Genomic DNA, 57,671 nt, shown 5'->3' on the forward strand with positions numbered 1-57,671 from the left:
ACCCCACCATTCCCATCATACCCACCCACTCCCATACCTCCTGGAGGTGGACAGGGAGGTAGACGCAGACATCGTAGATAGTTGGTGAACTAGAACTCGCTCTGAAGAATTGACCCAAAACCAGATAAATCGCGACAAACCAAACATTAAATAGTTTTGGTGTTGTCTTCAGTACTTTTTACTGTCGGGAATCAGATACCATCCATAAGCGATTCACCACAGCAGTTGCTACAACAGACAAATCCCAGTAACATACTGCATATCCAAGCTAAGAGGCTAATCAATGAGAGTTCTAAAACTCTTAAATCCTCATTTTTAATGTAACTGTGGCATTTTCATTTCGTATATTGAAAATGACCGCAGTTTTTACATTTATATACTCTCTTAGAAAGGAGTTAAATCTTTTTTAAAACTGGTATTATGGTTTGTCAATCTGCAAGAATGCGATGTACAGTTTGTCTGTTTTTTCTATGATGTATGGGTAATTTACGTCATGGATAAAATCCCACACCCCCCTGATGTTCACAGTGAAAACCACGCTGTTGCCAAGCTTGTATATCTACATCTACCAGTTTTGTTACTTGTGAGCATTGGGGCTGAATAATTTGACTTAATACCGCCCAAAACAAACTACGAATCATATCTAAGACTGTTTTTATCCCAGATTCCCGATTACCAGGAATGCCAATTTCCCTAACTACTTCTGGTTCTACCCAAATTCCATGAGCGCCTAAGATAATCTGTGCCATCAATTTGGCTCGGAAAATATGCGTACCAGAAGTAATTAATTTTACTTTCCTTACCTTCCAATTTCGCAAAATTGGTATCCCATAATAAAAATTCTCAAAGGTGGAATTAGCGCAATTCTCTAACCAGACTTGTTCTAAGTCTGCTGCTTCCCGCTGAAAAATTAGCAAAATACAGGGATCTAGTGAACCATGAGAAATTAAGATCGGGATTCGGGGATACTGTTTTGCTAGTTGGGCTACATAAATTTCCCTGCGAATGCTGCCCCCAAGCACGAAAAAAGCATCTATCGGCTGTGAGGAGGCAGAAACTAAGGTTATAGTAGTGAAAGTCAACCAAATACCCAAGATCAAACACAAAGCAACAGCAATATTTTGTAACAACCGCCTGAATTTTCTCAATCTGTTCTTCAAGTAAATTGATGAATTGATGATAAATTTGTGCTTCATAACATAGAAAATAAAAGCTTTGTTGTCTAATATTGATAAATACTGCCATCAAGTCAACAAAGTGCTATCTTAGAAAAAGAATTTAGGGTGTAAAGATGCTGCTGTGACTAGTGTCACATTAATCCTGTGGTTGTTTTTACGGAAAAATAGAAAAATCCAAGAGATTATTCTTAATAAAAAGACAGTAATTTCCACATCATTTACAAGGAAAAAAATGATGAATTAAGCATAGCTGAAGATGAGGATATAAAAACTTAAAAATATCAGGAAAGCCTGATTGCTAAACTGTCAGTAACCCAACTATTCCATCTGAATATACATGAACCAATCTGCGAAACGTCACTCACCGCTCCAAGTAGCCTTGATTGGTGGAGCGATCGCTACTACTGCTACTCTATCTGTATTTGCTCAAGCTTGGACGAGGTGCGTTCACGCGGCTCTACAAGATAGTCCCAAGGCGTTAGTTGACCAGGTATGGCAACTGGTGAATCGTGAATATGTTGATGGCAAATTTAATCAACAAGATTGGCTAGCAACTAGGCAGAGCCTGTTAAATAAAGACTATACTTCCAATGAACAAGCTTATGTAGCCATCCGCGAAGCCCTGCAAAAACTGGGAGATCCCTACACGCGGTTTATGGACCCCAAACAATTTGAAACCCTGACTAGTCAAACATCAGGGGAAGTTTCGGGAATTGGTATTCGCATGGAAGTTAACGAAAAAACCAAGCGATTGACCGTTGTTGAAGCTATAGAAAATTCTCCTGCACTCAAAGCAGGGATAAAATCAGGCGATGAGATTTTGGCAATTGACGGTAAACCAACTCTCAAGATGAAGGTAGATGATGCATCTAACCTGATTCGAGGGAAAGCTGGTACTGCTATCACCTTACGGCTGGGAAGAACGGGAAAAAATGAATTTGATTTGAAGCTGACAAGGGCAACTATAGAAGTCCCCACAGTGCGTTATACCCTCAAACAAGAAGGTGGTCGTCGGGTTGGCTATATTCGTTTAAGAGAGTTTAGCGCCCATGCAGCTGATCAAATGCGTCGGGCTATTCGTGACTTGAACGGTCAAAAAGTCGATTCCTATGTTTTGGATTTGCGAGGAAATCCTGGTGGTTTGTTGCAAGCAAGCATAGAAATTGCGCGGATGTGGTATGACAATGGTGCAATTGTCAAGACTGTAGACCGTGTGGGAGGTAGCGAAGAAACTAAAGCCAATCGTACAGCCTTGACAAATCGACCTTTAGCCGTGTTAGTAGACGGTAATTCTGCTAGTGCCAGTGAGATTCTCACCGGCGCACTCAAGGATAATAAACGGGCGGTTGTTGTTGGTAGTCAAACCTTCGGTAAAGCTTTGGTGCAATCAGTCCATGAACTGACAAATGGTTCTGGGTTAGCAGTTACCATTGCTCACTACTACACTCCTAAAGGTACAGATATTAACCATAAGGGGATTACTCCTGATATTCAACTAGATTTGACAGAAGCACAAGAGCGTCAGTTGGCTTCTAATCCAGATTTAATCGGGACTTTGAGCGATCCACAATATGCCCGTGCGATCGCAGTTCTGTCTAATAGCAAATTTGCTCAACCCCTTGTAATTCCTAACTCACAGCCACTGAGCGTTCGTGCCGAAGACTTGAAATTTTAAGCTTCGTTGTTAGATGTTCATGTATTTCTGTGATTAATTTCCTCCCACTCTGGCAATGCAGGGTGGGATTTATTTTGCAGGAGGCAGAAGAAAGAAGGTGGTATATATTTATTGATATCAGCCAGAAAAATTCAGATTTATGAGTCATCAGCCAGTTGAGGCAAATACCAGCCAAAGCTTACTCCCAAAGGTTTCGGTGGTAATACCTATTTATAATGGTGAGGCAGATTTACCAGACTTGCTTAATTGTCTGTTGTCGCAAAATTATCCCCAAGGCCAAGTAGAGTATTTGCTAGTGGATAATAATAGTAGCGATCGCACTCTCTCCATTATCAAAGCAACTGCTGAAAATTCCCCCATCACTATCCTGCCCTTAAGTGAAAACAAAATTCAAAGTTCTTACGCCGCACGCAACACAGGTATCAGAACCGCCGTAGGTGAAATCATCGCTTTTACCGATGCAGATTGTCGTCCCCAACCCCAATGGCTAAATTCATTAATTCAGCCTTTCATTAACCCAGAAATCGTAATTGTCGCTGGTGAAATTTTGGCACTACCAGGTAAAAGCCTGCTTGAACAACACGCAGACAAGCAAGAAACCTTATCTCAAAAACATACCCTAGCCCATAAATTTTGTCCTTATGGTCAAACTGCAAATTTAGCAATTCGTCGCCATCTCTTCACCACAGCAGGTTTATTTCGTCCCTATCTCACCACTGGTGGAGATGCAGATATTTGTTGGCGTATTCTCAAAGCTAATCTTGGCCGTTTAGAATTTGCTCCAGAAGCCATTGTCCAACACCGTCACCGATTGACAATAAAAGAATTAGCTAGTCAATGGCAACGTTACGGACGTTCTAATCGCTATTTACATGAACTACATGGCGTAGACTTGATGCGTGAAATGGCACCCCAAGACTACGGTTATCGTCTACTACGTTGGTTACTCAAAGAAGTACCAAAGGAAAGTTTCAACAACATCATTGGTAAAGCCAGTCTTGTAGATTTGTTAGAAACTCCCATTGGTTTATTTACCGCTAGAGCGCGTTCTCAGGGGCAAAGAAAGGCAAAGTTGCCAGAAAATGCCAAAATGATTGAATGGTTGTGATACTCTCCGACTCAAAGGTTTGGAGATGCTGAAAAAATCCGATCAACCACCACAAAAATCATCTAATCTCACATCCTTCCAAATCTCAGAAACCTGCCACCCTGTGTTGCCAATAGAGTAAACTACCGGATTATCTCGCAAAGGTATATATTGAGGTCCTTGATTTTCTTCACTTGTGAATGCTGTTTCATCAATTAATGCTTCTGGAGAATACAGAGATTCCTTTTGCAGATTTTGCTCTTCTTCCTCCATATTCTTGATTTTATCGAGAAGGAGTTTTTCGGATTTTTTAATCAGTTTCATAGTTTCTGTATTTAAAATTTTGACAAGTGGACATTAAAGGAAAAAAATTTCCAGACTGATTTTAAGCCAGACCAATATAGTCTTTCAATAACAGTCAGAAAGATCAGCAAAAAGCTCGTATGAAATAGAGTTGTAAAAAACTACCTGCGGAAAACTAGGATACAACAAATTTACAGAAAATACGAGTGGTCTAGTCAAAAATTTATTGATGGTGAGGCTTAAACCCTTTCCTATCCTGCTTCCTGCCTTAAATTACATCCCCAACATTGAAAGTTTTCCCAGCTACTGTTACTTGGTCGTTAGGCTCTAATTTTCGCCCGCGTCGGGTTTCAATTGTGCCATTGACTTTGATCTCGCCATCAATAATCATCAATTTGGCTTGTCCTCCCGTTGCGGTGATACCCACTAACTTTAAAAACTGGTCTAGCTTAATCATGTTAAAACTGGTTGAGAATAAATAATTGTCATTGCTTTTTTACTTTTAAAAAAGGCAATGGGCTACGCCGCATCAGAGGCGATCGCAGATTATTCTATCTTAAATACCTTATTTTTCGTTCTTACTTACGGAATATTGCCTGAGAAAGGTTAGTAAGGTGCGTTAAATGCGGAAAATTGCTTGATTGTTACCGAATTATAGAGTTTGATATACCTTAAAAGACGCTTACTATCAAGCTAAAAATACCAACTTAAATTATCTCTTTTTCTTAACTCCGCGATAAAATTCTCTAGCACAATAACGCACTTAATACCCATGCAAATAGACTGGAAAACTGTCAAAACCTACGAAGATATCCTGTATCAAAAAACCGACGGCATCGCTAAAATCACCATCAACCGTCCCCATAAACGTAATGCTTTTCGCCCTAAGACAGTTTTTGAACTATACGAAGCTTTTTGTGATGCCCGTGAAGATACCAACATTGGTGTAGTTCTATTTATGGGTGCAGGCCCCCACACTGATGGTAAATATGCTTTCTGTTCTGGTGGTGATCAAAGTGTACGCGGACAAGCTGGTTATGTTGATGATGCAGGTATTCCCCGTTTAAACGTTTTGGACTTGCAACGTCTCATTCGTTCCATGCCAAAAGTAGTAATCGCGTTAGTTGCTGGATATGCCATTGGTGGTGGTCACGTTTTACATTTAATTTGTGACCTCACAATTGCAGCCGATAATGCCATTTTTGGACAAACAGGCCCCAAAGTTGGCAGTTTTGATGGTGGTTTTGGTGCGAGTTACCTAGCACGGATAGTAGGACAAAAAAAAGCACGAGAAATTTGGTATCTTTGTCGTCAATATAATGCCGAACAAGCTTTAGAAATGGGTTTAGTTAATACTGTCGTCCCCATAGAACAACTAGAAGCTGAAGGTATACAATGGGCGCAAGAAATATTAGAAAAAAGCCCTATTGCCATTCGTTGTCTCAAAGCTGCATTTAATGCCGATTGTGATGGACAAGCTGGTTTACAAGAACTAGCTGGTAATGCCACCCTACTCTATTACATGACAGAGGAAGGATCTGAAGGAAAACAAGCCTTTCTCGAAAAACGTCCCCCGAATTTTCGGGAATTTCCTTGGTTACCTTAATTAAAATAAGGGCAAAATCGCATCTTGCTGACAGGTGCGATTTTTGAAAAGTAAAAATTGGCAAAACTTAAAATTTTAAAGTCAAATTTTATTTTGAACAAAGAAAAAATTGATTACAGTAATTACAGTAAATAAGGGCAACTAAATTAGGATTGCTGTCGTCTTGACCTCTTGTGGCGAGGAAACTGGTGTTTCTTCCACAGGAGCAAGTGCTAGAATTTCTAAATCTGAATTTAAGTTTTGAGCAACAGGTAAAACTGGTTTTGCTACTGGTAAACTCCAAGAATCTTCTAAAGTTTCCCAAGGAGGTGCAAAGGCTGGTAGTGCTAAATTACACGCTTTCCAAGTACTTTGCACTGGTGCGCCCAATTTCTGACACATTCCACCACGACGACCCTCTGGTTGGTAATGACGGCAATATCGACAGGCAGATGTTAAATGGTTATTAGGTTTCATTTGGGTTCATCTTTAGTGCCGTTTAGGGCTGGTTATCACACTTAAATATTTTCCTTCTATGACAAAATAGGTATAAGAGCCAAAAAGGTATTATTTTATCTGGGTTCTAGCTATTTTTATTAAAAAATAAACTTTAGGATGTCTTTAGAATCTTGTTATATATGTAAATAATTACTAGAGTGGTTACATACTTGTTTTTGGCTAAAACGCATTGGGGATCAAAGTTAAAAGTTTAGCTTTAGATTTAGCCAGGGTTTGAAACTATTCCTTCACACACTCTTAAATCACACTTTAGGAGGATAATTCATCAGTTTCATCGCTCAAGGTTGGATATGATAGCAGATAATTTTCTAATATCTAAAAAAAACTCCTGACTCCTGCCCCCCTTCGACTTCGCGGTAGTTGAGCGTTCACGTAGTGTGTCGAAGACAAGTCGAAACTCAGGGCAAGCCTGCCCCCTGCCTCCTCTCTTAGCACTGTTTAGCAGCACAGGGAGAACAAACAAGCCAACGCTGAAGTTCACCGGGTGGGGTAGGACATTGACACTGGGGACAAAGGGGTAAATTGTGCGATCGCTCTTGCATCGCCCTAGCCCAACCAGCAAAAGCAGTCTGAGCATCATCAACAGATTTTCTAACTTCAGGTTCAGAACCACTCTTAGCACCGAGGTAACTAGGATGTTCTGGTGGTGAAACCGTTGGAGGTTGATTTCCTTTTAATGGCGTAAGCTTCCACTCAGCAGTGGAGAACCGAACATCCATCAAAGGCGCAGGTAACTTTTTATTTAACTTTACAAGTATGGCATTGCGTCCAAAAGTCAAATTTTGCGCCCAAGCAGCACTAGAAGTTGCTACCCACAAAACATCTCGCTGAATTGACACAGGACGAGTTTGAGCCGCAACCTTAGCACCAACAACTTCTACCCAAAACTTAAGCACGTATTGAAATGGTTGTTCTTGCCATTTGGCTTTCTGTTCCAGAATGCCTAAAATATCATTAACAGATTTGAATGACATCTTTTATCCAAACAAAGCAAAAATTGAGCTTGGTATAGAATCTAATAGAATTTAATAAAATTCTAATAAAATTCATCCAGCAGTATTAGGTTTGAGGCATCATGGCAATGAGTCAAAATCCCATAATCGATTCTGGCACTCAACCGCCTAACCAGTCTGGCTTAAAGCCAGTACTAGCCACAGCACTGGCGAGTTTAGAAGTGCAACTAGATCAAGAGTTAACTCGATACCGACGCACACGCAGTGGATTTCGTCCGCCAAAACAAGTTGGTGTAGAGACTTACATGAGTAATCAACCCCAACAAAATGGCATGACTGCAACACTGGGAAAAACTCAGTCAGCAGCAGAAGTTAACACTAACCCAATTCCTCAGCAAAGCCCATCCCCAGAGATAGACAAACAGGAAGAAATTGATCATTTCCATCTGTCTTCTAGCCAAGAGTCTAGCAAAACAGAAACTCCAGCAGATCCAAAATCCATCAGCAGCATAGTACCGACAAAGGTTAAGGCTTCTGAAAATCAAGCACTCCTCCCAGCGGAGGATACTTCTAAACAGCCAGATGACTATTTAGAATCTAGTGAAGCACTGCTACGGAGTTTGACTGAAGAACAACCACAAACCAAGAAATCAAGTAATTCTAGTGACAGCTTGCTATCACCTTTGGGTATTGGTTCTATGCTGCTACTCCTATTGGCTAGTCTGACTTTAGGTTATGTGGTATTCAATCCCAAAACTTTACCGCAATTGAATTTAAGTAAATTATTTAACGTTACTTCTTCATCAAATACTGTAAATACTGAAATAACTGAGAGTAATGCCCCACCAACAGCAGTACCAGAAATTACGCCGATACCCAAATATCCTAATTTGGCTACTCGTGAATTTCCAGAAGTGAAAGATCCTAATGATGTAGTGGGTTTGAAACCTAAAGTCCAACCAACTCCGACACTAATACCTCAACCTATCGCCGTCCAAACCCCAAAAAATCCAGTAGTTCCCCTAACTTCAGTCCCCCCCATCACCCCAATACCTCAGCCTCAGTCAACGGCAATCTCACCAACGCTAAATGAAGAAATCAAACCGTCATCAGATGGGTTCTATTATGTAGTGATTGATAATCAAGGCGCTGGTGCTTTAACTGCTGCGCGGCAAGTAGTTCCTGATGCCTATTTATCCCCTAACCAAAAGTATATTTATCTGGGTGCGTTGAAGACTAAAGAGGAAGTAAAACTCAGGTTGCAACAACTAAAAGCAAAGGGAATTAAAGCTAGTGTACAGAAGTAGGCAGGGAGCAGAGAGCAGGGAGCAGGGAGAGGGGGCAAAAAAAAGATCAATACTCTTTCTCTTCTTCCTCATCCTCATCCGCCCTATCTCCCCAGTCCCCAATCCCCCCTAATGGAGCATAGCCAAGATGGAAGTGATGAAGCGTATTCTGCGGGTAATTCGTTCTAATCTCAATGATTTGGTGAACGGTGCTGAAGATCCAGAAAAAGTGATGGAGAGAGCTTTTCTGGAGATGCAGGAAAATTTGGTGCAATTGCGGCAAGGGGTTGCTTGTGCGATCGCAACTCAAAAACGCACTGAGCGTCAAGCGATCGCAGCTCAATCCAAAGTAGAAGAATGGTATCGTCTCGCCCAACTAGCTCTGCAACAAGGTAATGAACCTCTAGCACGGGAAGCTCTCACCAAACGCCAAGCTTACCAAGAAACTAGTACTTCTCTTTCTATGCAAATGGATCAGCAACAAGTAGTTGTGGGGAAGCTGAAACAGGATATGCGGACACTGGAATCGAAAATTGTGGAGGTAAAAACCAAAAAAGATATGTACATTGCTCGCGCTCGTTCTGCCCAGGCATCTTATAAACTTCAGGAAATGCTAAGTGGAGTTTCTGCCACAACTAGTTTGAGCGCTTGGGAACGAATGGAAGAAAAAGTTTTACAGATGGAAGCGCAAACAGAAGTAATTGCTCAACTTAGTAGTGATGATCTGGAAACAAGATTTGCTAAGTTGAAATCTAGTAATAACATTGATGCTGAACTGACAGCGATGAAAACTCAGATGTTAGGCGAGGTAGATCAAAAAACGCAGGCAGATGGGGAGATGGGGAGATGAGGAGATGGGGAGATGTGGAAGATATTCTCTTCACTACTGATACTGTAAAGTGGTGTAAGCCCTACTCCTGTAGGGACATATTGCTATACGCCCCTACAAAACAACTTACCTGACATTAAAGTAGCTGAATTATAGTGTCATGATTCAGAATGGAGAGAGGATACCAATCCCAACTGAAAAGATTAAATTTAAATAGGTAGCTATTAAACAATACAAAAGCTAACTTTCCAACAAAGCGCGTAAACCTCAACAGGAACAACAAACTTATGGGATTATTTGATCGTCTTAAAAGAGTAATTGGTTCTAATGTTAACGATCTGATCAGTAAAGCCGAAGATCCAGAAAAAATGCTAGAACAAGCCATCCTGGAAATGCAGGAAGACTTGGTACAGCTACGTCAAGGGGTGGCTCAAGCGATCGCAGCCCAAAAACGAACCGAGAAACAGTACAATGATGGGCAAAATGAAATCAACAAATGGCAACGCAACGCCCAACTAGCTCTGCAAAAAGGTGACGAAAACCTGGCACGTCAAGCTTTGGAGCGCAAAAAGACTTACACGGAAACTGGTACTGCACTCAAAGCCAGCCTTGATCAGCAAGTTACTCAGGTAGATAGCCTAAAGCGCAACTTAATCCAGTTAGAGAGCAAGATTTCGGAAGCTAAAACCAAGAAAGAAATGCTCAAAGCCCGGATTACTACCGCTAAAGCCCAAGAGCAACTGCAAGGTATGGTCAGTGGGATGAATACCAGTAGCGCCATGTCTGCTTTTGAGCGCATGGAAGAAAAGGTAATGATCCAGGAAGCCCGCGCTCAGTCTATGGGAGAGTTGGCAGGTGCAGATTTAGAAAGCCAATTTGCGCGTTTAGAATCTGGTAGTGATGTAGATGATGAATTAGCAGCCCTAAAAGCATCATTAGCACCTGCACCTGCACCTATAGCAGAATTACCTCCCTCTCAACCAACCAGTACTCCTAAACCTGTTGAAACTGCTGAACCAGTAGATTCTGAGTTGGAAGCTCTACGCAAGCAATTGGATCAAATGTAAAACGTTTGCAGACAAGAAACTTGAGAAAATCCCGCACCTCTTGGTTGTGGGATTTTGCTTCCTTGGTAATTGGTAAGTAGGTGGGCAGAATAAAACCAAACTGTGTAAAGAAAAGTCAACAAGGCTAAAACCCTTTTTCCCCCTGCTCCCTGCTCCCTGCCCCCTGCCTTATCCCAACGACAATTTTTAACGCCAACCTACTTAATTGGGTGATTAATCTCCCAATACCCCCGTTCCCTGTTCCCTCAGATTGGGATAAAGTGTTTTGTGTGTCAACTTTGATCAATGCCACCTAATGGAGACTTTTAATGAGTAAGGGTGTAATAACTATCACTGATGCTGACTTTGAAACAGAAGTGTTAAAAGCCGAGCAGCCTGTATTAGTTTACTTTTGGGCTTCCTGGTGTGGGCCTTGTCAATTGATGTCGCCAATGATTAACTTAGCTGCTAATACTTACAGCGATCGCTTGAAAATTGTGAAAATGGAAATAGACCCCAATCCTTTAACTGTCAAACAGTATCAGGTGGAAGGTGTCCCAGCGTTAAGGCTAATTAAAGATAGCAAACTCATAGAATCCACAGAAGGAGTAATTACCAAAGATAAATTACTCAGTCTTTTAGAACAGCATTTAAATAATAATTAGCAAATGATTCGTAATTCGTAATTCGTAATTCGTAATTCGTAATTGAAGAGGGTATGAGCCATCACCATAATCTTCGATTTGTTGGTCTGTAATCAGGGCTAATAATGATTATAATTACGGATTATAAATTATCAATTACGAATTATTTTGACTCATCAGCAACGACTAATGACTAAAATGCAATTTGCAAACCGGTTACAACCTCTACAATCTAATGTATTTGCTGATATGGACAGAGCCAAGGCTAGTGCTGTGGCTGCTGGACGAGAATTAATTGATTTATCTCTTGGTTCTTCCGATTTACCGGCGGAAAATCATGTCATTGAAGCGATCGCCAAATCTCTCTATGATCCCAGTACTCACGGTTATTTGCTGTTTCGGGGTACAAAAGGGTTTCGTCAAGCTGCGGCACAATGGTATGAACAAAAGTTTGGTATTAAAGTTGACCCAGAAACAGAAGTTTTACCTCTGATTGGTTCTCAGGAAGGAACTGCTCATTTACCTTTAGCAATTCTCAATCCCGGCGATTTTGCCCTATTATTAGACCCTGGTTATCCTTCCCATGTCGGAGGAGTTTATTTAGCTAGTGGGCAAATTTACACAATGCCATTAAAGGCAGAAAATAATTTTTTACCCGTGTTGACTGATATTCCCGCTTCAGTTTTGGCTCAGTCACGGATGATGGTATTAAGCTATCCCCATAATCCCACGAGTGCGATCGCACCTTTATCTTTCTTCAAAGAAGCCGTAGCTTTTTGTCAGCAAAATAATATCGTCCTAGTTCACGATTTCCCCTACGTAGATTTGGTCTTTACCGAGGAAGAAACTTTTAATCCAAAATCCTTGGTTCCCTCAATTTTGCAAGCTGATCCAGAAAAAAGCGTCTCTATTGAGTTCTTTACCCTGTCGAAGTCTTACAATATGGGTGGTTTCCGCATAGGTTATGCGATCGGTAATGCCGAACTAATTCAAGCTTTAAGGCAAGTAAAAGCCGCAGTTGACTTTAATCAGTATTTAGGAATTTTAAACGGTGCGATCGCCGCACTCACAGGAAATCAAGCTGGTGTCAAAGCTGCCGTTGATACCTTCCGTCAACGTCGTGACGCTTTCATTGATGCCTTACACCGCATTGGTTGGAACGTTCCCACACCCGAAGCAACAATGTACATTTGGGCAAAATTACCTGAACCTTGGAGTAACAATTCTATTGAATTCTGCACCGAGCTAGTTAAACAAACTGGTGTAGCTGCTTCCCCTGGTGCAGGTTTTGGCAAAGCTGGAGAAGGCTATGTTCGTTTTGCTTTGGTACAAGAGCCAGATGTTTTAGAAACTGCTGTAGAGAGAATTGCAGAGTTTCTGAAATAATTGTCAATTCAGACTTCTCTAGCTTCTCTAAGTAAATAAACGTAGAGAAATACGGTAATAATCCTCATATTTTTATTGAAAAAATACAGTAGCTTTATCAAATAAACTGCTAAATTCCTTTAGAGTATATTTGTGTGTTCCACTATTAAGTCGGCAATAGCTACTGCTTATTAGCAAACCTATTAGACATCTAGTGAAAATTAAATGTACGTTTCCTAGAACCCTTGTAGAGACGTTTCATTGAACGTCTCTACTTTTCCGGATATGTCTATTATTAACTCGGCTCAAAGATAGAAATAACCTTAAACTCGACTCTAAAAAAATGAAAAACTCTTTTGGGAAATTGTTAGTTGGTGCATCAATGGCGATTGGTTTGGGTGCTGTAGCAGTTACCCCAGCACAAGCTGGTACTCTCACTGGTGCTACTATTGGTGGAACAGCGGCAAGTGACTATTTTGTCTATGGTGTTTCAGGTAACAATACAGTTAAGATCAACAACCCCACAGCACAAGATTTACAAAATGCTCTCACTGGTAACGCTACCAGCCCTACTGGTAATATTGAATTACGTAAAAGCACTGAACAAGGAACTTTTACTGCAACTGATTTCACTAAAAATACCACTTTGTCAGGGCAAATTGGTGGTAAAGATATTACCCTCAGCAGCTTAACTTATGCAGACTGGTTTAGCACTGGCTCAGGAAATAGTACAGCCTATGGAGCAAATAATCTTGCTACTACTTGGTTTAATACGTTCTTAACTCAAGCGAATAAAGCTAACTATGTTGGGACAGTTCTAGGTAACCTAGCCTATAAAGCATTTTTTGATATCAAAGGTTTTCAACGCTCTAGCGACCCGAATATCTCCTACGTTAACCAAGATGATACAACTGGCTTGATTAAAATTGGGTTAGCAGGTCACTACAATTTAAAAGCTGCTTATTCTGCAACAGGTTCACCATTTGCTACATTTGCAAGTTTACTACCCGCTGGATTTCAAGCCAGTGAAGTTGTCAAGTACACCTATAATGGAGTCACTGACTATCTCTACAGCTTTACAGCTACCAATTCTGGGTTAGTTTCTAATGACGGGACTAACTCCCACAATGGTAATTATGAAGTCACTATTAATGGTGTACCTCCAGCGAAAACACCCGAACCGTCTGTAATGCTTGGTGTGCTTGGTGTTGCTGGTATTGTAGCTGCACAACGCCATCTGAAAAAAGTATCTGCTTAAAACGGAAATTTCAACATTATTAATCTAGAAAATAGAGGTGTAGGGGTTTAGCATTGCTAAACCCTTTGTATTGCAAACAATTATTGTGTATTCCCTAATTGCAGCAGCCAATTTCTTAGAAAAATTTCTTAAAATAAAGAAGGGTATATCTGTCAAATTACCTAACTTTAACCGTGACTTTATCTGCTCAAACACTACCACTAGTTAAAAATCCCGAAAGACTGGAAAACCGTCTTGGGGAAATTCCTGCTGAACCAGGGGTTTACTTGATGCGAGATGGAAGCGATCGCATAATATATATAGGTAAATCTCGCAAATTGCGATCGCGTGTCCGTTCCTATTTCCGGGACTCCACCAACAAGACGGAACGCATCAACACAATGGTCAAGCTGGTGACAGAAATTGAATTTATCGTCACCGACACCGAAGTTGAAGCTTTAGCACTAGAAGCCAATTTAATCAAACAGCACCAGCCATATTTTAACGTCTTACTCAAAGATGATAAAAAATATCCTTATCTCTGCATCACTTGGTCAGAAGACTATCCGCGTATTTTTATTACCCGCAAACGCCAATTAGGAAAAGCAAAAGATAAATACTACGGCCCTTATACAGATTCTGGTCTATTGCGCGAAATAGTCCACCTGTGTAAACGCATATTTCCCCTCAGACAAAGACCACAACCTTTATTTAAAGACCGTACTTGTTTAAATTATGATATTGGTCGCTGTCCTGGTGTTTGTCAAAAATTAGTTTCTACCGAAGAATATCGCAAAATTGTCCAAAAGGTAGCAATGGTATTCCAAGGGAGAAGTCAGGAACTAATTGATATTTTAACAGCACAAATGCAAACTGCGGCTGAAGAATTGAATTTTGAAACAGCAGCGCGAGTTCGTGATCAAATTACTGGCTTAAAGTCTCTGAACGCACAACAAAAAGTATCCTTACCTGATGATACTGTGTCACGAGATGCGATCGCATTGGCAGCAGATGATCAACACGCTTGTATTCAATTATTCCAAATTCGTGCAGGTCAATTGGTAGGAAGATTGGGGTTTGTAGCAGATGCACACGCTGAACCTGGGGCTATTTTACAACGAGTTTTAGAGGAACATTACCAAACTGCGGAAAGTGTAGAAATTCCAACAGAGATTTTAGTACAACATGAGTTAACCGACGGAGAAATTTTGACGGATATTTTAACTCAACGCAAAGGTAAAAAAGTGACAATTTTAGCTCCTTTGCGACAAACTAAGGCAGAATTAATCGAGATGGTAGAACGTAACGCCCAATATGAACTGCAAAGAATGCAAAAATTGGGAAATAGTAATCTCCAAGCTACCCAAGATTTAGCTGCTATTCTCGATTTACCCGATTTACCCCAACGCATTGAAGGTTATGATATTTCTCATATTCAAGGTTCTAATGCGGTAGCTTCTCAAGTCGTATTTATTGATGGTTTACCAGCCAAACAATATTACCGTCATTACAAAATCAAAAATCCTAATATTACTATTGGACACTCTGACGATTTTGCCAGTTTAGCAGAAGTTATTCAAAGACGATTTAGAAAATATATTGAAAATCCGAAATTATCACGGATAGATAATCCTGATTGGCCTGATTTAATTATGATTGATGGTGGTAAAGGTCAGTTATCTTCCGTTGTGGCTATTTTGCAAGAAATGCATTTACTTGCAGATTTACGGGTTGTGAGTTTAGCGAAAAAACGTGAAGAAATCTTTTTACCTGACTCATCTCAACCCTTAAAAACAGACGCTGAACAACCGGGGGTACAGTTGTTGCGACGCTTGCGGGATGAAGCACACAGGTTTGCGGTGAGTTTCCATCGTCAGCAAAGAAGTGATAAATTAAAGCGATCGCGTTTAGATGAAATTCCTGGTTTAGGACAACATCGTCAAAAGTTACTTTTAGCTCATTTTCGTTCTGTTGATTATATCCGTGAAGCTAATCCTGCACAACTCGCTGAGGTGTCGGGAATTGGAACTCATTTAGCGCAGGAGATTTACAATTATTTTCATCCATCTTGAGTAATTTAACTTTATTTTTGCATTAATCATCAATCATTAATCTACCTAAAATTTCATTCCATTTCTCTTTGTGAATTTTTTGAAGTTCAGTATCTGATTCTATTAATTTAGAATAAAGCTCAATAAAATCAGTAATAGACATGATTAACCTTAAATAATATTTGATTGTGGGTATAATTCCATTAACAATTAATTGACATCCATGTTCTAATGCCATTTCTTTAATAACTTCATTAATTTGAGCAGCTTCCGATTTTTTAACATCTTTTGAAGCAAGGATATAATATCTGCCAGGATTGTATTTCAGAATCTTCTCTTTAGCACGATAAACAATTTGCAAAGTTATTTCTTGTCCATGTTTTATTTCTACTGCTTCAACAAGATGATTATTTTTATCAAAAATCTCATGTAATTCATTATAAATTTGTAACAATTTTTCTTTATGATTCATGTTGTTAAACACTGGACTTTATAATTAAATGTGTGGTTTTAGAAGATATTCAGCCTTGAAATTGATAATTTCAGGTTGCATTTTTATATCAGAAAAAACTTGTTTTTTGATTTGATTAGCAAGTTCATACATAACTGGTATAGATACAGAATTACCTATTTGTTTATAACATTCTGCTAAATTATTGTGAGTTTTGAAATTATCAGGAAAACCCATAATTCTATAACACTCTCGCAGCGTTAATTTACGAACTGCATTTTCTTCTGGGATATAAATAAAAAATCTACCTGAAGTTTCTTGAGAAGGTATTGTTGGATGTACTCCTTCTATAGAATAGATTCGATTAGGCTGATGATGAACCCTTGATAAATGTTCTGTGTTTGGCCTCACACCTGTTTTCCAGATATTTTTATTACGATATCCTACAAAAATCAAACCAGATAGTTGTTCTTTTGGATTATCTATCATTGTGTATTCTTGGGGATTTAAATATTCAAATTCTCCAGAACTATACAAAAATTCTCTTAGCTTGGGAAATGGATGAGTTTTCTTGAGAAGCTTAAAATCGAATTTTTTGTCTTTTGTGGCAACAAATACTACTCGTTCTCTATTTTGTGGTAATCCAAAATCTTTAGAATTAAGTATCTCATAATTAACTATATAACCTATATCTTCCAAAGAATATAATATTACTTCTAATGTTTTACCTTGATCATGATGTAATATATGTTTAACATTTTCCAGTATAACTACAGGAGGTTTTATATATTCAATGATTTCACATATATGAAAAAATAAAGTTCCTCTAGTATCATGAAAGCCTTTTTTTCTGCCACAAATACTAAAAGGTTGACAAGGGAAACCAGCCGTTAAAACATCGAAATAAGGTAGATTTTTAAAATCAATTTTTCTGATATCGTCTTCGGGAATTTCTCCAAAATTATTAAAATAGACTTTTTGGCAAGCTTCATTGATTTCACATGAATATACACAGTCATATCCTGCTTTTTCAAAGCCTAATCTAAAACCTCCAATACCTGCGAAGAGATCAGCAAATTTGAGTTTAAATTTTTCCATAAAAAATTAGTCAAGTAGTATCTGATACAAAGAGATTAAAGATTATAGCAAAGTTTAGGACAACATCTTCAAAAGTTGAGATCATGTGGTATGTTTATCCACTAAGTTTCAGAAGCTACAATAATCCTCAACAGCGCTGAATTAATTCCATTTTGGTGAGATACTCACCGGATACCAAATCTTAATTAAATATAAAAATACAAATTTTGTGACTTAAACTACAGTTTTTCTCAGTCTGTAGCGCTTGAATACAAAGACACACTATTTTGAAACAAGAGGGAAAATAAGGCTGTCTCAAAGATTTATAGTCAGGGATCACCAATAACCTCAGAAGAAATCACAGCAAAAGTAAATTTCTATATCTAAAGTGTGAGGGCGATGAAGTATAAAGGTTAGGATAATGACTAAGAATATCAAATTTTTTTCTGTTAAAGTTTTTTAAGAAAAGTTAGCCAATTTGGCGACTTAAATATTTACCCGCTAGAGTTACAGTTTTTGCAAATTTTTCCAAAATTTTATTAAATCCAGGGGTTTTAAAATGCAAGTATTACAAAAAATTCACTGCCCAAATTGCGGCAGTGCAGCTGAACGTCACTACATTGCTGAGAGTCAAATCACACGGACACAATGCCCAAGTTGTGATTACTTGATGATCACCTGCACTCGCACGGGTAAAGTCATTGAGGCTTATGCCCCAGGTATTTACGCCAAAAGGTAAACGATTGGGGACACTTGCCAAAGGCACGGCTAAAAGCCTACGACAAGCTCAGTGCATCGCTGGGGACTGGAGACTGGGAACTGGTTAATAATTTGAAATTACGAATTACGAATTACGAATTACCTTTTACTTGTTCTCAATTGTCCACAAGCTGCGTCAGCTTCTAAACCACGGGAGTAACGGACACTAACAGCGGTGTTTTGCTGTTGGAGAACGTTAACGAAGGCTTGAATACGATCGCGGTTTGGTCTTTTATAATCTACTTCCTCAATGGGGTTGTAAGGAATCAAATTCACATGACTTTGAAAACCCCGTAGACGTTTTGATAATTCCAAAGCGTGTTCTGGTAAGTCGTTTACCCCAGCGAGGAGGATATATTCAAAGGTAACTCTGCGTCCTGTGATTTCTACATATTCTCGACATTCATCCAATAAGTCTTCTATGGGGTAAGCTTTAGCACTGGGAATGAGTTGTTCCCGCAATGCTTGGTTAGGTGCGTGGAGACTGACAGCGAGGGTAATTTGGAAAAGGTGTTCGGCTAGTTGACGAATGCGATCGCGGATGCCTACAGTAGAAACTGTGAGCGATCGCGCTCCTATCCCCACATCTTGATTAATGGATTTAATCGCAGAGATGACATTTTCCGTATTTAACAACGGTTCACCCATCCCCATAAACACCACATTACTCACCCGTTGCTGAAAATCTTCTTGTACAGTTAATACTTGATCAACAATTTCCGCACAGCTAAGATTGCGTTTATAGCCTCCTTTACCTGTAGCACAGAAATCACAAGCCATCGGACAACCAACTTGTGTAGAAACGCATACCGTTAACCGCTTATCACTGGGGATACCAACAGTTTCGACAATTTCCCCATCTGCGAGTTTCAACAGATATTTTACAGTGTCATCCGGGGCAACAGAACGGTAATGTAGAGATGAGCGGCCAATGGGGACATCTGCAACTTGCTCGCGCCAACTTTTTGGAAACACAGAAATATCAGCGAGCGATCGCACTCCCTTATCATATATCCAATTATGCAATTGCTTACCCCGATAAGCAGGTTGTCCCTGCTGCTGAACCCAAGCAGTTAACTCCGCTACCGAAGCACCGAGAAGGGGGGGAACAAGTTCAGAATTTTCGGATGTGGGTAAACCTACTTGAGATACAAACGGTGTAGCAGACATAAAAAATTACTAATTGATGCAGGATCTCTATCCTACAACCCTCAAAATAATTCGTAATTCGTAATTCGTAATTCGTAATTCGTAATTCGTAATTCGTAATTCGTAATTCGTAATTAGAATCAGTGTGTTAGCGTAGTGTAACGCACTAGGAGCTTTAGATGGTGCGTTACTACAAATACTTAGATTTTTTCCAAATTCAAATCAGATTCTTTTATTAACCAAAGGTTGTGCTATTCCAACCCCACATTGAACCTTTTGCATCGGCAAATTCTATGTAAATTCGATTTTTAGGAACACCTAAAACTTGATTAATTTGCTGGCAAAAGTCCTGACTCATAGCGGAAGTTTGTTCAGGTTTCATTGTGCCAACACTCTTAATTTCAATATAGCAAACTGGGTCTGTAGTTCCGGCAAAAGTCATGGGTATTTCTGGTTCAAAAGCAGTCATCACATAAGATTCTGGTTTACCTGTATGTTTAGCTAACTTAGCTGAAAGACCTTTGAGCATTGACTCAATTTCACTCTTTTCCGGGGCAGATACAGAAGTTTGAACTTTAATTAATGGCATAATCAAAAATTTTAAATTGACAATTGCTAATACTAATTCTATGTCAGGTGACACTCACTACGGCTTAATCATTTGATTCTATAGGTAGGGGTTGAGCATTGCGCTTTACCCCTACCTATCTGGGTTTTTCGTAATCTTGCAAAAGTCCATGTCCCAACCGTGTTTAGTATACACAAAATATCAGTTACTTAAGACTCGGTACTCGGTACTCGGTACTAATGATGAGATGAACGAAACAAATGATTATGTTCAGGATGGTATAAACGAGAGCGACCTGTTACTGGTAAAAGTGCGGGGCTAATTACATAAAGTGTCGTTCTCAGTAATTGTTCTTTGTGGGTACAAGTTGCCATTTCGTCAAGAGGAACAACCAGGATTTTTTCATCAGGCCAACCAATGCGAAAGCAGATTGCTACTTGGGTTTGTGCTGGATAATGTTCTAGTAGTTTGGTTTGAGCATCAGCAACATGACGCGCACTCAAATATAAGCAAAGACTAGCTTGATGTGATGCTAAAGTAGCTAATTCTTCTGTCGCGGGGACTTCTGTCCGTCCACTGATGCGGGTGAGGATGATAGTTTGCACTAAACCAGGAACAGTTAATTCTACCTTCAGTTTAGCCGCAGCAGCTTGGAAAGCACTGATCCCAGGGATGACTTCAAAAGGTATGTTTGCCTCGGCTAAAAGCTGCATTTGCTCGTGGATAGCACTGTAAAGACTAGGATCACCGGAATGAAGACGAACCACAGATTTGTGCGATCGCACCCCTTCAATCATAATCGGCAAAATCTCTTCTAAAGTCTTATTTGCCGTCCGAATAATTTGGGCATCTTGACGACAAATATCTAAAATTTGTTCTGGTATTAAGGAATCAGCAAATAAAATTACATCAGCAGCAGCCAGAAGTTTTTGGGCTTTCACCGTCAATAAATCAGGATCTCCAGGCCCTGCTCCCACAATATACACCGCTGATTCTAAGGGATGTTGCATCACACTAGTGGAACTTAAATTATTCGTACATTCACTCATATAAACTCACACAACAATTCAGCAGCAAAAAAAATTTTGGCATTTGCATCAGAGCCTTTCCGGATTAACTTCCTTTGCCTAGTAGAGAGAAATGGTAGATGCACCCTGGTTAAGCCCTAGAGAGAACTCTGGGGCATTTTTTATTTTTAGTCATTGGCATTGGATTATTAACAATCTCCATCACCTTTAGAGGGGGAAACGACATCGGGTAAAGGGCGTTTAAGAAAATAAAGCCAGGCTAAACCAGCCAAACCAAAAGACATTCCTGTTAAACTGACTATTTGCGCTATTCTCAGCGGACCTAGCATCAAGCTATCTGTGCGTAAGCCTTCAATCCACAAGCGTCCTAAGCTGTAGGCTACCCAGTAAACTAGAAATAACGTCCCAACTTTTAGCCTTGGCTTGCTAGATAAAGCGCGAAAAAATAAAGTTAGCAGCAGTGCAAATACCATTAAATCCCACAAAGATTCGTAGAGAAACGTGGGATGGAAGTATTCAAAATTAGCCAAACTAGGGGGACGACGCTCAGGGGGAATATATAACTTCCAGGGTAAGTTCGTAGGGTCGCCAAAAGCTTCAGAATTGAAAAAATTTCCCCAACGTCCGATCGCTTGCCCTAAAATCAGCGAAGGCGCTACCAAATCAGTTAATTGCCAGAAAGATATCTTTTTGAGTTTGGCAAACATTAACGCCGCCGTTACACCGCCGATAATCGCTCCGTGAATGGCAATACCTCCTTGCCAAATCGCAATTATCCGTTCTGGATGCTGGGAATATTCTGACCATTGAAATAAAACGTAATATAGCCTGGCTGCGGGAATAGCTCCAATTACCAGCCAAATTGACAAATCGCTGATTAACTCCGGATCAACATGACGACGTTTTGCCAAATACTGGGAAAGGCTAACGCCAATTAACACAGATGAGGCGATTAACAAACCATACCAGCGGATAACTATTGGCCCTAGTTTTAACAGAATCGGTCCTGGAGAAGTAAATTGAAACCCTAAGGGCAAAGCAAAAAAATCCAGTTCCATGCAAAATTACCTAAAAGAGTTGATTGACTACTGCTACGTTCCCGACCTTAAACATCATAAGCTGGGTGGAAATCAATTCAAAATAGGAAATGGGTAATTGGTAATAGAACAATTAAAAATTAAAAAACTCCTGCACCGAAGAGGCAGAGGGGAAGGGGGCAGGGGGAATGCTCTTTCTCTTCTGCCGTGGGGCGGAACATGGGTATGTTCGCGGAGCGTCTCGTAGAGAAGCCCCGCCCTTGTAGGGCATTCTTACTGGGGCGGAGTAAAATGTCCGTTGCATTTTTCCCCCTTGCTCCCTGCTCCCTGCTCCCCTGCCTCTTCAGTCGCTATAATTACCTAAAGCCGTTTGATATATATGAATGATTGCTATTTATCCTGGGAGCTTCGACCCTATTACTTTAGGACACCTTGACCTTATTCAGAGGGGTAGTCGGCTGTTTGATGGGGTCATAGTGGCTGTATTGCGAAATCCTAACAAAATGCCGCTGTTTACAGTACAACAAAGAATAGACCAAATTCGTCTGACTACAAAACATTTACCTAATGTGGAAGTAGACAGCTTTGACGGTCTGACCGTTAATTATGCCCAAATGCGACAAGCACAAGTTTTGTTACGCGGCTTAAGAGCGGTTTCCGACTTTGAGATCGAGCTGCAAATGGCTCACACTAATAAAACACTTTCTACTCAGATTGAGACAGTTTTTCTGGCAACCTCGAATGAGTATAGTTTTTTAAGTAGTAGTGTGGTAAAAGAGATTGCAAAGTTTGGTGGCTCTGTCGATCATCTCGTTCCCCCACACATTGCCTTAGATATATACCAATGCTACAACCAAAACTCTCCCGCCCTGAATCTAATCACAACGGAAACAACCCCCCACCTCCAGAGCAGCCTACTGGACCAACAGGTGTAGACATTCAGCTAGAACTCAACCGGCTGGAGGATATTGTTCTTTCTGGTCTACAAATTCCGTTAGTAAGACGCACCCTAGTAGATGAAGATAAGCTACTAGAACAGCTTGATTTTGTGCGCGTTTCTTTACCGTCAGTGTTTCAGGAAGCTGCGGAACTCCTCCAACAAAAGGAGGAAATCATGATGGAAGCGGAAGAATATGGACAACAGGTTGTGGAATCAGCACAAGCCAAAAGAGCGCAAATTTTGGCTGAGAGCGATATTGTCAGACAAGCAGAACGGGAAGCTGAACAGTTGCGGCGAAAAGTGCAGCAAGAGTGTGATGCAATGATGCAAGATACTCTGGCGGAGATTGAGCAGAAACGACGTGCTTGTATGCAAGAATTGGAGGAAATGAGACAAAGTGCGATCGCACAAGCTCAAGAAATTGAAGACGGTGCTGATCAATATGCTGATAATGTCCTGGAAAATATCGAACAGGATCTTCAGGAAATGTTGCGAATTATTACTAATGGTCGTTTACAACTGCGAGGAGATATTCCCAAGCAGCGTAATTCACCCAATCCTAAAAAGAGATGATCATTTTTAATTCATAATTGTGGCAAAGTTGAAAATCATCTTGATGCCTTACCTTTTTTGGTATTGCATCCAATTTTTAAACGATATTTTAAACACAGCATACATAAAACCCTATCATTAACCAATCATGAATAATCCCCAACAACCGCGAGAATACGATGCTGTGCTTGGTGATAATAGTCCATCACTAGAAGGAGCAGCGGTTTTAGGTGGTATTGAAGGCGTGAAATTACGGTTGCAAAATCCAGATTTAAAAGTGAGAATTGCTACAATTAAAAAAGCCTTGAATTATGGAGAGCAGAGTTTAGATTTAGTAATTGAAGCTTTGAATGATGAATCTGTAGAAGTAAAAATACAAGCTTATTTATTATTAAATAATCGAATAGAATTAAAAGCTAGACAAGCGTTATTAAAATTTAATCCACAAGGTTTTAAACTAGAACAAATTGAAGTAGTAACAGTTAACAACTTTGGGACAATTATTCAGCGTCAGCAACATATAGCTAGATATTTTATAGAAGATTTAGGCAATGGTGTTAACCTGGAAATGGCTGCAATTCCTGCTGGTAGTTTTATGATGGGTTCACCAAAAGATGAACTACAAAGAACAGATTCTGAATATATTCAACATCAAGTTTCTATTCAAGCGTTTTATATAGGAAAATATACTGTTACTCAAGAGCAATGGGAAAGAGTAGCAGAATTACCAAATATCGATATAGACCTTAACCCCAGACCTTCAGGCTTTTCAGGAAAAAAAAGACCAGTAGAATGTGTATCATGGCTTGATGCACAGGAATTTTGTGCTAGGCTAAGTAAATATACAGATAAAAAATATCGTTTACCCACCGAAGCAGAATGGGAATATGCCTGTAAAGCCGGAACAAATACACCTTTTTATTTTGGTGAAACCATAACCACAGACTTGGTAAATTACTGTGGGAAATATATGTATAACAACACTTGTACTGGAGGAGTGGATAGAAAAGAAACCACCGATGTAGGAAATTTTCTTCCTAACGCTTTTGGTTTATATGATATGCACGGTAATATCTGGGAATGGTGTGAAGATGCTTGGACTGATGACTATAAAAGTATGCCCAAAGATGAGAGTACTTACGTTGATAATAGCAACTTGATTGATCAAAGCAATTTTAAATTAGCGCGTGGTGGTTCTTGGTATGGCCTCCCTAGTTGTTGCTGTTCTGCGTTTCGTAACTACGGCAGACTTTACAGTAGATTCTACTTCAACGGATTTCGTTTAGTGGTTTCCGCTGAGAGAACTCTTTAGTTTTTCCCTTACCTTACAGCAATCAATTTTTTACATAAAAATGGCATTAAGTTAACATAGTTTAATATGCATATATACTTTTTTAATACAGCATACATAAAATCCAACTATTAACCAATATGAATAATCCGCAACAACCGAAAGAATACGATGCTGTGCTTGGTGGTAATCGTCCATCACTAGAAGGTGCAGCCGTTTTAGGTGGTATTGAAGGCGTAAAATTACGGTTGCAAAATCCAGATTTAAAAGTGAGAATTGCTGCAATCAAAGAAGCATTCAATTATGGAGAACAGGGTTTAGATTTAGTGATTGCAGGTTTAAAGGATGAATCTTGGGATATTCAAAATGCAGCTTATTCGTTGTTAAATTCTCGGACAGAAGCGAGTGTAAAAAAAGCTTTAATAATATTCGACCAAGTAACGTTAAAATCATCCGTAGGAATGGACTACAGAGAACTAAGGAACTTGCTTGGTGCTGGTAGCTGGAAAGAAGCTAATGACGAAACCAGACGGGTAATGTTAACTATTACGAAACAAGAAAAATATATCGACTCAGAAGATATTTACAACTTTCCCTGTGAAGACCTCCGCACCATTGACCAGTTGTGGGTAAAATATAGTGATGGCCGTTTTGGGTTTTCAGTCCAGAAGCAGATTTATCAAAGTTTGGCTGGAATGATGATTGGAGACTTCACATACTGGCTTAAGTTTGCTGATCAGATAGGATGGATGAAAGGAAACTCTAGCCACCCTAGAAATAAGGAATTTAAAAAAGAGAATGATATTACTTTTGATTTGACAGCATTAAGAGGACATCTACCGTATTCTAAAGAATATCTCCGTTATTTTCTGTTATTTAATGGTGAATCGACTGAAGCTTGGGAGAAAAAAGGGAAGGGTCTCGCGATCTTCTATCGTGTCAAGACTTGTGGACTGTAGTTATGTCTGTTATTTAGGCTTATAGATTGATAACTAATCATCTGCCATTTTACCTAACTAAATTTTCTAGTTTATCTTCTAAGAAGATGGCTAGATTAAAATTACCTAAACAAAGCTGTTTTTAGTAATATCTGAGGATGAATTGAAAATGAACCAAGATGAAATAGATGCTAAAATAGCTCAAGTAGTAGCTAATATAGATCGCAGATTGGCAAGTGAAAGTATATCTGTTTTTGACAGAGTTGATATTGTAAAGAGGGAAATATGCCGTGCGCTTAATATCAATATTGATTGTTTTGATTTAGATACAAATACTATGTTATTGTTGGTAAATATTGATATTTGGTATGAAGGAAATTATAAAATTAGAACAAATGTCAGCAATTTTTTCCAAGAAAAACCATTTTTTATTCAAGGAGACATTTATTGGATTTGTGTGCAGAAAATAACAGGTGAATATTATAATATTCGTAATGGTACAAATTTACCAGAGATTGTAATAAAAGATTTAACAGAACAAGAACGTAAATTTTTACAAGAGGAATTTAAAAGAGCAAAAATACAATGGATAGCTATAAAAAATCTACAATCTGTTATTCGTTGGCGAGATGAAATAAGAAAAAGTGAAAATGATTTTTTCGGTCTTCAAGAAAATATTTTTTACTTAGCTGCTGAAACAATAAAATTTCTTTCTCTTGCTATTGAGGATTTGAATCTTGCTATTCTTACTTTAAAAAATACCAGCACCAGTAATTATCAATTCATAATTTTTCCCCTTTCACAAGCAATTGAAAAGCTATTAAAAGCTTGTGTTATTTCAGAAAATTCAATGCTGGGTCAAGAAATTAAAGACTTACTAAAAATTTTAAGAGGTAACGAATATGGACACAATTTATTAAAAATAGTTCAACATTACAGGCAAGCTCTTCCTTTTTCTGAAAACATAGAATCAGAGATACAAAAATATTCTTTTTTCCATAACAATGCTAAGTCTAGATATGATATTATGACTGTCTCTTCAGAGCAAGAAGTAGGTATGATAGACGCTGCATTGAATATTTTTCAATTAATAAGCGAAAAACTTTATATGCCTTTAGAGGAAGCTATGTATGGTCATGAATATTCTTCGGAAATATCAGAATATTATGATCAATTAGAGGATGATAATTATGATTTTGATTAATACAGTTAAAATAATTATGTGCCATTTTCTTTCATGAATTACTTAAGGAACTACAACTATTACCTATATAAATTAAAAACCCAATAAATTAACAACTACCTCCTATTCCTACAAATGAATAACCCCCATCAACAACTACTCCAACAAATAGATTTAATGCTTCGCGCCCGCTATCCACTGCTGTATATAGTCGGAGTCGAAGAAGAACCAATAGAACAAGTCCTCCAACAACTCACCCAAATATCTCAGACACCACGACAGCTATTATTATGGGATATAGTCACCGGGTGGGATGACAACGGAAGTGATAAAAGTTCAGTCATGGGTGCATTATCAAGAATTACCAAAGCCCCAGAAAATACAACCACAATATTTGTATTGAGAGACATACATTTTATCCTCAAAAACCCAGAAACAGAAAAAAATGCTCCCGTAATTCGGGCTATTAAAAACCTAACTCGACAACTCAAACGCACACGCCAAACCCTCATCCTCACCAGTCATATATTAACCATACCTCCAGAACTGCAAGAAGAAGTCACAGTCATTGATTTTCCTTTACCCAACATCCAAGAAATTGATTATTTAATTCATCAATTAATAGTCCCCGAAAAACTTAACTTAAATGGACTAGGAAAAGAACAATTAATCAAAGCCTGTCAAGGATTAAGTCGCGCCAGAATTAGAAGAGTTTTAGCCGCAGCTTTAGCAGCAAAAGGACAAGTCAACGAAGCAGATATTGATAGAGTTTTAGAAGAGAAAAAACAAGCAGTTCGCCAAACCGGAATATTAGAATTTTACACCGCCAATGAATCATTAAAAAACGTCGGTGGCTTAGAAAATCTCAAACAGTGGGTGCGAATGCGTCAAGATGCTTTTACCGAAGAAGCGCGATGCTATGGAATACCCAACCCCAAAGGAGTTCTCTTAGTAGGAATCCAAGGAACAGGTAAATCATTATCAGCCAAAACTATCGCCCATGAATGGCGTTTACCATTGTTACGTTTAGACGTGGGGAGATTATTTGGGGGAATAGTCGGAGAAAGCGAAAATCGCATTCGCCAAATGATTCAATTAGCAGAAGCAATTTCACCCTGTGTATTATGGATGGATGAAATAGATAAGGCATTTGGTAATATTAATAGTGGTGTTGATGGTGACTCTGGCACATCGCGCCGTGTATTTGGGACATTAATTACCTGGATGCAAGAAAAAACCAGTCCGGTGTTTATGGTAGCTACTGCTAATAATGTGCAAATACTCCCTGCTGAACTATTAAGAAAAGGGCGATTTGATGAAATATTCTTTTTAAATTTACCTACGGAAAAAGAACGCCATGATATTTTTAAAGTCCACCTGCAAAAAATCCGTCCTTCCCGACTGAGAGAGTTTGATTTACAGCGACTCGCAAAAAATAGCGAAAACTTTAGCGGTGCAGAAATTCAACAAGTAATTATTGATGGAATGCACCGCGCTTTTGGTAGTTTAATTGATGGAAATAGGCGGGATTTTAACACGGAGGATATTTTAGCTGCGGTATCAGAAACTGTTCCTTTATCAGCCATAGCTAAGGAACAAATTACCAGTTTAAAACGCTGGGCGGCGGAAGCTGGCGCAAGAACGGGTTCTATTGATACGCTATTAATTGAGGAGCTAAAAGTTTATTCTCAGCAGCAAGGTTTGGGTCATTTGGCAGTAGATTAAATAATTCGTAATAGTGCTTATAGCAGGCTACGTCAATGTAATTCGTAATTATTTTTTTTATATACAGGAGTTGATTTTTTTATGTCTCATTTTACAACTATAAAGGTGCAAATTAAAAACGGTGAAGTTCTGCATAAAGTATTGAAGGAATTAGGTCATCAAGTTGAACAAAATACAAAGGTACGTGGTTATAGTGGTGATACAACTAATGCTGAATATGTAATCCGTCAATCTAATGGTTATGATTTAGGTTTTCGTAAACAGGGAGAAAATTATGAAATAGTTGCAGATTTTTGGGGTGCAAAAATTAATCAGCAAGAGTTTGTTAATAGTATTAGTCAAAAGTATGCCTGTAAAACCTTAATGGAAACAATTCAAGCTGAAGGTTTTAATGTAGAGGAAGAGGAAGTATTAGAAGATGGTACTGTGCGGGTTGTGGTTGGTAGATGGGTTTAATATTTAGTTAATTAACATTATTAAAAAGGAAAAAAATCATGGCTGAATATCAGAAAGTTGAATATCGAATTGGGAAAGATGGTAAAATTGTGGAAAAGGTTTTAAATGCAACTGGTTCTAGTTGTGTGGAGACAACAAAAGCGGTTGAAAAATCCTTGGGAGAAATAGAATCTCAGGAATTATTACCGGAATATTACGAAGGAGATGAGTTTATTACCACTTCTGAAAATCAATCTTTACAGCAGCGGTAATTGACTTATTATCTCTTTATCTCGTTCTTTGTCAGAGACAAGGAATGCAGTAAGTACCTGGACAGAATTAATTACACAATGTCATTGCGAATGGAACGAAGTGGAATGACGCAATCGCAGGGGCTGGGATTGCTTCGCTTCGCTCGCAATGACTGTAAATATTTTTGTCCAATTACTTATTAGAGTCTCTGAACTCTTGAATAAAATCGAGGTAGAACCTCTATGATTGCATTCCCAGTCTGGAGACTGGAAACAAGAAACGAGAATAAACAAACCGCAAATTAAACTAATAAATAATATGCTAGAACAAATTAATCATGTCGGGTTTGCTGTAATTCTCGTCATCATCATTTATAGTATTCTGCGAGGATTATTCCCAGAAAACAATCAAGATAAAACTGTTATTTCTCCAGAAACAGAACAAAAAATCAAAATTTTAGAACTTGAAATTCAATGTCAACGACTGCGTGAAGAATTAAAACAACAATCTCAACAATTAAGAATTGATTTTCAAAATGAAACATTTACCCAATTACAAACCTTACTTAGCAACTATCCTACAGTCAAAAAAATGGCTTTAGCTAAACCTGATTTACCTGCTAAAAATCTAATCTCTCTATTTACATCTTTAGATAATCTGATTACGAGTTGGGGTTATACTGCTATTGGTGAAATTTGGGAACAGGTAAATTATAATCCCCAATTACATCAAGCTGATAGTGATGATATCCAAGAAGGAGAATTAGTCTATATTCGGTTTATTGGTTATCAAGATGGTGATAAGGTTCTCTATCCTGCTAAAGTTAGTCGCACTTTACCCGGAGGATTCAATTAGAATAAAAAATTAAATAAATTGTAGGTTGGGTTGAGGAACGAAACCCAACATTTATTACTCACAAAGTTTTAAATAATTTATCTATTTTCTCTGAACCCAACATAAAACATTAATTATCTATCGTTTTTGTTGGGTTGCGCTTTGCTTAACCCAACCTACTAATGATTTATGACTACTATTGCAATTGATTTTGGTACAAGTAATACTGTTATTAGTATTTTAGAAGCTGATACTCAATTACCTAAAAGTTTACGGTTTTCTAATTTATCTCGTGTATTTATTGATGTTTCTGCTGAAGGTGAGAGATTGGAAATTCCGGTTATTCCTAGTTTACTATTTATTAAATCAGGTAATAATATTATATTAGGTGAAGATGTTCGCAGTCAAAGATTAGGACTTTCTCAAGGTTATCCTCCTGAAAGGTTATTTAAAAAGTTTAAACGTGATTTGGCTGGAGATTATCAACCACCAGCAATACAAATTGATGGAATAAATTATAATCATATTTCTATTTCTGAGTTATTTATCCAAACTATTTGGACAGAAATTAAAACCCAAAATATTCAACCTACTCATTTAATTTTTACCGTTCCTGTTGGTGCTTTTGAACGTTATTTAGATTGGTTTCGAGATTTAGGAACTAAATTAAATGTTTCTCAAGTTTCCATTATTGATGAATCTACCGCTGCGGCTTTAGGATATGCGGTAAAAAGTCCTGGTAAGTTAATTTTGGTGGTTGATTTTGGTGGAGGAACTCTCGATTTAAGTTTAGTCAGAACTGTTTCTCAATCTCATCAAAATGATAATTTACGCGCTGAGGTTTTAGCCAAGTCGGAAGCTTATGTTGGTGGTGAAGATATTGATATTTGGATAGTTGATGATTATTTGCATTCTCAAAATTTAACCCCGGAACAAGTTGGTAAAATTAGTTATCAGAATTTATTAGAAATTGCAGAAAGGTTAAAAATTCAATTATCAAAAAATCAATCTGTATCTGAAAGTTGGTTTGATGATGAATCCTTTATGTCTTATGAGTTAAAAATTACTCGTGAAAAATTGGAGGAAATTTTAGAATATAGACAGTTTTTACAACAGTTGCGGGATTCCTTGGATGAGGTAATTGCTTTTGGTTTGAGAAAAGGTATTACTAAAAATGATATCGAACAGGTTTTATTAGTGGGGGGTAGTTGTTTAATTCCCGCAGTTAAACAATTAATGATATCTTATTTTGGTAAAAATAAGGTAAAATTAGATAAGCCCTTTGAAGCTGTGTGTCATGGTGCGTTAGCGATAACGCAAATTACAGAAATAGATGATTTTTTACGTCATAGTTATGCGATTCGTTTATGGGAAATTTATAGCAAAAGTTATAGTTATTATCGCTTATTTGAACAGGGTACAAAATATCCTTGCAAACGTTCTGAATGGTTAAATCTGCAAGTTGCAAATAACGGACAAAGTGAGATTCGTTTAGATATTGGTGAGTTAGGTGATATGACACAAACGGAAATTGCTTTTGATGCTTCAGGAAGAATGACTTGTAGCACTCTCCAACATCAAGAATTTTTCCGTTCGTTAGATAATCAATATCAGCAGGTTTGTGTAGCTAGACTTAACCCACCAGGTGAAGTGGGAGTTGATAGAATATCTGTTCTTTTTGAGGTTGATTCTCGACGGACTTTATTAGCAACTGTGAAAGATTTGTTAACAGGAGAGGTGCTGGTGAATAGGGTTGCAATTTATAAGTTAAACTAATTTGTAATTAATAATGAGTCTTCAGTACTTGTTACAGCAAATATGAGTTTATTCACACCGTTTTAGAAATAAATTAGTTATGAAAAATCTATCCATATTTCGATTTAAAAGTATTACCCATCGGTTGATATTTAGTTGTGTTGTGGCAGCGATTGCTATTTATGGAGTTTCCTATTGGCAAGCACGTAAACTGTTACAAAACAGTGTAAATGATTGGTTGATTGATTTAGCTCAGTCCCGAATTGACACTGTTGCCAATGAGATGGAAGGGAAACTGCAAGCCATTGAAAGAAGTATTCTGCTGTCGATTTATGGTATTGAAAAATCAGCGCAAAATTTTAATGCTGTTAATCAAAATGAACTGTTACCACTACTAAAAACCCTAGTTGAAAAACAGCCCCAAATTCAGGCAATTGCACTCATCAATGCCAGCAATATTTCTGAGACTGGATGGTACTATGACCGACAGGGAAAATACACCAACCTTAATCTAGAAGCAAGCAAAATTTGGCTAACTCGCTGCCAAATCAAGGGCAATACCCCCGCTACCTCACCGTTTTGGACACAACCCTATCCCCTTAATCATCCATCAGCTATCACTTATTGCTTTCCTTTATCTGCTAATAGTAATCCAGAAACTATTAATTGGCTGGTAATGGAAGTGAATTTAGATTGGGTATCTCCTAATATGGCACAAAAGTTAGCCCAGTCTAATCAATCGCGTGGTCTAGAATTGGGTAATTATTTTGTGTTTTCACCATCAAATGCACAATGGATTGTCAAACCAGAAAATCCCCAACTACTTCATCTATGGTTATCTCAGCAAAATCATAGTTTAAATAACCAGGAACCAAGTCCGGGGTTGATTAATACTAGAAATAATTCCCAAGGCATTTTGGTGACGACAAAGGTGAACTCTACAGATTGGATTGTCGGCATCACATTTCCATCTGCAAAGTTAGAGCAGTTCCAGCAGCAATACCTCTGGTTGGTAATTGTTTCTATGTCGAAAGATATGTTGTTGATATGTGTGGTAATTGCCTTTATTTCTCAACTTACTACGCGCCCTCTGCGTCAACTCAACACCAGCACACAAGAAATGGCTCAGGGCAACCTTGATACCATCCTACCCGCCGTTACTTCCGATGATGAGGTAGGACGGTTAACCCAATCTTTTCGCCAAATGCGCGACTCTCTGCAACTCTATATCAGCAATCTGCAAGAGACAACTGCGGCTAAACAAAAACTAGAGAGTGAACTTTCTATTGCTGCCCAAATTCAGCGCACGATGGTTCCCCGGACTACTGTTGATAGCAGTCCTAATTCGCCATATCAGATATCTGCTCTATTGAAACCTGCGCGGATTGTGGGTGGCGATCTTTATGACTTTTTTCTCTTGGGAAGCGATCGCTTGTGCATAATTATTGGCGATGTCGCTGACAAAGGATTTCCGGCTGCACTACTGATGGCACGCACAGTTACCTTAATTCGCACTCTCACCAAACCCTTCAATACCCCTAGCGAAATTCTGCACACTGTTAATCAGGAACTATGTGCTGAAAATGAAGAATGTTTATTTGTTACCGTGTTTTGCGGTGTGATTGATCTACGTAGTGGCAAATTTATTTACGCCAGTGGCGGTCATGATGCTCCCATATTGATACACGATCAGCAGGTTAAGTATCTAGATTTGGAAACTAGCCCACCGCTGGGACTGTATGAAGATTCTCTGTTTGAGGAAAGTGAGTGTGTACTTGCTGCCAACGATTTGCTCCTACTTTATACTGATGGCATCACAGAAGCGATGAACTCCCAGGGTGAGATATTTTCTGAAACCCGGTTAATTGAGATGATGACATCCTATCCACCAAGCAACCCAGCACGAGCGGTTCGCACAATTGTACATTTTTGTCAGCAGTTTGTGGGGGATGCACCGCAATCAGATGATATTACTTTGTTAGCTGTGCAGTATCTACCGTCAAGTCCTTTTGCTCAAGCAGTAAATGTTATGGAATGGAATCTGACTCTCAACAGCGAATTAACTGAGTTAGAGACAGTGAAACAAAGCTTAGGTAAGATTTTGCAGGCAGCTAGTCTGACTGTGGAATTGATTGAAGATGCCCAGTTAATTGTGGAAGAGGTTTTAGTCAATATTATTCAATATGGTTATGAAAATCACAGCAGCGCTTATATTGACTTGCGGATTGAAATCAATGATCAACACTTAATAATAACTTTTAAAGATAGTGGCAAGGCTTTTAATCCCTTAACTGAAATTGCCTCACCAGATATGATGATGGATGATGAAGAGCGCTCTCTGGGCGGATTTGGCTTTTTTTTGGTGCAAGAACTCGCAGAGCAAGTAGACTATGTTTATCTCAACGGTAAGAACATTTTGACAGTCTGCCAAGCGATCGCTAAAGTAGCTTAAAATCACCCAATTTCAGCTAAACTACACATAAATACTAATTACAAAATAATAATCTATGTCATTGCAAATCTACGTAGAAACTACTAACCCCACCACCTTGTGTTTAGCATTGGATGGTCAGCTTGATACATTGACAGCAACAGATTTAGATAAATCTATTCACAATAGTTTGACACCGAACATCCAAACCCTGATTTTAGATCTCCAGAAATTGAGTTTTATCTCCAGTGCCGGACTACGAATTCTTGCCAAGGCACGAAAAACGATGAAATCAAGAGAGGGTAAGGTATATTTTACCCATCCTACTCCTCAAGTGAAGAAAGTATTTGATATCGTTAAAGCTGTACCTCTCTCTGAGGTGTTTGCCAATACTCAGGAGTTAGATGCCTACTTGGAAGCCATGCAAGCTGAAGTAGATGGGGAAAGTGATTAAAATAATTCGTAGTAGTACCAACCGCAGGCTTTCTCTCAGGATTTTTGATCAATGTTCACTTTAGCTCAAGTCAATTTTGCTAGAAACAGCACTAGTTTAATTGGAATTATTTATTTACTTTTTGCGGTTGGTTACTTTTTAATCATGCTATTTTTGCTATTTTTACGCAGATCGAAACCTAGAGATTTAATATTGGTATTTTATATTATTCAATTAATATTTGTACCATTGATAATGTTATTTTGTGGATTCATCTTATTGTTTCAAGGTTGGAGATTAGATCCTATTCTTCAGTTCGGACAATTTTTATTATTGATCTTAATTAATTACTTGCTCATCAAAGATATTGTAATTAGTACAATTGATAGAAAATAAGCTAGGGCTTACGCAATAACTCTCCAAAACTCTTATTTCTCTGTGTCCTCTGCGTCCTCTGCGGTTCGTTTTTTCATGATTTTGCGTAAGTCCTGTAAGTAAAGATAGTTTTAGATTAAGTTCATACAAAGACGCAAAGATAAGAAAACTCATTTGCATCTTTGCACAATATTTTTACAAAGTATAAGTGAAATCTTTCACCAACATACCAGGAACTAAACTACCACCTAATTGACGGCTTTCATAAGTTCCAACATCGGGAATAAATTCTTGAAAATCAGTTAAATCAACTAAATTTTCTTCACCCCAGAAACGATAGAGACTTTCATCAAAACGCAGATTTTCAATAGGTGCGACTATTTCGCCGTTTTCTACCCAAAAACAGGCATAGCGTGTCATACCTGTAATTCTACCAGCAGGGCGATCGCTCCAATTTAAATAATGCAAATTAGAAACATATAACCCTGTATCTAAACTACTGAGAATATCCGCAAATGCTAAATTACCAGGACTTATTTCTGGCGCACGTAAGGTTTCTGAACTATTAGCACCGTTAGCAGGTTTATTATATTCTTTAGCAGTCCGAGAATTTACTAAAGTATTAATTAAAATCCCTTTTTCTACTAAATTTAACTCTGGTGCTGCCATTTCTCCTAAATCATTAAATCTCGGAACTAAACCCTGTTGAAAGTTTTCTTTCAAAGTAAATTTTGCTGAAAGTTGTTTTTCTTGACGTGATAAAACAGCTAAAGCACTATTACCTTGTTGAATATCAGCTTCACTGATAGCACCCCACGAAAGCATACTTAATAATTCAGCAACAGCGGACGGTGCAAAATAAGTTTTGTATTGTCCTTTTGGTAATTCTTTTGCTGGACGAGACAGCATGACTAATTGCTCTTTACCATCATTTATTTTAGCAATATAATTAGATTCATCCCAATTGCTGCCAGCAAAAGTGCCTTTAACAGCTTGTCCTAATTCGCTAAACAATGAATAATCTAAAGTGAAAGAATCAGTTGCAAACCAGTGTTTCTGCCCATTAGAGTCACCATAAGCTCTAATAACTACTCCCCCAGCATAGAAACCAGTAAAATCTAAATCATTAACTGATTCTAAAATATTAGAAATAGTTGCTTCTGATGTTAATAATTTTCCTGTATTTACTTCCCGACTTGTATTAGCTCCTATAGGTATAATTAAATAAGGATCAATAGGTAATAGAGTCAACTCATCACGTAACTCTTGCAAAGCATTATACCCTAATTGCCAATCAACTTCCCAAACTCCAGTAAAAGGAAATTGACGAAAACTACTGCGCTGATTTGCCATTAAAGTTAATTTAATCCAACCATCAGCAACTAATCCTGTTTGTCGTACCTTAGCATGATTGAAGCGAGTAAACTGACTAATTTCACTGCTAAGTCTAACAGTAAAATGTTCAGTTGCCATTTTCTTAATCAACAAACCTTCGATTAATTGATCAAAGTTACTTTCTAAAACTGATAACTCTTCAACTTTCATAATTATCCTAAACTCACAATTAGCAAACACACAAAAAACTCCGCGTACCTCCGCGTACCTCTGCGTTTAAAAAACTCCTCCTAACCTCCCCCAAAAACCTCAACATTAGCAAATACACAAAATGGTGAACCATGTCCTACCCAAATTGCCTGATTAGGCTCTCCCTTCCCACAAAAAGGTGTGCCGTACATTTGCCAATTATCAGCATTTCCTACCTGAATTAAGCTATGCCAAAATTCTGGGGTGGTGGCGCGATAGTTGGGATTACGGAGGGTTTGGGTTAGTTTACCGTTTTCAATTAATTTTGCATATTCACAACCAAACTGAAATTTATAACGGCGATCATCTATTGACCAAGAACGGTTAGATTCCATATAAACGCCTTGTTCTATACCGCTAATCATTTCTTCAAAAGTGGCGTTTCCTGGTTCTAAATTCAAGTTGGCCATTCTGTCTATAGCTGGTCGATTCCATGAAGAAGCACGAGCGCAAGCTACACCTGGTAAATCTGCTCTGGACTGACTTTCTAAACTGCCTAAACCCCGTTGTAATATTCCTTCTTTAATGACATATTCTCTGGTAGCTACTGCACCAGTGTCGTCAAAACCATAGCTGGCAAATTCACCTTCTACGGTAGGATCAAAGGTAATATTCATCAAGGATGAACCATATTTGAGTTGACCAAAATCTTCTTTGGTGACAAAACTACCGCCGGCATAGTTGCGTTCATCTCCTAAAATGCGGTCAATTTCTAAAGGATGACCAACACTTTCATGGATTTGCAGCATCATTTGGTCTGGTGCTAAAACTAAATTGGTGCGGGTGTCTGGGCATTCTGGGGCTGTTAATAATTCTAATGCTTGTTCGCTGACTTTCTCCACTTGAGACCAGAGATGATCTTGTTTTAACAGTTCCCATCCGCCTTGATAAGAGTTGGCTTCTGTGCCATTGTTAGTACGTGGCTGAACGATCGCACCATCTTGAGCGATCGCACCAAAATGATTTCCCAGGGAAAGAATTTTTTGATACACTTCTGAACCGTTACTGCTGACAAACCAAGTTTCTTTCTCGCTGGTGTTAATTCTGGCGGTGGTTTGGACGATTTTGTCGTTGATTTTTAGCTTTTGGCAAATCCGAATTAGTAAATCGTTAATTTCTCCAGGACTAATTGTATTAAATGGTTCTAAAAAAGGTGAGTTATATTCGCCTACAACCTTAGGACGTGTATTTTCATTAAATTTATATATCCACCATTCACTAGCTGCTAGTGCTTGTTTATAGGCTATTTGAGCGGCATTTTGCAAGGATGGTAATGATAGAGAGTTGGTAGCGGCATAACCTAAACAACCATTCACCATTACTTCTAACATGGCTCCTGTGGTCAAATATTTACCGTTGCTTTTGGGTAAACCATCACGCACAAAATGAATGGATGCTGTTTCCTTGACGGCGCGAATACCGATCCAATCAGCAGGAATGTTGAGATGAGCGATCGCTTTTGTTAGTTCTGACCACATAACGCAAATTATAAAAAGATTGGTTAAGTTATTATGCTTAACACAAAAGTTCTCTTATAAACACAAATTTGGTAATTTTTTTGGCACTTAAAATATTTTACCTAAGAACTTTTACTTATTTGCCCATGGTCAATTATCTAACTCAATTACAGATGACTTACCTTGAGCTAACATTTTTGGGCGTAGATAAAGATTTTCTAGTAATACTGCGACACCAGCTACCCAAGGGGGAACAATTACAGCGCCAATAATTCCTAAAACCTGTGTTCCTCCTAATACTGCTAAGAGTTGATACAAAGGATGAACGCGCACTGATGAACCTACCAGTAAGGGATCAAGAACATAACTTTCTATATTTTGAATTACTACAAATAACAGCAGAACCCATAAAAAAGTTAATCCTCCTTCGGGAATAGCGACAATTAACGCCGGAATCGCTCCTAAGACTGGCCCGATAAAGGGAATTAAATTTGTAAATCCAGCAATTACACCGAGTGCTAAGGCAAATTCTGATAGTCCCAAAACACTTAAACTCAGGGTGATGACAACACCTAAAATCGCTGAAACCAAAACTCGACCTTGAACATAACCCCCCATACGGCGTGAAATTGGCGCAATTTGGTCAGCTAGGCGTTGATCCCAAGGTTGGGGAAATAACTCTGCTAACCCTTTTACTAAATTGCTACTCCCAGCAACCATGTATCCAGAAATGACTAAAGCTAAAATCAGATTCACCACTCCTCCAACAATGCCACGAGTCAAGCCGAAGGAACGCACAAGTAGCTGCTGACTGGAACGAAATACCCAATTTGTGAGGGATTGAATATCCAGGAATTGCTCAATTGTCTCTATTTGAGTGATTCCCATTCGCAAAGCTATATTTTCAGTTGTAATCCGCAGATTTTCTAAATAAATGGGCAATTTATTAGCTAGTCGTTGGATTTGCTCAGAAACAGATGGGCCAATGATTAAACCTGCACCAACTAATCCTGCAATTAAGCTAATATAAACGACTATTACACCCAACCAACGGGGAATGCGTAATTTTTCAGCGGCGTTAACGATGGGAGCGATCGCAGATGCTAAAACCACAGCAATCATTAATGTTACCAACAAACTCTGTAATTGCCACAAGAGAATCACCAAACAACCAATTGCAACAATTAGCAGCAGTTCTGAAAGGGAAATCTTTTTTTCTGTCATATATAGCAATCCTATTTGAGTTGAGAACTTATCGGTGACGCAAGGGAATAGGGAACAGGGAACAGGGAACAGGGAATAGAAGTGTTCATGAATCATTTAGGATTGCTATATTAATTGGTAATTGGTAATTGGTGATTGATATTCCTGTTTCTTCAACGATGCCAACGAGTACCTTCACGGCTATCAATTAAGGTAATTCCTTTGGTTAAAAGTTGATCACGAATGCGATCGCTTTCCGCAAAATTTTTGGCTTTCCGTGCTTCCTGTCTTTGTTGAATTAAATCATCAATTTCCCTATCACTTAAACCATCTTGTTGCGGAGTTTCTGCTTCTGGTTGGGCAGTTAAACCCAAAACATCTGCTAAAGTAACTAGAGTTTGCCAGCGTTGTCGTAATTCTTCCGGGGGGGTTTCTGTTTTCCCCTGATGCACAATAATATTTCCTTCACGAATTAGTTCTTTAGCTAATTCAAAAATTACTGCTAATCCACCAGGGAAGTTAAAGTCATCGTCAACAGCTTCTTTAAATCTCTCAATTTCCGAATTTTGGATTTTGGATTTTGGATTTTGGATTAAGTTAGACTCGTCCCAGCCTAATTTTTTACCATGTTTATAACCAAACAGTAAACCTTCTTGTAAAGTATGCCAGCCGTTGGTTGCAGCTAATATGGCATCATCGGTAAAATCTATTGGCTTGCGATATTGTGCCATCATCACAAATAACCTCATGGCCATTGGGTCAACACCACGATCTAGCAATTCCCGAATAGTGATAAAGTTGCCCAAAGACTTGGACATTTTTTCACCATCTACCTTCACCATACCGTTGTGTAACCAGTAATTAGCTAAAGGCTTACCAGTCACTGCTTCCGATTGAGCAATTTCGTTTTCATGGTGAGGAAAAATTAAGTCAGCACCACCAGCATGAATATCAATGGTATCACCCAAGCGATCGCGCACCATCGCCGAGCATTCAATATGCCATCCAGGACGACCTTTTCCCCAAGGTGACTCCCACGCAGGTTCTGAAGGTTTTGCAGCTTTCCATAAGGCAAAATCAAAGGGATCTTTCTTCTTTTGATATTCCGCGTCTTCCACATTTACCCGTTCACTCGCACCGGCTTGTAAATCATCCAACTTGCGTCCCGAAAGTTTGCCATATTCTGCAAAATTCCGCACAGAATAATACACATCACCATCAGCGGGATAAGCAAAACCTTTCTGTTCCAAATCGTGAATTAATCGCTGAATCCCGTTCATTGTATGTGTCGCACGGGGATATTCATCAGCTTCTTTAATTCCTAGCCGTGACATATCCTCAAAATATGCTTGAATATAGCGATCGGCTACTGCTTCCATCGTCGAATTTTCTTCCCGTGCGCGTCTGAGAATCTTATCATCAATATCAGTAAAATTCTGGATATAACGGACATCATAGCCTATAAACTGAAGGTATCGACGCACCACATCCCAGACAATGCACGCTCTAGCATGACCCAAATGGCAGTAATCATAAACTGTCACGCCGCAGTAATACATCTTAACCTTGCCAGGTTCGACGGTGGTAAATTGTTCTTGACGACGGCTGAGAGTATTGTAAATAGATAGGGTCATAACAGAGTAATGCGGCAATCTGACGATAAACAATGATAACGCAAGTTGATGGCAATGGAATAAGTGAAAATTTTAACGGCTAAAAATTAGCTACCATTATTATTAGTAATACATCGTAATCTTATCAACATCTGGAGGTAAAGTATGATTCAAGCATTACCCAAAACCAAACCAGTAACTTTTGAGTAATTTGTGCAATGGAAACCAGAAGAAAAGTATTATGAATTACATCATGGAGTAATTGTGGAAATGAATCAACCTTTAGGCGATCATGAGTGGATTATTCTGTTTTTGAATAGAAAAATAAACTCAGAATCGGAACGTTTAGGATTATCCTATGGAATAGCTAAAACTGTATTGGTTAAACCTCCTGAAAATGAATCTGCTTACTCACCAGATGTTTTACTACTCAATCCATCTAATTTACAAAATGAACCTTTATGGAAAAAATCAGTAGGGTGGGTTACGCTGTCGCTAACCCACCATTATCCTAACTTTACTCAACTCTAGATTTTTCAAGTTGGTATGCAAACAGGACTATTGCTGGATATTACCGCCAATTAGCAACGCCGAGTAGCTAAAATCAAGATAAAATTTCAAATACACCAAAATCATACTTCATCAATATGCAAACAACAGCCACCTCCGAATCTCACCCAATGGAAGCTCCCAAACAAGGTTTACCAGTCACTATTATTACAGGTTTTCTTGGTAGCGGTAAAACCACTTTACTTAACCATATTTTAACCAATCAGCAAGGTGTAAAAACTGCTGTTTTAGTCAACGAATTTGGTGAAATTGGCATTGATAACGAATTAGTTGTTTCCACCGACGAGAACATGGTGGAATTAAATAATGGTTGTATCTGTTGCACAATTAATAATGACTTAGTTGATGCTGTTTACAAAGTTCTAGAACGAGAAGAAAAGCTAGATTATCTAGTTGTAGAAACAACAGGTTTAGCAGATCCATTACCTGTAGCCATGACATTTCTGGGTTCAGAATTACGAGATTTAACTCGGCTAGATTCTATTATTACCGTAGTTGATGCCGCAAATTATAGCTTGGATTTATTCAACTCTGAAGCAGCTTTAAGTCAAATAACATATGGAGACGTAATTATTCTCAACAAAACAGATTTAGTTGATGAAGAAACTTTGCAGTCACTAGAGAAAAAAATCAACAATCTGAAGGAAGGATCAAGAATAATTCGGACTACAAACTCCCAAGTTCCACTTCCTTTAATTCTCAGCGTTGGTTTGTTTGAATCTGATAAATATTTTGATGCAGAAACAGACGAACACGAACATCATGATCATCATAATGAACATGACCATCATGATGATCACGATCATTCTACCTGTGGACATGACCATCACGATCATGAACATCATCACCATCATCATTCTGACCACTTAGAAAATGATGGTTTTATCTCCATATCTTTCCAAAGTGATAAACCTCTATCAATTAGAAAGTTTCAATATTTCTTAGATAACCAACTACCCACAAACGTCTTCCGCGCTAAGGGGATTATGTGGTTTGATGAAAGTCCCCAACGTCATATTTTCCACCTCTGTGGTAAACGCTTCACCATAGATGACGATGAATGGAAAGGTGAAAAGAAAAATCAGTTAGTGCTAATTGGTCAAAACCTTGATGAAGAGACTTTAATCAAGCAACTAGAAAACTGCATCTGTCTTCCTTCAGTGAGTCGAGGTAAAGGATTTGGCAAGTAGTCATTAGTCAATTACGTAGGTTGGGGAGCCATCGCCTTGGATGGGTTTCCCTGCTTGTGGCGAATGGCGTTTGACGCAAGGAAACCCAACATTTAAAAACTTTTCGGTTCAAAGAGTTGCTCAAAACCCATACCATCCCCAATCATGATAATTACGTTCTTGGTGTTGATTGTGGTTGTAGCTGGAGTGAAATTAGAAGCAATAGCTCCGACTATAATACAGTACTTCCTGATGTTATGAGGTACAGTTTTTCATCGCCAAGCCTGTAGGGGCGGGGTTTCCCCGCCCTCGATTGTATTGCATTCGACCTAAATATGCTGTAATTATCAGGGTTAAAAACCCAGCTAATAAACTGCCCTTTAATCCAAATTGTGAACTAGATTTAACTACCATAGGTAAAATGCCTGCTCTATGATGAGAGAATATTACATAATGATCACAAAAGTTTAAATTCACTCATCATGGCGAAAATTCAATTTTCTAAAGGCATTGACGAAGAAGTAATTCCAGAGGTACGCTTAACGCGATCGCGCAGTGGTGATCAAGGTACAGCAACATTTATCTTCACCAATCCGCAGATTTTGGCACAAGGTAGCAACGAAGAAATCACCGGGATGTACATGATTGACGAAGAGGGGGAAATGATTACCCGTGAAGTTAAGGGTAAATTTGTCAACGGTAAACCAGAAGCGTTAGAAGCAGTTTATCTCATGAAAACCCCTGAAGAATGGGAACGCTTTATGCGGTTTATGGATCGCTATGCTAATGAAAACGGATTGGGATTGAGCAAATCATAGAGTAGTCATTAGTCTTTGGTCATTGGTTATTGGCTAAAACTTAAATATCCATGCACCCTCAACCACACCCAGACTCACCCAAAATGGCGGTAACTTGTGCTGTAGTTACCGTCAGCGATACACGTACCCCGGAAACAGACAAAAGCGGTCAACTGATTCAGCAATTGCTGCTGACGGCTGATCACTCTATCGGAGTTTACACAATTATCAAAGATGAACCAACACAGATTCAACAACAGATAGAATTGCTGGGTAAAAATGCTAATTTAGATGCTGTAATATTTAATGGTGGTACAGGAATTGCACCTAGAGATACCACTTATGATGCTATAGAAAAGTTGTTAGAAAAGACTTTACCGGGATTTGGCGAGTTATTCCGCTTTTTAAGTTATCAAGAAATTGGTTCACGAGCGATCGCATCTCGTGCTGTCGCTGGTATTTATCAAAACAAAGTCATCTTCTCTCTTCCCGGTTCTAGTAACGCTGTGCAACTGGGTATGGAAAAACTGATTTTACCAGAATTGCTACATTTGGTAAAACAGGTGACTCAATAATTACTAATTCGTAATTCGTAATTAAAAGGGTACAAGCCCCCACTAATTGTAATTACGTATTACTTTGATAGGATCAGTAAACTATTAAAAGCAAAACCTAAAAATCAATGAGTGAAAAAATTAAATGGACTCCTGAAGCCGAAGCTAAACTCAAAGAAATTCCCTTTTTTGTCCGTCCTTTTGCTCGCCAAAAGATTGAAACTTACGCTCAAGATAATAGTTTATCTCCAATCACAATCGAGATTTACGAACAGGCTAAGAAACAATTTAACAAAAAATATGACTAACTATACAGGGTTTGCTGATAGCGTAGTGTGGCGTAAGCCATAAAAGTTATCTGTGTTCGCGCAGCGTGACGTAAGTCATGGGCTAGGAGTTCAGGAGTATGGCTTACGCCACGCTACCAGCTTTAGTCCTGTTGTGATCAGAACAATATCCTCCCCATATAAAAAACCCCCTAATCTATAGGAGGTTTATATTTTTGTCTTCGTTAATGTGTTAAAAACTTCAAAATTTAATAATTGTCAAACAGATGGTAGCTAAGATTGCAGCAATAATATAGAAGACTGTAACTACTTGCAGTTCTGACCAGCCAGTTAATTCTAAGTGATGGTGTAAAGGAGCCATTTTAAATAGACGCTTACCTTTCCCATCTGGCCCCTTGGTGGCTTTGTAATAACTAACTTGCGCCATTACAGACAGGGTTTCTACAAAGAAGATTCCGCTGAGAATAAACAAGGCTACTAAACTGTTAGTCAATAGTGCTACAGCAGCTAAAGCCCCTCCCAATGCTAGGGAACCAGTGTCTCCCATGAATACACGGGCTGGGTTGCGGTTATGGGCTAGAAATCCTAAACAACTACCACTGACTGCTGCACAGAATATCATCAGGTCGGGTGAGGTTGGTGCAATGACAGCGCCTAATGCGAAAATAGCGATCGCAACTGTTCCCCCCGCTAACCCGTCAATTCCATCAGTTAAATTGGTAGCGTTACTTTCTGCAACTAGCACAAAACCAGCCAAAGGCCAAAACATTAATCCTAAAGGTAGAGAAAAACTTACCCAAGGTAAAGCGATATTTGTTATACTAAAATCTCTATTCAACATCATCCATAAACAGAAACAAGCCGCAAAAATAATCTGCAAAGCCAGTTTCATTTTCGGAGATATACCTTTATTTGATTTACGGCGCAAAATTTGCCAATCGTCAATCCAGCCAATCAAGCCATAACTGAGTGTTAAACCTGAAACAGCAACCACATCTTGAGCAAAATTAGACAAGATACAGGCAATTATCACCCCTACAGGTATGAAAAACACACCGCCCATAGTGGGAGTTCCAGCTTTTCTCAGATGTGCTTGAGGACCATCTTCCCGGATAATTTGTCCTGTTTTTAATGCTTGTAATAAGGGTATAACCCAGTTACCCGCAGCAGCCGCACCTACAGCACACAGCAAAAACGGCATGGTTAAGGAGTCAGTATGCCAGGGTAATCTATTTCCCAGCCAATCTAAAATTAAGGCAGCTGTACTCAATGAGAGGGCTAACAGAGAGGCCAGCCCAATTCCAGAAACGTTTGAACCTTGGTCAGGAGATATTTTAGCGTCCACAGAAATTTTCCCTTCACTCCACACTTAAAAAAAATCAAACCACAAGGACTATCAATGAAAATCAGTCTCCACCACTCTCAAGGCTAATCCTCATCTATGCTGATATTCCCTTCATCATCCTCAATGGTGCTAAATCCGTATTCTCCACCCAAAAAGTCGGATATTTCTTCCTCTTTTCCTCCAAATATTGATTCGTGAACGTCACACGCCATAAAACGACCGCTAAATTGCAACCAGTCCATCATAGAGGACTCTGGCTTTTGGGAAATTACAGCGGCTCGCTGGTTACGAGCTTCTTCACGTAGGGGAGAATTTAACATATCAACGAAGACACGAAGAGATTTATGTAACTAGACATTAAGAGTCTATCATTTGATACGGGATAATTAAGTTAATGATTCAACTCTTTGATTGATAAATCCGAATTAAACAAAAAAAATTATTTAATAAGCCTATGTATCATCAACAGTAGAGCATTCTGAGTTGATTGCACAACAGATTATATACATAGAACATTAATATTTTGTTAATGCTGATTTCATCAAAACATTTTGAGGTACAAGGCGATGATAGTCAAATCTACTCTCTTGGATGCGATCGCTCCTACAAATCGTGGTTTGCTGGCCAATGAAACCCAGAAACAGGCTATCTTAGCTGCGATCGCTAGTTTAGAAGACTTTAACCCCACTCCACGCCCTTTAGAAGCTACCCACTTACTAGAAGGCAATTGGCGACTACTTTACACGACCAGCAAGGCTTTGTTAAACCTGGATCGCTTTCCCCTTTGCAAACTTGGCCAGATTTACCAATCTATTCGAGTAGAAACTACCAGTGTTTATAACATAGCTGAAATTTACGGACTACCTTCTTTAGAAGGATTAATCAGCGTAGCAGCTAAATTTGAACCTGTTTCAGAACGTCGAGTCCAAGTAAAATTCCAGCGTTCTATTATTGGTTTACAAAAGCTAATTGCTTACAAGTCACCAGCAGAATTCATCCAACAAATTGAATCGGGCAAGAAATTCACCGCTATTGATTTTCCTATCCAGAGCGATCGCCAACAAGGATGGTTAGACATCACCTACATAGATCAAGATTTGAGAATCGGCAGAGGTAACGAGGGCAGCGTCTTTGTTTTGAGTAAGTCATAAAATATTAATTCGCAAGAAGTGTTGCGAACGACCTTATTCTATTATAGGTACTTTGTCAAGAGGGTAATAGGTGATCGCTAATTGGGTTATTACCCTGTTCCCCGTTTCCCCCTTCCCTATTCCCTGTTCCTTGACAAATAACTTAACAAACACTCTAGCAAAGACCTTCAGGTTGTAGAGTGAAAACAATTAGCCCTAATTTATTGGCGATTAATTAAGTCACAAGGAAGATAATCATGGTTCAACGTGGTTCTAAAGTACGCGTCCTCCGCCCAGAATCCTACTGGTTTCAAGATGTAGGAACCGTGGCATCTATAGATCAAAGCGGCATCAAATACTCTGTAATTGTCCGCTTCTCCAATGTCAATTACTCAGGGATCAATACCAATAACTTCGCCGTAGATGAATTAATCGAAGTGGAAGCACCCAAAGCTAAGGCTGCTGCTAAAAAGTAAGCAACATCACAGTGCTGAGTGTTGAGTCTGAAAGTATGGAAAAGCAGTAAACTGTTAAATGCTGATTTCATGCCCTTAATTAATTATTGAGGTCTTACTCCCAACTCAACATCCAGCACTAATTACTCTGCAAATGCCTGAATTGCCTGAAGTTGAAACAGTTCGACGGGGTTTAAATCAATTAACCCTTAACCAAGAGATCACGGGGGGAGATGTGTTGCTAGAACGCACAATCGCCTACCCGTTTTCTGTTCACGAGTTTATAGAAAATATTCAAGGAAGTGCCATTATATCTTGGCATCGTCGGGGTAAATATCTTTTAGCTGAACTCTCCCCATGTTCATGGCTAGGTGTTCATTTACGAATGACTGGTCAATTATTATGGCAAAATAAAAATGAACCCTTACACAAACACACAAGGGTCAGATTATTTTTTGGCGAACATCAAGAATTACGCTTTGTTGACCAGCGCACCTTTGGGCAGATATGGTATGTTCCCTTTGGAGTACCTGTCGAAAGCATCATCACAGGTTTGGCAAAACTCGCATTAGACCCATTTTCACCAGAGTTCACCGTTGAATATTTAGCAAATAAACTGCAAAAATCTCGCCGTCCCATTAAAACCGCCCTGTTAGATCAGTCCATAGTTGCAGGGTTAGGTAATATTTATGCTGATGAGGCTTTGTTTAAAAGTGGTATTCTACCCACAACCATCTGCACAGAATTACGCAGCAAACAAATTGAACCTTTAAGAACAGCAATTATTCAAGTTTTATCTGCCAGTATTGCCGCTGGTGGGACAACTTTTAGTAATTTCCTTAATGTTAAAGGCGTTAACGGTAATTATGGCGGTGAAGCTTGGGTTTACAACCGCGCTGGGGAACCTTGTAAAGTTTGTGGTAATGTCATACAGCGTATTAAGTTAGGTGGGCGTTCTAGTCATTTTTGTTCTCAGTGTCAGAAATGAGGGGGATTAAGAAACCTCTCTCTCAATCTCTTTCCTACAAGGAGAGAGACTTTGATTTTAATTTCCCCACTTCCCTTGATTGCTGTTTTATCGGCTCGTCAACGTCAAGAACAAGATATTGATAAAGATGACCAGGAGTTGATTATGAAACTATCAGAAATGTATCAAAAACAATTGGAAGAACTAAAAAAACAAGGACTCCAAGAAGGACTCCAGGAAGGACGACAAGAAGGACGACAAGAAGGTGTAGAAAGAGAACGACGCGCTATGGTTGAAAGTATCATGCAAGTACGTTTTGGGGAAGTTGATTCAGATTTAGCAAAAATTATCGACTTTTTGATAGCCATGACCAGGGAAGAGTTTACTCCTTTGCTTCTACAATCATCTCGTGAGGAATTATTAGCTAGATTTGCCCAATAATTGATGGGAAAATTGACAAATCAGCAATTTCTAAAAGAATTTGAAAATTAATCAAAGTCCAGAATATAGAGTATGGGGAGGGTTGACAACAGGTTTGAAATTTGTTATCATAAACTCGATAAGGAAGAACTATTTAACGATAAATAATATAAAATCCCCTCAACCGCTTACCTGAGAGTAGGTGGTTATCTTATTTGAGGAAAGAAATTATGCCTTTGGGTCTGGGAGCAAGATAAAATTTTGAGTAAAAGCGTTTATTTTGGAACGAGGGGAACTTATGGCTTTTAAAAAGGGAAATATGGTTCGCGCTATCCGCGAAAAGTTAGAAAATAGTATAGAAGCTAAAGCTAGTGATTCTCGCTTCCCTGCTTATTTGTTTGATAGCCAAGGGGAAATTGTCGATATCAAGGGTGATTACGCTTTGGTTAAGTTTGGAAAAGTAGCAACACCCAATATTTGGTTAAAGTTGGAACAGTTGGAAGAGTTTGCATAAGCTTTTCAGCATTGCGCTGAATTTATACACTTGAAGTCTTACTTGTGGTGGGTAATACCCACCTTACTTAATTGATTCATTTATGTCTGATTAATTGGTAACTATTAAATAACTCTGACAAATCACCAATCACCTATTAATCTGAAATTCATCAAACTTAATAACTTGAGAATTAGGTTTTCTGGTATCAAAGCGATAGCTGCTAATAGCACCTGTCCCGGTTTCAAAAATACTGAAAACGGTAATATCATTACTAGCAATATAAGATATCGGTTTACCATCTTCTCCTAATAATGGTGCAATGCTTGGTAACACTGGTTCTAAAGCATTAGGATCACCAATTTCAGTATAATCTTCTTGATAACCTGTTGGTACTTCTCGCTTTCTTTCACCCCAAGCGGCACCGTAAGAATTGCCAACATTAGAAGTTTCTAAAAAGTGCATTCCACTGGAACTAACAAAGCGATTCCATAAATGGGAATGTCCATAAAATACTAACTGCACATTAGCAGCTTCTAATAAAGGGAGAACATCACGAATAATATAATCTGCATTTTTGGGATATTCATAACGAATTTTTTGAATATTTCCGTGATGATCCCGTCCAATCATAGCTATTGGATTAGTATAAGCCGGAACAATATTATCTCCCAAAGTATGAGGAGGATGATGGAACATAACAACTTTATATTTTGCTTGTTTAAATTCAGGATTTTTTAATTCCTGTTTAAGCCAATTATATTGTTTACTACCCTCAGAAATTGGCTCATAAATTAACTGTCCATAACCCCAGTTTTCAGGATGATTAAAATCTTTTTCTATCTCTCTATATCTACCCTTAGTTTTTGAATCTAATTGGGGATGCCGCCACATATTTGTGATATATAAAACTACCAAGCGAATATCACCAAAAGTAACGGCATAATAGGTTTTACCTCCTTCTTTACTTTGGGGTAAGGTGAAAATTTCTTCGTAAGTTTCAGTATTAAAATAATTATCTTTTAAAGATGTTTCGCCATACAATTTTTGAGCAATTTCACGAGGAATCGTATCATTAAATTCATCATTTAAACTTTCTGTTCTAGCAAATCTCCCCATGACTTCATGATTACCAATACAAGTAAACATAGGTGCATTTTGAATAATTTCCCCACCCGTGTAAGTTACGTTGAGGCTATTATGTTCCATTTGATAATTAGCGCGACCTTGCAAACCTGGAAATAAAGCATTTCCGCGATTATCATCAAACCATTCTGAAGCGCGGTCTGGAACGTTGACTAAATCTCCTGCAAACAATACACCGTCTACTCTTCCCACTGTTTCCACTACTTTTTGCAGATTTGCGGCCGTCATTGGTTTAAGCTGGTGGTCAGAGGTGAGGAGAATTTTTAATGGTGTGCCAGGTTTTGGAGAGGGTGCAAGGGTAAAAATTTCGCTATTAACGCGATCGCCATCTTCTCGTATACTGGTGACGTGATAGGGAACTCGTAGATTAGCATTTAACTCTGTAACTTCGGCTTCGTGTCGCCAAATTTCACGTTTTACTGGTTGTTGATAAATTTGCCCATTTTCATTTTGATTTGCTACTCTTGATTGTTGGTCTTCTCTAGTACGACTAAGTTTGATAGTTTTTGCAATTGAACTTTTATCCAGTTTTTCACCGTAAATAACTAAGTGTTTATCACCTGCAAATTCGGTAAACCAAACTACTCTCACTGAAGTTTCGGTTGGTAGTTGCAAAAATGGGTCTGTCAGCAGTTGCGGTGGTGATATCATAATTATCTTCCCCCAAGAACACACGCCTACTAGCGTAAGACATAATACCAGGATAGGTACAGTTGTTAGAGAAATTTTCCCGATCATCTATTTAGACCACACTCTTGATTCCTCTCTGTGCCTCTGCGCCTCTGCGTGAGACAAAAATATGAATTTTAAAAAATCACAACTGCAAACATTCATCATATACGGTTTATTGGGAGCGATCGCACTCCTGACCCTTTTCCCCTTACTGTGGCTAATTAGTACAGCCTTAAAATCGTCTACAGAAAATATCTTACAGTCACCACCGCAGTTATGGCCAAGTCAACCTACATTAGATAATTTCGCTCGTGTTTGGGAATCTCTACCTTTTGGGCAATATTTATATAACAGTATTCTGGTGTCTTTACTGACTGTGGGATTAAATCTGCTATTTTGTGCTTTAGCTGCTTATCCCTTAGCAAGATTGTCATTTGTGGGAAGAGATGGGATTTTTATCGCCATTATTTCTACAATTATGATTCCCTTCCAAATTGTCATGATTCCTTTATATATTTTGATAGTCCAGTTAGGCTTAACAAATAGTTATTTAGGGATGATTTTTCCCAGTTTGGCTTCTGCTTTTGGGATTTTTTTACTCAGACAAGCTTTTATGAGTGTACCTAAAGAAATAGAAGAAGCCGCTCGCATGGATGGCAGTTCTGAATTAGGATTGTGGTGGTTTGTGATGTTGCCAGCGATTCGTCCAGCACTCATTACCCTAGCTATTTTTGTATTTATTGGTGCTTGGAGTGACTTTTTGTGGCCTTTAATTGTTATCCAAGATGAAAGTTTATATACTTTACCCTTAGGAGTTGCCAAATTAGCAGGTACGTTTTCTCTCGATTGGCGATTGGTAGCTGCTGGTTCAGTAATTTCTATTGCTCCAGTATTGCTATTGTTTTTATTTTTACAAAGGTTTATTGTCCCCACAGATACGGGTAGCGGTGTCAAGGGATGAGTAGGAGGCAGAAGGTTATTCTCTGCATCTTAACCAATCACCAATTCCCAGTTAATAAGCGCCTTTTCTATGTAATACCACCCAGATGGTTTTAAAGATTAACATCAAATCATAGGTAATAGACCATTTACGCTGATAGTTTATGTCCATGTGGACAATAGTTTCAAAGTCATTAATATTAGAACGTCCATGAGTCTGCCATTCTCCAGTTATTCCTGGTTTGACCCGTAATCTTTCCCAATGATGTGGTGCATATTTAACGACCTCATCAGGGGTGGGTGGACGAGTACCAACTATACTCATATCTCCCATTAAGACGTTCCAAAATTGGGGTAGTTCATCTAAACTAGTGCGTCGCAAAAACTTACCCAAGGGAGTAATACGAGGATCATCAGTAGATTTAAAAATGTGACCTTTGGCTTGGTTTTTGACTATAGACTTCAGTTTATCTGCATCAACCACCATAGAACGGAACTTCCAGATCCGAAAGGTGCGTCCGTTTAGACCACAACGGATTTGAGAATATAATATGGGGCCTGGATCACTAGCCAAGGTAGCAATTGTTACAGGAAATGCAACTAATGATGTAATTATTAAACCAACAATTGCTCCGAGAATGTCAATGAATCTTTTTGTCGCACTAGTAGTTGATGGATGGTGGGACTGAGGTGATAAGTCAACCACATTCAAATGATTCAGAACACCTGAATTAGCCACAGTATAATTTTTTGTTTTAGTTGTAATAGTAGACAGGGTCATAATTAATGTTGTTTTCTTACATTTTTAGTTTTGCAAACTACAGTAAGTTGTTTTAAATACAGTCACATTATAGGTAATGTTTTATGCTAGAGAAAGCAAAATCAGAGAAGTTCATACAATCTTTTAATTTAGCCAAGGGATTTTAAATTTTTGATGTTTTTTGTGTAAACAAGTTAAAAACTAAATGTAATAATAGATACCAGTAATATAGCGGTGGACAAGGCGATTAGGACATTAAACGATGATACAACTTAGACACCAAAAGGCTTTTAGCACTGTCACCTGCTATACTCACTCGGTTAACAGACTGGAAGTTGTGAGCTTGTTTAGGAAAAGGTTAACGGGTAAAGCGTAAAGGTTTTTCTTCCCCTTTACCGAGCGGTATTGAAATAGAAACCCACTCTTGAGTAGGCAGTGTTTCTACTCTAAAGTGGGCATGATTAATGAAGATTCAGTTCATATTTCCGTAAATATTACTAGGTCTACTCTTATCTATTCCTTTTGGAGGAAGTTTTTCTGCAATATTAATGAACAGGATTTCTTAATAAAGAAAAATTAACTGTATGTGGTTCATCTAGTGATTGCAGAGTACTAGCTTTGATAGCATCTAGATAGCGACGCAGAAACAGAAGTTGTTGAGAATTAGGACGATAAGAGAGATTACCTTGTTTTTCAAAAAGTGGTGCGGATGCGATCGCTTGATAATCAGGATTTTCCTGGGAGCTTTTTGTCAACCACAGAGAGTTTAAAGGTGTGGGACTAACATCTGATGCATCTTCCTTCTTAATAAAAGGAATGATACCCGCAGGTAATTCACCTTCTAAAAAAGCCAGTAGCCGCTGTTGACAAATACGAGTATTAATGCCACGACTCTCAAATAATTGCAGAATTTCACCAAAGGATAGAGAACGTATGGCTGATGCCTCCGGCACGCTATCAGGTAAAAGTCTGAGCAATTCAGCAAACAAGAAATAATCTGTATACTGTTGCCTGGGTATTTCTAAAACCTGGGGATGCAGAGGTAACGTAGCCAAACCATAGGCAACTCGACTGCAATTAGGAGCGCCATTTTCGCCCAGATATAAATCTTGAGTAATTTTAGCGTTAGGAAGTTTTTGTCTTAACCAACGGTTGACTGTACCAATAGAAGCAACTCCACCAGAGAGAATTGCTTGGTTAATAGCTTCTGTGGGGATACCACGAGCTACTAATAATTTATTGAGTTCACGGTTGAGACGACGCACATAAGGTACAAAAACTTGGCTTTCTAAATCTCTTCGCTGCAATATCCAACATTGGTCGGCTAATTCTAGGGTAAAAGATTCTTGGTGCTGCAAAATCAGCTTCAGACTCAAGGCAGTATCTAATAAAGCTTGTCCTAGCAAAGAACTCTCTAACCTTTGCTGGAAGCGGATACGGGCAGAAATATCTGGTTCCCCAACTCGTGGTAGTTCTAAGCCTTCCCAACTCAAACTAGACCACTGTATTTGGTCTAAACCAGGAATTTCTCGCAGAGAGGGATGACCAGTAGAGGTGTTGCCATCAACTTGTATTTGCCCACGGGGTTGGCGCGATTTTGGTGGTAGTAGTAACTGACAGATGATATCTTGCTCAATGGCTTTACCAGCATAGGCAAAACTGTGGAGCATGAAATCTCTGTATGTTAATTGGCTCAAGTCTGTGGGTAAATCGACTAATGCCATTTCTGTGGCAGTTGCGCCAATATTCAGTGCTAGGGTGTTACCCTGCATAGGATTTTCACTAGTTTTTAAAGGACGCAAACCCTGATTTTCATTTAATTGGACTGATTTTAAATTATTGGCAGAATCAAGTTCTGGGAGTAAACTAGCGATCGCTTCTTCAACAAAAAATATTTGTTGGGGATGGGATACGAGCTTACTTGTGAGTATGGCTTCTCTCACATTAAAGCGATATTGTTCTGACCAACTAGATGGACAAGTACAGATAATACCCGTAACTTTATTAATGATGTCAGCAAAAGTTTCTGTATCTATACCCACAGCATGAGCAATTAAAGCTGGAGTAGTACTAGCTTGAGCCGACTTGAGAGTTAATAGTAGTTTAGAGAGCGATCGCACCACCCAAATCAAAGGCCCCGCAGAAAATTCATTTAATTGCAATACTGGTTCCCATTTCTGTTGCGTATTTTTATAGGGAATAGCCACGTGTAAATAAGGCTTTAAATGGGCAGAATAAAGATGTTGTTGTAGTTCTGACGTAGATCGAGAGCCAGTAGAATTTTGAGCCACATGATCTGATATTTGTGCCTGTGCCACCCCAGTTTCCGCACTTTCAGCCTCTGAGTGAGGAATACTCGCCGTAGGTAGATAAACCTCTGCCGGTAAACGAAATGATTGCTCAAAAGCAGTTTCGCCTAATTGGGTTTCTGCTGACCAGTAAATTGGATAAACAACCAACCTGGAATGATTTAACAGCGCCGCAGAAATTCCCGTTGTTCCCAAATCAATACCTAAATACCAAACGGCTTCTAGATCATTGATACTCGCCTGAGAATCATCACTCAAAATGTCACTGACAAACAAAGCATCTTTGGGTTCCGAAATAGTACCTTCCTTTTTTTTTTCAGTATTCTGGCTCAAATCTAATTCAGCTTGGGGAATAGCTAGATTAGAAACTGCCACTATTGGTATATTCTCTGTTGCTTCACTGCCAGGAGATTCCGCTATCGGCCAACCTGTACTTAGCAGGTACTGACTATCATCCAACGAATTTTGCAAACTTTCTGAAAATGAATTTTGCAAACTTTCTGAATTTGTTGTCTGTTCCGAGTCAGAATTTAACTGCCAATTAAAATTAGCTAAATCTTGATCCAATTGCTGCAACTGAACTGCATCCAAAACAATATCTGGCACACCTTCCGTTTCCGTATTTTCTAAATACAGTAAATTTTCCTGTGGTGAAGCAGAAATATAAGTGGCTACTAAATCTTTGTCCTCCCCAGCAGAAGAAATGATGGGAGTCTCTTCTACTATCGTTTCTGGAGCATCAATAGATGGAAGTTGTTCGTCACTGCTGGCATCAACCAATAAGTCAGTCAGGACGGTGATTGTATCACTACTATCTGGCTGAGATTCGAGTGCTTTAGAAATACTGGCAAATTCTACCTGTGGCTGCGTTTCCTCTGCTAATAATGATTCTCCCCATAACTCAGATAGTTGCTCTGTTGGTTCTACGACAGTACCAGAACTCTCTGATAAAAGATTTAAATCTTGTTGCTCAACAGGATCTGACAACACCAACTCCTCCTCCTGTTGCTCCTGAATAATTGGAGATGGGGATATACTATCGACAAACTCAGATTCTAAGAGAGAATCAATTTCTGAAGTAGATATCTCATCTTCTGGCAACACCAACTCATCCTCTTGTTGCTCCTGAATAATTGGAGATAGGGATATACTATCGGCAAACTCAGATGCTAATGGAGAATCAGTTTCTGAAGTAGATACCTCACCTGTTGTTACCATAGGTAAAATAATCGCATCTGTTGGTTTGGGAGTCTCTTCACCACCAAACAAACTTGCATAAAGTTGATCTACATCATCAGCACCCTCTGGTTGTAATTCATTGGGGACATTAAAAGTCGCAGTAACTGAAGCGGGTAAATCATCTGCGATAAGTTCTGACAGCACTCTATCCAGATTCTCCTCAGCGGGAGATTCTTCTGTCTCAGCAGCAATATCCTGGATTAGTTCTTCTTCAACAGCACTCTCTGGTTGTAATTCATCAGGGACATTAAAAGTCGCAGTAACTGAAGCGGGTAAATCATCTGCGATAAGTTCTGACAGCACTCTATCCAGATTCTCCTCAGCGGGAGATTCTTCTGTCTCAACAGCAATATCCTGGATTAGTTCTTCTTCAACAGCACCCTCTGGTTGTAATTCATTGGGGACATTAAAAGTCGCAGTAACTGAAGCTGGTAAATCATCTGCGATAAGTTCTGACAGCACTCTATCCAGATTCTCCTCAGCGGGAGATTCTTCTGTCTCAACAGCAATATCCTGGATTAGTTCTTCTTCAACAGCACCCTCTGGTTGTAATTCATTGGGGACATTAAAAGTCGCAGTAACTGAAGCTGGTAAATCATCTGCGATAAGTTCTGACAGCACTCTATCCAGATTCTCCTCAGCGGGAGATTCTTCTGTCTCAACAGCAATATCCTGAATTAATTCCTCAGCACTATAAGACGCTGGCTGTATGTCTAACGATGGTGATGATAGTACTGTTTGAGTATCTACCCCAAACAGAAAAGATTGAGCATCTGGAGATTGTTGTTGTAAATGCTGAGTCAAATTATTCAGAAAATTCGCCATCAACTGTTCACCTTGGATTCCCTGACTGTGCATTTTTGCCAGCGCTTGGGATAGAGACTGATGATAGGTGGTGATGTTGCGCTCTAGTGAGCCAAAGACAACATTGACAGTTCCATCTAGTGATAGCAAGCGTTGATCTAACTCCCTTGCCAGAGTAGCTAATCGATCTGTCTCCTCCCCTGAACCCAAAACAGGTTGCATAGCAGAATTTAATGCTTCTTGCTTCTGTTCACCTGTTAACAAACCGGGAGAAGTAGGCAAAGTTCGTGTCAAATGTGGTAATAAATTTGGCACTAACCGACTGATTAGCACTTGCAAAAATTCGGAAATTATCTGCTCTTGGTTCGCTAACTGCTGTGTTAACGAATAGTTTTGCAGTCGCTTTTGCTCTAGCTGCCTAATCTCCTTGACAAGAGTAGCTCTTTCTTCCAACAGTCCTGATAATTCTGCTTGTAAGGGCTGAAGCAAAAACGAAATTTCATCTTTGAATTGTCCTGCTGTAAAATTACTTTGTTCTTGTTGTGATTGAAAGGAATGTGAGGCTGATTGGTTCTGCTCCTGCTCCACAAACCGTGTCAACAAAGATGATAGCGGTGGAGTCTCAGACTGGTTGGGGGCGCTGCTTTCTTCTGATTCCTCACTTTCGTCGAGTTTCACAAGAAAGTCTCGCACTCGTTGTAAAACGTCTTTGTCTTCTTGTCCCTGACCAGACAGCAGTTTAGATAGACGATTGCCACTGTTAGACAGTAAGTTGTCAATGTCTGCA

At 38.9% G+C, this 57,671-nt stretch carries 55 protein-coding genes and 1 pseudogene (2 of these 56 cut by a window edge); 36 read left to right on the forward strand and 20 right to left on the reverse strand.

Annotated features, from left to right (window positions below; all coding sequences use genetic code 11):
* A protein-coding gene (locus ACSQ6I_RS06725; RefSeq protein WP_438889595.1) for a hypothetical protein crosses the window boundary here: on the forward strand, positions 1–81 show its final stretch. 204 nt of this gene lie to the left of the window's left edge; 81 of the gene's 285 nt are visible here — the last part of the coding sequence; its start codon lies off the left edge, out of view; it ends in the stop codon at positions 79–81.
* Between the two features lie 410 nt (positions 82–491).
* Here the strand turns inward: ACSQ6I_RS06725 and ACSQ6I_RS06730 are convergent, their stop codons facing one another.
* The gene (locus tag ACSQ6I_RS06730) at positions 492–1,196 is read right to left on the reverse strand and encodes a YdcF family protein (RefSeq protein WP_438889597.1); all 705 of its coding nucleotides are present in this window, start codon (positions 1,194–1,196) and stop codon (positions 492–494) included.
* A gap of 319 nt (positions 1,197–1,515) precedes the next feature.
* Between ACSQ6I_RS06730 and ctpB the strand changes: the two genes are divergently transcribed.
* The gene (ctpB, locus tag ACSQ6I_RS06735; protein WP_438889598.1) at positions 1,516–2,853 is read left to right on the forward strand and encodes a carboxyl-terminal processing protease CtpB; all 1,338 of its coding nucleotides are present in this window, start codon (positions 1,516–1,518) and stop codon (positions 2,851–2,853) included.
* Positions 2,854–2,992: 139 nt separating this feature from the next.
* Entirely contained in the window at positions 2,993–3,961 is a 969-nt protein-coding gene (locus ACSQ6I_RS06740; protein ID WP_438889599.1) for a glycosyltransferase, read from the forward strand.
* Positions 3,962–4,003: 42 nt separating this feature from the next.
* On the opposite strand, the gene ACSQ6I_RS06745 is transcribed toward ACSQ6I_RS06740, so the two are convergent.
* Both ACSQ6I_RS06745 and ACSQ6I_RS06750 read right to left on the reverse strand, forming a co-directional pair.
* Complete coding sequence (locus tag ACSQ6I_RS06745) at positions 4,004–4,264, reverse strand: hypothetical protein (RefSeq protein WP_438889600.1); 261 nt, start codon at positions 4,262–4,264, stop codon at positions 4,004–4,006.
* Between the two features lie 247 nt (positions 4,265–4,511).
* Positions 4,512–4,700, reverse strand: a complete 189-nt coding sequence (locus ACSQ6I_RS06750; protein ID WP_015213699.1) for an RNA-binding S4 domain-containing protein — start codon at positions 4,698–4,700, stop codon at positions 4,512–4,514.
* Between the two features lie 315 nt (positions 4,701–5,015).
* Between ACSQ6I_RS06750 and menB the strand changes: the two genes are divergently transcribed.
* A complete protein-coding gene (menB, locus tag ACSQ6I_RS06755) occupies positions 5,016–5,849 on the forward strand; it encodes a 1,4-dihydroxy-2-naphthoyl-CoA synthase (protein ID WP_438889601.1) in 834 nt (277 codons plus the stop codon).
* 141 nt (positions 5,850–5,990) lie between these two features.
* On the opposite strand, the gene ACSQ6I_RS06760 is transcribed toward menB, so the two are convergent.
* Both ACSQ6I_RS06760 and ACSQ6I_RS06765 read right to left on the reverse strand, forming a co-directional pair.
* The gene (locus ACSQ6I_RS06760; RefSeq protein ID WP_438889602.1) at positions 5,991–6,305 is read right to left on the reverse strand and encodes a hypothetical protein; all 315 of its coding nucleotides are present in this window, start codon (positions 6,303–6,305) and stop codon (positions 5,991–5,993) included.
* Positions 6,306–6,775: 470 nt separating this feature from the next.
* Positions 6,776–7,321 carry a DUF721 domain-containing protein gene (locus ACSQ6I_RS06765; RefSeq protein WP_438889603.1) on the reverse strand — a complete coding sequence of 182 codons (546 nt, stop codon included), beginning with the start codon at positions 7,319–7,321 and terminating at the stop codon, positions 6,776–6,778.
* Positions 7,322–7,428: 107 nt separating this feature from the next.
* Here ACSQ6I_RS06765 and ACSQ6I_RS06770 point away from each other — a divergent pair, with 107 nt between their 5' ends.
* The 7 genes from ACSQ6I_RS06770 to uvrC all read left to right on the forward strand — a co-directional run bounded on the left by ACSQ6I_RS06770 (position 7,429) and on the right by uvrC (position 15,779).
* Complete coding sequence (locus tag ACSQ6I_RS06770) at positions 7,429–8,607, forward strand: hypothetical protein (RefSeq protein WP_438889604.1); 1,179 nt, start codon at positions 7,429–7,431, stop codon at positions 8,605–8,607.
* A 127-nt stretch (positions 8,608–8,734) separates the two neighbouring features.
* Positions 8,735–9,436 carry a PspA/IM30 family protein gene (locus ACSQ6I_RS06775; RefSeq protein ID WP_438889605.1) on the forward strand — a complete coding sequence of 234 codons (702 nt, stop codon included), beginning with the start codon at positions 8,735–8,737 and terminating at the stop codon, positions 9,434–9,436.
* Positions 9,437–9,702: 266 nt separating this feature from the next.
* The gene (locus ACSQ6I_RS06780) at positions 9,703–10,482 is read left to right on the forward strand and encodes a PspA/IM30 family protein (RefSeq protein ID WP_438889606.1); all 780 of its coding nucleotides are present in this window, start codon (positions 9,703–9,705) and stop codon (positions 10,480–10,482) included.
* Between the two features lie 308 nt (positions 10,483–10,790).
* A complete protein-coding gene (locus ACSQ6I_RS06785) occupies positions 10,791–11,126 on the forward strand; it encodes a thioredoxin family protein (protein ID WP_438889607.1) in 336 nt (111 codons plus the stop codon).
* Between the two features lie 168 nt (positions 11,127–11,294).
* On the forward strand, positions 11,295–12,491 hold the full coding sequence (locus ACSQ6I_RS06790; protein ID WP_438889608.1) for an LL-diaminopimelate aminotransferase: 1,197 nt from the start codon (positions 11,295–11,297) through the stop codon (positions 12,489–12,491).
* A 322-nt stretch (positions 12,492–12,813) separates the two neighbouring features.
* Entirely contained in the window at positions 12,814–13,728 is a 915-nt protein-coding gene (locus tag ACSQ6I_RS06795) for an NF038130 family PEP-CTERM protein (protein ID WP_438889609.1), read from the forward strand.
* A 173-nt stretch (positions 13,729–13,901) separates the two neighbouring features.
* A complete protein-coding gene (uvrC, locus tag ACSQ6I_RS06800) occupies positions 13,902–15,779 on the forward strand; it encodes an excinuclease ABC subunit UvrC (RefSeq protein WP_438889610.1) in 1,878 nt (625 codons plus the stop codon).
* Positions 15,780–15,801: 22 nt separating this feature from the next.
* Here uvrC and ACSQ6I_RS06805 read toward each other — a convergent pair whose 3' ends face one another.
* Entirely contained in the window at positions 15,802–16,230 is a 429-nt protein-coding gene (locus tag ACSQ6I_RS06805; RefSeq protein ID WP_438889611.1) for a hypothetical protein, read from the reverse strand.
* 24 nt (positions 16,231–16,254) lie between these two features.
* Positions 16,255–17,307 carry a DNA cytosine methyltransferase gene (locus ACSQ6I_RS06810; RefSeq protein WP_438889612.1) on the reverse strand — a complete coding sequence of 351 codons (1,053 nt, stop codon included), beginning with the start codon at positions 17,305–17,307 and terminating at the stop codon, positions 16,255–16,257.
* A gap of 538 nt (positions 17,308–17,845) precedes the next feature.
* Between ACSQ6I_RS06810 and ACSQ6I_RS06815 the strand changes: the two genes are divergently transcribed.
* Positions 17,846–18,025 (forward strand): replication restart DNA helicase PriA, encoded by a 180-nt coding sequence (locus tag ACSQ6I_RS06815; protein WP_323309910.1) that lies wholly within the window; start codon positions 17,846–17,848, stop codon positions 18,023–18,025.
* 119 nt (positions 18,026–18,144) lie between these two features.
* Here the strand turns inward: ACSQ6I_RS06815 and rlmN are convergent, their stop codons facing one another.
* From rlmN to lgt, 4 genes are all read right to left on the reverse strand, one after another.
* On the reverse strand, positions 18,145–19,215 hold the full coding sequence (gene rlmN, locus ACSQ6I_RS06820) for a 23S rRNA (adenine(2503)-C(2))-methyltransferase RlmN (protein ID WP_438889614.1): 1,071 nt from the start codon (positions 19,213–19,215) through the stop codon (positions 18,145–18,147).
* Between the two features lie 214 nt (positions 19,216–19,429).
* Positions 19,430–19,783 (reverse strand): phenylpyruvate tautomerase MIF-related protein, encoded by a 354-nt coding sequence (locus tag ACSQ6I_RS06825; protein WP_127053643.1) that lies wholly within the window; start codon positions 19,781–19,783, stop codon positions 19,430–19,432.
* 215 nt (positions 19,784–19,998) lie between these two features.
* Positions 19,999–20,811 (reverse strand): precorrin-4 C(11)-methyltransferase, encoded by an 813-nt coding sequence (cobM, locus tag ACSQ6I_RS06830; protein ID WP_438889615.1) that lies wholly within the window; start codon positions 20,809–20,811, stop codon positions 19,999–20,001.
* Between the two features lie 167 nt (positions 20,812–20,978).
* Positions 20,979–21,848, reverse strand: coding sequence for a prolipoprotein diacylglyceryl transferase (gene lgt, locus ACSQ6I_RS06835; protein ID WP_438889616.1), 870 nt, complete (start codon positions 21,846–21,848; stop codon positions 20,979–20,981).
* Positions 21,849–22,210: 362 nt separating this feature from the next.
* Between lgt and coaD the strand changes: the two genes are divergently transcribed.
* The 13 genes from coaD (at position 22,211) to ACSQ6I_RS06900 (ending at position 34,992) form a co-directional block, all read left to right on the forward strand.
* A complete protein-coding gene (coaD, locus tag ACSQ6I_RS06840; protein WP_438889617.1) occupies positions 22,211–22,762 on the forward strand; it encodes a pantetheine-phosphate adenylyltransferase in 552 nt (183 codons plus the stop codon).
* The gene (locus tag ACSQ6I_RS06845) at positions 22,672–23,340 is read left to right on the forward strand and encodes a DivIVA domain-containing protein (protein WP_438889618.1); all 669 of its coding nucleotides are present in this window, start codon (positions 22,672–22,674) and stop codon (positions 23,338–23,340) included. The genes coaD and ACSQ6I_RS06845 overlap by 91 nt, the downstream gene beginning before the upstream one ends.
* 127 nt (positions 23,341–23,467) lie before the next feature.
* On the forward strand, positions 23,468–24,631 hold the full coding sequence (locus tag ACSQ6I_RS06850; protein WP_438889619.1) for an SUMF1/EgtB/PvdO family nonheme iron enzyme: 1,164 nt from the start codon (positions 23,468–23,470) through the stop codon (positions 24,629–24,631).
* Between the two features lie 119 nt (positions 24,632–24,750).
* Positions 24,751–25,569 (forward strand): GUN4 domain-containing protein, encoded by an 819-nt coding sequence (locus ACSQ6I_RS06855; RefSeq protein ID WP_438889620.1) that lies wholly within the window; start codon positions 24,751–24,753, stop codon positions 25,567–25,569.
* Positions 25,570–25,717: 148 nt separating this feature from the next.
* Positions 25,718–26,752, forward strand: coding sequence for a hypothetical protein (locus ACSQ6I_RS06860; RefSeq protein ID WP_438889621.1), 1,035 nt, complete (start codon positions 25,718–25,720; stop codon positions 26,750–26,752).
* Positions 26,753–26,866: 114 nt separating this feature from the next.
* A complete protein-coding gene (locus ACSQ6I_RS06865; RefSeq protein WP_438889622.1) occupies positions 26,867–28,456 on the forward strand; it encodes an AAA family ATPase in 1,590 nt (529 codons plus the stop codon).
* An 81-nt stretch (positions 28,457–28,537) separates the two neighbouring features.
* Positions 28,538–28,912: a DUF1257 domain-containing protein gene (locus ACSQ6I_RS06870; protein ID WP_438889623.1), complete on the forward strand. Its 375-nt coding sequence runs from the start codon at positions 28,538–28,540 to the stop codon at positions 28,910–28,912.
* A gap of 38 nt (positions 28,913–28,950) precedes the next feature.
* Positions 28,951–29,163: a DUF2997 domain-containing protein gene (locus ACSQ6I_RS06875; RefSeq protein WP_438889624.1), complete on the forward strand. Its 213-nt coding sequence runs from the start codon at positions 28,951–28,953 to the stop codon at positions 29,161–29,163.
* Between the two features lie 298 nt (positions 29,164–29,461).
* Complete coding sequence (locus tag ACSQ6I_RS06880) at positions 29,462–29,998, forward strand: nucleotide exchange factor GrpE (RefSeq protein ID WP_438889625.1); 537 nt, start codon at positions 29,462–29,464, stop codon at positions 29,996–29,998.
* A 168-nt stretch (positions 29,999–30,166) separates the two neighbouring features.
* Positions 30,167–31,753: an Hsp70 family protein gene (locus ACSQ6I_RS06885; protein WP_438889626.1), complete on the forward strand. Its 1,587-nt coding sequence runs from the start codon at positions 30,167–30,169 to the stop codon at positions 31,751–31,753.
* 79 nt (positions 31,754–31,832) lie between these two features.
* Positions 31,833–34,184 carry a SpoIIE family protein phosphatase gene (locus ACSQ6I_RS06890; protein WP_438889627.1) on the forward strand — a complete coding sequence of 784 codons (2,352 nt, stop codon included), beginning with the start codon at positions 31,833–31,835 and terminating at the stop codon, positions 34,182–34,184.
* A 55-nt stretch (positions 34,185–34,239) separates the two neighbouring features.
* Positions 34,240–34,617 (forward strand): STAS domain-containing protein, encoded by a 378-nt coding sequence (locus ACSQ6I_RS06895; RefSeq protein WP_438889628.1) that lies wholly within the window; start codon positions 34,240–34,242, stop codon positions 34,615–34,617.
* A gap of 144 nt (positions 34,618–34,761) precedes the next feature.
* A complete protein-coding gene (locus tag ACSQ6I_RS06900; protein WP_438889666.1) occupies positions 34,762–34,992 on the forward strand; it encodes a Ycf66 family protein in 231 nt (76 codons plus the stop codon).
* Positions 34,993–35,166: 174 nt separating this feature from the next.
* On the opposite strand, the gene ACSQ6I_RS06905 is transcribed toward ACSQ6I_RS06900, so the two are convergent.
* From ACSQ6I_RS06905 to cysS, 4 genes are all read right to left on the reverse strand, one after another.
* Positions 35,167–36,516 (reverse strand): TldD/PmbA family protein, encoded by a 1,350-nt coding sequence (locus ACSQ6I_RS06905; RefSeq protein ID WP_438889629.1) that lies wholly within the window; start codon positions 36,514–36,516, stop codon positions 35,167–35,169.
* A gap of 80 nt (positions 36,517–36,596) precedes the next feature.
* The gene (locus ACSQ6I_RS06910) at positions 36,597–38,033 is read right to left on the reverse strand and encodes a TldD/PmbA family protein (RefSeq protein ID WP_438889630.1); all 1,437 of its coding nucleotides are present in this window, start codon (positions 38,031–38,033) and stop codon (positions 36,597–36,599) included.
* Between the two features lie 129 nt (positions 38,034–38,162).
* Entirely contained in the window at positions 38,163–39,236 is a 1,074-nt protein-coding gene (locus ACSQ6I_RS06915) for an AI-2E family transporter (RefSeq protein ID WP_438889631.1), read from the reverse strand.
* A 152-nt stretch (positions 39,237–39,388) separates the two neighbouring features.
* Positions 39,389–40,849 (reverse strand): cysteine--tRNA ligase, encoded by a 1,461-nt coding sequence (gene cysS / locus ACSQ6I_RS06920; protein ID WP_438889632.1) that lies wholly within the window; start codon positions 40,847–40,849, stop codon positions 39,389–39,391.
* A gap of 192 nt (positions 40,850–41,041) precedes the next feature.
* Between cysS and ACSQ6I_RS06925 the strand changes: the two are divergent.
* The 5 genes and pseudogenes from ACSQ6I_RS06925 to ACSQ6I_RS06945 form a co-directional block, all read left to right on the forward strand.
* Positions 41,042–41,299, forward strand: a pseudogene (locus ACSQ6I_RS06925) (Uma2 family endonuclease); the annotation flags it as partial.
* 176 nt (positions 41,300–41,475) lie between these two features.
* Positions 41,476–42,588: a CobW family GTP-binding protein gene (locus tag ACSQ6I_RS06930; RefSeq protein ID WP_438889633.1), complete on the forward strand. Its 1,113-nt coding sequence runs from the start codon at positions 41,476–41,478 to the stop codon at positions 42,586–42,588.
* A gap of 461 nt (positions 42,589–43,049) precedes the next feature.
* Complete coding sequence (psb28, locus tag ACSQ6I_RS06935; RefSeq protein WP_438889634.1) at positions 43,050–43,385, forward strand: photosystem II reaction center protein Psb28; 336 nt, start codon at positions 43,050–43,052, stop codon at positions 43,383–43,385.
* A gap of 50 nt (positions 43,386–43,435) precedes the next feature.
* A complete protein-coding gene (locus ACSQ6I_RS06940) occupies positions 43,436–43,939 on the forward strand; it encodes a MogA/MoaB family molybdenum cofactor biosynthesis protein (protein WP_438889635.1) in 504 nt (167 codons plus the stop codon).
* Between the two features lie 107 nt (positions 43,940–44,046).
* Positions 44,047–44,226, forward strand: a complete 180-nt coding sequence (locus ACSQ6I_RS06945) for a PCP reductase family protein (protein WP_438889637.1) — start codon at positions 44,047–44,049, stop codon at positions 44,224–44,226.
* 220 nt (positions 44,227–44,446) lie between these two features.
* Here the strand turns inward: ACSQ6I_RS06945 and mraY are convergent, their stop codons facing one another.
* Complete coding sequence (mraY, locus tag ACSQ6I_RS06950) at positions 44,447–45,550, reverse strand: phospho-N-acetylmuramoyl-pentapeptide-transferase (RefSeq protein ID WP_438889638.1); 1,104 nt, start codon at positions 45,548–45,550, stop codon at positions 44,447–44,449.
* Positions 45,551–45,633: 83 nt separating this feature from the next.
* Positions 45,634–45,870, reverse strand: coding sequence for a DUF3134 domain-containing protein (locus ACSQ6I_RS06955; protein WP_438889639.1), 237 nt, complete (start codon positions 45,868–45,870; stop codon positions 45,634–45,636).
* A 246-nt stretch (positions 45,871–46,116) separates the two neighbouring features.
* On the opposite strand from ACSQ6I_RS06955, the gene ACSQ6I_RS06960 reads away from it, so the two are divergent.
* From ACSQ6I_RS06960 to ACSQ6I_RS06980, 5 genes are all read left to right on the forward strand, one after another.
* Complete coding sequence (locus tag ACSQ6I_RS06960; RefSeq protein WP_438889640.1) at positions 46,117–46,701, forward strand: PAP/fibrillin family protein; 585 nt, start codon at positions 46,117–46,119, stop codon at positions 46,699–46,701.
* A gap of 236 nt (positions 46,702–46,937) precedes the next feature.
* A complete protein-coding gene (locus tag ACSQ6I_RS06965; protein ID WP_015213737.1) occupies positions 46,938–47,156 on the forward strand; it encodes a photosystem I reaction center subunit IV in 219 nt (72 codons plus the stop codon).
* A 133-nt stretch (positions 47,157–47,289) separates the two neighbouring features.
* Positions 47,290–48,123, forward strand: coding sequence for a DNA-formamidopyrimidine glycosylase (locus ACSQ6I_RS06970; protein WP_438889641.1), 834 nt, complete (start codon positions 47,290–47,292; stop codon positions 48,121–48,123).
* Positions 48,124–48,174: 51 nt separating this feature from the next.
* Positions 48,175–48,543 carry a hypothetical protein gene (locus ACSQ6I_RS06975; RefSeq protein ID WP_438889642.1) on the forward strand — a complete coding sequence of 123 codons (369 nt, stop codon included), beginning with the start codon at positions 48,175–48,177 and terminating at the stop codon, positions 48,541–48,543.
* A gap of 277 nt (positions 48,544–48,820) precedes the next feature.
* Entirely contained in the window at positions 48,821–49,036 is a 216-nt protein-coding gene (locus ACSQ6I_RS06980; protein ID WP_438889643.1) for an NAD(P)H-quinone oxidoreductase subunit O, read from the forward strand.
* A gap of 129 nt (positions 49,037–49,165) precedes the next feature.
* Here ACSQ6I_RS06980 and ACSQ6I_RS06985 read toward each other — a convergent pair whose 3' ends face one another.
* Positions 49,166–50,812 (reverse strand): metallophosphoesterase family protein, encoded by a 1,647-nt coding sequence (locus tag ACSQ6I_RS06985; protein ID WP_438889644.1) that lies wholly within the window; start codon positions 50,810–50,812, stop codon positions 49,166–49,168.
* A 148-nt stretch (positions 50,813–50,960) separates the two neighbouring features.
* On the opposite strand from ACSQ6I_RS06985, the gene ACSQ6I_RS06990 reads away from it, so the two are divergent.
* Positions 50,961–51,794, forward strand: a complete 834-nt coding sequence (locus ACSQ6I_RS06990; protein WP_438889645.1) for a carbohydrate ABC transporter permease — start codon at positions 50,961–50,963, stop codon at positions 51,792–51,794.
* Between the two features lie 51 nt (positions 51,795–51,845).
* Here ACSQ6I_RS06990 and ACSQ6I_RS06995 read toward each other — a convergent pair whose 3' ends face one another.
* Together ACSQ6I_RS06995 and ACSQ6I_RS07000 are read right to left on the reverse strand one after the other, a co-directional pair.
* Positions 51,846–52,553 carry a sugar transferase gene (locus ACSQ6I_RS06995; protein ID WP_438889646.1) on the reverse strand — a complete coding sequence of 236 codons (708 nt, stop codon included), beginning with the start codon at positions 52,551–52,553 and terminating at the stop codon, positions 51,846–51,848.
* Positions 52,554–53,077: 524 nt separating this feature from the next.
* A protein-coding gene (locus ACSQ6I_RS07000; protein ID WP_438889647.1) for a hypothetical protein crosses the window boundary here: on the reverse strand, positions 53,078–57,671 show its 3' portion. It continues 35 nt past the right edge of the window; 4,594 of the gene's 4,629 nt are visible here — the last part of the coding sequence; its start codon lies beyond the right edge, outside the window; its stop codon occupies positions 53,078–53,080.

This window comes from Anabaena sp. WFMT (assembly GCF_051781005.1).
Classification (GTDB): domain Bacteria; phylum Cyanobacteriota; class Cyanobacteriia; order Cyanobacteriales; family Nostocaceae; genus Anabaena.

What these genes read in the sequence shown, in the direction of transcription:
- ACSQ6I_RS06955 (WP_438889639.1), bottom strand. Translation starts at nt 45,870, where the DNA reads ATGTTAAATTCTCCCCTACGTGAAGAAGCTCGTAACCAGCGAGCCGCT.
- ACSQ6I_RS06745 (WP_438889600.1), bottom strand. Translation starts at nt 4,264, where the DNA reads ATGAAACTGATTAAAAAATCCGAAAAACTCCTTCTCGATAAAATCAAG.
- ACSQ6I_RS06910 (WP_438889630.1), bottom strand. Translation starts at nt 38,033, where the DNA reads ATGTGGTCAGAACTAACAAAAGCGATCGCTCATCTCAACATTCCTGCT.
- ACSQ6I_RS06810 (WP_438889612.1), bottom strand. Translation starts at nt 17,307, where the DNA reads ATGGAAAAATTTAAACTCAAATTTGCTGATCTCTTCGCAGGTATTGGA.
- ACSQ6I_RS06965 (WP_015213737.1), top strand. Translation starts at nt 46,938, where the DNA reads ATGGTTCAACGTGGTTCTAAAGTACGCGTCCTCCGCCCAGAATCCTAC.
- ACSQ6I_RS06785 (WP_438889607.1), top strand. Translation starts at nt 10,791, where the DNA reads ATGAGTAAGGGTGTAATAACTATCACTGATGCTGACTTTGAAACAGAA.
- ACSQ6I_RS06750 (WP_015213699.1), bottom strand. Translation starts at nt 4,700, where the DNA reads ATGATTAAGCTAGACCAGTTTTTAAAGTTAGTGGGTATCACCGCAACG.
- ACSQ6I_RS06980 (WP_438889643.1), top strand. Translation starts at nt 48,821, where the DNA reads ATGGCTTTTAAAAAGGGAAATATGGTTCGCGCTATCCGCGAAAAGTTA.
- ACSQ6I_RS06860 (WP_438889621.1), top strand. Translation starts at nt 25,718, where the DNA reads ATGAACCAAGATGAAATAGATGCTAAAATAGCTCAAGTAGTAGCTAAT.
- ACSQ6I_RS06770 (WP_438889604.1), top strand. Translation starts at nt 7,429, where the DNA reads ATGAGTCAAAATCCCATAATCGATTCTGGCACTCAACCGCCTAACCAG.
- ACSQ6I_RS06850 (WP_438889619.1), top strand. Translation starts at nt 23,468, where the DNA reads ATGAATAATCCCCAACAACCGCGAGAATACGATGCTGTGCTTGGTGAT.
- ACSQ6I_RS06985 (WP_438889644.1), bottom strand. Translation starts at nt 50,812, where the DNA reads ATGATATCACCACCGCAACTGCTGACAGACCCATTTTTGCAACTACCA.
- ACSQ6I_RS06815 (WP_323309910.1), top strand. Translation starts at nt 17,846, where the DNA reads ATGCAAGTATTACAAAAAATTCACTGCCCAAATTGCGGCAGTGCAGCT.
- ACSQ6I_RS06775 (WP_438889605.1), top strand. Translation starts at nt 8,735, where the DNA reads ATGGAAGTGATGAAGCGTATTCTGCGGGTAATTCGTTCTAATCTCAAT.
- ACSQ6I_RS06790 (WP_438889608.1), top strand. Translation starts at nt 11,295, where the DNA reads ATGACTAAAATGCAATTTGCAAACCGGTTACAACCTCTACAATCTAAT.
- rlmN (WP_438889614.1), bottom strand. Translation starts at nt 19,215, where the DNA reads ATGTCTGCTACACCGTTTGTATCTCAAGTAGGTTTACCCACATCCGAA.
- ACSQ6I_RS06765 (WP_438889603.1), bottom strand. Translation starts at nt 7,321, where the DNA reads ATGTCATTCAAATCTGTTAATGATATTTTAGGCATTCTGGAACAGAAA.
- ACSQ6I_RS06930 (WP_438889633.1), top strand. Translation starts at nt 41,476, where the DNA reads ATGCAAACAACAGCCACCTCCGAATCTCACCCAATGGAAGCTCCCAAA.
- ACSQ6I_RS06970 (WP_438889641.1), top strand. Translation starts at nt 47,290, where the DNA reads ATGCCTGAATTGCCTGAAGTTGAAACAGTTCGACGGGGTTTAAATCAA.
- menB (WP_438889601.1), top strand. Translation starts at nt 5,016, where the DNA reads ATGCAAATAGACTGGAAAACTGTCAAAACCTACGAAGATATCCTGTAT.
- ACSQ6I_RS06760 (WP_438889602.1), bottom strand. Translation starts at nt 6,305, where the DNA reads ATGAAACCTAATAACCATTTAACATCTGCCTGTCGATATTGCCGTCAT.
- ACSQ6I_RS06865 (WP_438889622.1), top strand. Translation starts at nt 26,867, where the DNA reads ATGAATAACCCCCATCAACAACTACTCCAACAAATAGATTTAATGCTT.
- ACSQ6I_RS06885 (WP_438889626.1), top strand. Translation starts at nt 30,167, where the DNA reads ATGACTACTATTGCAATTGATTTTGGTACAAGTAATACTGTTATTAGT.
- ACSQ6I_RS06890 (WP_438889627.1), top strand. Translation starts at nt 31,833, where the DNA reads ATGAAAAATCTATCCATATTTCGATTTAAAAGTATTACCCATCGGTTG.
- ACSQ6I_RS06905 (WP_438889629.1), bottom strand. Translation starts at nt 36,516, where the DNA reads ATGAAAGTTGAAGAGTTATCAGTTTTAGAAAGTAACTTTGATCAATTA.
- ACSQ6I_RS06945 (WP_438889637.1), top strand. Translation starts at nt 44,047, where the DNA reads ATGAGTGAAAAAATTAAATGGACTCCTGAAGCCGAAGCTAAACTCAAA.
- ACSQ6I_RS06940 (WP_438889635.1), top strand. Translation starts at nt 43,436, where the DNA reads ATGCACCCTCAACCACACCCAGACTCACCCAAAATGGCGGTAACTTGT.
- ACSQ6I_RS06995 (WP_438889646.1), bottom strand. Translation starts at nt 52,553, where the DNA reads ATGACCCTGTCTACTATTACAACTAAAACAAAAAATTATACTGTGGCT.
- ACSQ6I_RS06900 (WP_438889666.1), top strand. Translation starts at nt 34,762, where the DNA reads ATGCTATTTTTGCTATTTTTACGCAGATCGAAACCTAGAGATTTAATA.
- cobM (WP_438889615.1), bottom strand. Translation starts at nt 20,811, where the DNA reads ATGAGTGAATGTACGAATAATTTAAGTTCCACTAGTGTGATGCAACAT.
- ACSQ6I_RS06740 (WP_438889599.1), top strand. Translation starts at nt 2,993, where the DNA reads ATGAGTCATCAGCCAGTTGAGGCAAATACCAGCCAAAGCTTACTCCCA.
- ACSQ6I_RS06990 (WP_438889645.1), top strand. Translation starts at nt 50,961, where the DNA reads ATGAATTTTAAAAAATCACAACTGCAAACATTCATCATATACGGTTTA.
- ACSQ6I_RS06780 (WP_438889606.1), top strand. Translation starts at nt 9,703, where the DNA reads ATGGGATTATTTGATCGTCTTAAAAGAGTAATTGGTTCTAATGTTAAC.
- ACSQ6I_RS06825 (WP_127053643.1), bottom strand. Translation starts at nt 19,783, where the DNA reads ATGCCATTAATTAAAGTTCAAACTTCTGTATCTGCCCCGGAAAAGAGT.
- ACSQ6I_RS06880 (WP_438889625.1), top strand. Translation starts at nt 29,462, where the DNA reads ATGCTAGAACAAATTAATCATGTCGGGTTTGCTGTAATTCTCGTCATC.
- ACSQ6I_RS06870 (WP_438889623.1), top strand. Translation starts at nt 28,538, where the DNA reads ATGTCTCATTTTACAACTATAAAGGTGCAAATTAAAAACGGTGAAGTT.
- ACSQ6I_RS06730 (WP_438889597.1), bottom strand. Translation starts at nt 1,196, where the DNA reads ATGAAGCACAAATTTATCATCAATTCATCAATTTACTTGAAGAACAGA.
- coaD (WP_438889617.1), top strand. Translation starts at nt 22,211, where the DNA reads ATGATTGCTATTTATCCTGGGAGCTTCGACCCTATTACTTTAGGACAC.
- lgt (WP_438889616.1), bottom strand. Translation starts at nt 21,848, where the DNA reads ATGGAACTGGATTTTTTTGCTTTGCCCTTAGGGTTTCAATTTACTTCT.
- ACSQ6I_RS06845 (WP_438889618.1), top strand. Translation starts at nt 22,672, where the DNA reads ATGCTACAACCAAAACTCTCCCGCCCTGAATCTAATCACAACGGAAAC.
- ACSQ6I_RS06895 (WP_438889628.1), top strand. Translation starts at nt 34,240, where the DNA reads ATGTCATTGCAAATCTACGTAGAAACTACTAACCCCACCACCTTGTGT.
- ACSQ6I_RS06915 (WP_438889631.1), bottom strand. Translation starts at nt 39,236, where the DNA reads ATGACAGAAAAAAAGATTTCCCTTTCAGAACTGCTGCTAATTGTTGCA.
- cysS (WP_438889632.1), bottom strand. Translation starts at nt 40,849, where the DNA reads ATGACCCTATCTATTTACAATACTCTCAGCCGTCGTCAAGAACAATTT.
- ACSQ6I_RS06795 (WP_438889609.1), top strand. Translation starts at nt 12,814, where the DNA reads ATGAAAAACTCTTTTGGGAAATTGTTAGTTGGTGCATCAATGGCGATT.
- ACSQ6I_RS06805 (WP_438889611.1), bottom strand. Translation starts at nt 16,230, where the DNA reads ATGAATCATAAAGAAAAATTGTTACAAATTTATAATGAATTACATGAG.
- psb28 (WP_438889634.1), top strand. Translation starts at nt 43,050, where the DNA reads ATGGCGAAAATTCAATTTTCTAAAGGCATTGACGAAGAAGTAATTCCA.
- ctpB (WP_438889598.1), top strand. Translation starts at nt 1,516, where the DNA reads ATGAACCAATCTGCGAAACGTCACTCACCGCTCCAAGTAGCCTTGATT.
- ACSQ6I_RS06855 (WP_438889620.1), top strand. Translation starts at nt 24,751, where the DNA reads ATGAATAATCCGCAACAACCGAAAGAATACGATGCTGTGCTTGGTGGT.
- ACSQ6I_RS06875 (WP_438889624.1), top strand. Translation starts at nt 28,951, where the DNA reads ATGGCTGAATATCAGAAAGTTGAATATCGAATTGGGAAAGATGGTAAA.
- ACSQ6I_RS06960 (WP_438889640.1), top strand. Translation starts at nt 46,117, where the DNA reads ATGATAGTCAAATCTACTCTCTTGGATGCGATCGCTCCTACAAATCGT.